This window comes from Candidatus Eisenbacteria bacterium (assembly GCA_005893305.1).
Classification (GTDB): Bacteria; Eisenbacteria; RBG-16-71-46; order SZUA-252; family SZUA-252; genus WS-9.
Genome location: VBOZ01000002.1, coordinates 1,285 through 55,015, shown reverse-complemented (window position 1 = coordinate 55,015; position 53,731 = coordinate 1,285). Strand labels below are relative to the sequence as shown.

46 protein-coding genes and 3 pseudogenes (2 of these 49 running past the window's edge) are annotated in these 53,731 nt (G+C 67.2%); all 49 read right to left on the bottom strand.

Going from position 1 to position 53,731, the window contains the following annotated elements:
- Positions 1 to 117, bottom strand: the 5' portion of a protein-coding gene (locus E6K79_00595) for a PorV/PorQ family protein (GenBank protein ID TMQ67273.1). Its footprint begins 888 nt before the window's first position; the window shows 117 of its 1,005 coding nt (coding positions 1-117); it begins with the start codon at positions 115 to 117; the stop codon falls past the left edge of the window.
- Positions 114 to 2,852, bottom strand: a complete 2,739-nt coding sequence (locus E6K79_00590) for a hypothetical protein (protein ID TMQ67272.1) — start codon at positions 2,850 to 2,852, stop codon at positions 114 to 116. Before E6K79_00590 ends, E6K79_00595 begins: the two co-directional genes overlap by 4 nt.
- Positions 2,853 to 2,854: 2 nt before the next feature.
- A complete protein-coding gene (locus tag E6K79_00585) occupies positions 2,855 to 5,638 on the bottom strand; it encodes a TonB-dependent receptor (protein ID TMQ67271.1) in 2,784 nt (927 codons plus the stop codon).
- 258 nt (positions 5,639 to 5,896) lie between these two features.
- Positions 5,897 to 7,294, bottom strand: a complete 1,398-nt coding sequence (locus tag E6K79_00580) for a TldD/PmbA family protein (GenBank protein TMQ67270.1) — start codon at positions 7,292 to 7,294, stop codon at positions 5,897 to 5,899.
- Positions 7,236 to 8,684: a TldD/PmbA family protein gene (locus tag E6K79_00575; protein ID TMQ67269.1), complete on the bottom strand. Its 1,449-nt coding sequence runs from the start codon at positions 8,682 to 8,684 to the stop codon at positions 7,236 to 7,238. The genes E6K79_00580 and E6K79_00575 overlap by 59 nt, the downstream gene beginning before the upstream one ends.
- A gap of 22 nt (positions 8,685 to 8,706) precedes the next feature.
- The gene (locus tag E6K79_00570) at positions 8,707 to 10,314 is read right to left on the bottom strand and encodes a hypothetical protein (GenBank protein ID TMQ67268.1); all 1,608 of its coding nucleotides are present in this window, start codon (positions 10,312 to 10,314) and stop codon (positions 8,707 to 8,709) included.
- A 13-nt stretch (positions 10,315 to 10,327) separates the two neighbouring features.
- Positions 10,328 to 11,536, bottom strand: coding sequence for a hypothetical protein (locus E6K79_00565; GenBank protein ID TMQ67267.1), 1,209 nt, complete (start codon positions 11,534 to 11,536; stop codon positions 10,328 to 10,330).
- A gap of 68 nt (positions 11,537 to 11,604) precedes the next feature.
- A complete protein-coding gene (locus E6K79_00560) occupies positions 11,605 to 13,701 on the bottom strand; it encodes a DUF1957 domain-containing protein (GenBank protein ID TMQ67266.1) in 2,097 nt (698 codons plus the stop codon).
- A gap of 19 nt (positions 13,702 to 13,720) precedes the next feature.
- Complete coding sequence (locus E6K79_00555) at positions 13,721 to 15,637, bottom strand: hypothetical protein (protein ID TMQ67265.1); 1,917 nt, start codon at positions 15,635 to 15,637, stop codon at positions 13,721 to 13,723.
- On the bottom strand, positions 15,609 to 18,335 hold the full coding sequence (locus E6K79_00550) for a hypothetical protein (protein TMQ67264.1): 2,727 nt from the start codon (positions 18,333 to 18,335) through the stop codon (positions 15,609 to 15,611). Before E6K79_00550 ends, E6K79_00555 begins: the two co-directional genes overlap by 29 nt.
- Before the next feature lie 41 nt (positions 18,336 to 18,376).
- Positions 18,377 to 19,756 (bottom strand): phosphomannomutase/phosphoglucomutase, encoded by a 1,380-nt coding sequence (locus E6K79_00545; GenBank protein ID TMQ67263.1) that lies wholly within the window; start codon positions 19,754 to 19,756, stop codon positions 18,377 to 18,379.
- Positions 19,753 to 20,848 (bottom strand): peptide chain release factor 2 gene (locus tag E6K79_00540; protein TMQ67262.1). Its coding sequence is split into 2 segments (ribosomal slippage): positions 19,753 to 20,784 and positions 20,786 to 20,848, totalling 1,095 coding nucleotides; the frame shifts between segments, so codons are not numbered across the junction. Before E6K79_00540 ends, E6K79_00545 begins: the two co-directional genes overlap by 4 nt.
- 28 nt (positions 20,849 to 20,876) lie before the next feature.
- Positions 20,877 to 21,491 carry a dephospho-CoA kinase gene (gene coaE / locus E6K79_00535; protein TMQ67261.1) on the bottom strand — a complete coding sequence of 205 codons (615 nt, stop codon included), beginning with the start codon at positions 21,489 to 21,491 and terminating at the stop codon, positions 20,877 to 20,879.
- Positions 21,492 to 21,538: 47 nt separating this feature from the next.
- Complete coding sequence (locus E6K79_00530; GenBank protein TMQ67260.1) at positions 21,539 to 23,158, bottom strand: DNA polymerase I; 1,620 nt, start codon at positions 23,156 to 23,158, stop codon at positions 21,539 to 21,541.
- Positions 23,061 to 23,630 (bottom strand): annotated as a pseudogene (locus tag E6K79_00525) (DNA polymerase I). Before E6K79_00525 ends, E6K79_00530 begins: the two are co-directional and overlap by 98 nt.
- Before the next feature lie 165 nt (positions 23,631 to 23,795).
- Positions 23,796 to 24,332 (bottom strand): annotated as a pseudogene (locus E6K79_00520) (DNA polymerase I).
- Entirely contained in the window at positions 24,301 to 25,068 is a 768-nt protein-coding gene (locus E6K79_00515) for a nicotinate-nucleotide adenylyltransferase (GenBank protein TMQ67259.1), read from the bottom strand. The pseudogene E6K79_00520 and the gene E6K79_00515 overlap by 32 nt, the downstream one beginning before the upstream one ends.
- Positions 24,903 to 25,778 carry an outer membrane protein assembly factor BamD gene (gene bamD, locus E6K79_00510; GenBank protein TMQ67258.1) on the bottom strand — a complete coding sequence of 292 codons (876 nt, stop codon included), beginning with the start codon at positions 25,776 to 25,778 and terminating at the stop codon, positions 24,903 to 24,905. Before bamD ends, E6K79_00515 begins: the two co-directional genes overlap by 166 nt.
- Positions 25,673 to 26,401, bottom strand: coding sequence for a tetratricopeptide repeat protein (locus tag E6K79_00505; protein ID TMQ67257.1), 729 nt, complete (start codon positions 26,399 to 26,401; stop codon positions 25,673 to 25,675). Before E6K79_00505 ends, bamD begins: the two co-directional genes overlap by 106 nt.
- 36 nt (positions 26,402 to 26,437) lie before the next feature.
- Positions 26,438 to 27,109 carry a hypothetical protein gene (locus tag E6K79_00500; protein TMQ67256.1) on the bottom strand — a complete coding sequence of 224 codons (672 nt, stop codon included), beginning with the start codon at positions 27,107 to 27,109 and terminating at the stop codon, positions 26,438 to 26,440.
- Positions 27,106 to 28,647, bottom strand: coding sequence for a 30S ribosomal protein S12 methylthiotransferase RimO (rimO, locus tag E6K79_00495; protein ID TMQ67255.1), 1,542 nt, complete (start codon positions 28,645 to 28,647; stop codon positions 27,106 to 27,108). Before rimO ends, E6K79_00500 begins: the two co-directional genes overlap by 4 nt.
- Complete coding sequence (locus E6K79_00490) at positions 28,497 to 30,830, bottom strand: DNA translocase FtsK (GenBank protein ID TMQ67254.1); 2,334 nt, start codon at positions 30,828 to 30,830, stop codon at positions 28,497 to 28,499. Before E6K79_00490 ends, rimO begins: the two co-directional genes overlap by 151 nt.
- An 18-nt stretch (positions 30,831 to 30,848) precedes the next feature.
- The gene (locus E6K79_00485; protein ID TMQ67285.1) at positions 30,849 to 32,111 is read right to left on the bottom strand and encodes an adenosylhomocysteinase; all 1,263 of its coding nucleotides are present in this window, start codon (positions 32,109 to 32,111) and stop codon (positions 30,849 to 30,851) included.
- 13 nt (positions 32,112 to 32,124) lie between these two features.
- Positions 32,125 to 33,321 carry a methionine adenosyltransferase gene (locus tag E6K79_00480; protein TMQ67253.1) on the bottom strand — a complete coding sequence of 399 codons (1,197 nt, stop codon included), beginning with the start codon at positions 33,319 to 33,321 and terminating at the stop codon, positions 32,125 to 32,127.
- Positions 33,318 to 34,301, bottom strand: coding sequence for a nucleotidyl transferase (locus tag E6K79_00475; protein ID TMQ67252.1), 984 nt, complete (start codon positions 34,299 to 34,301; stop codon positions 33,318 to 33,320). Before E6K79_00475 ends, E6K79_00480 begins: the two co-directional genes overlap by 4 nt.
- On the bottom strand, positions 34,298 to 35,410 hold the full coding sequence (locus E6K79_00470; protein ID TMQ67251.1) for an SIS domain-containing protein: 1,113 nt from the start codon (positions 35,408 to 35,410) through the stop codon (positions 34,298 to 34,300). Before E6K79_00470 ends, E6K79_00475 begins: the two co-directional genes overlap by 4 nt.
- Entirely contained in the window at positions 35,407 to 37,152 is a 1,746-nt protein-coding gene (ptsP, locus tag E6K79_00465) for a phosphoenolpyruvate--protein phosphotransferase (protein ID TMQ67250.1), read from the bottom strand. Before ptsP ends, E6K79_00470 begins: the two co-directional genes overlap by 4 nt.
- Complete coding sequence (locus E6K79_00460; GenBank protein ID TMQ67249.1) at positions 37,149 to 37,415, bottom strand: HPr family phosphocarrier protein; 267 nt, start codon at positions 37,413 to 37,415, stop codon at positions 37,149 to 37,151. Before E6K79_00460 ends, ptsP begins: the two co-directional genes overlap by 4 nt.
- Before the next feature lie 15 nt (positions 37,416 to 37,430).
- Positions 37,431 to 38,309: a PTS system mannose/fructose/sorbose family transporter subunit IID gene (locus E6K79_00455; protein TMQ67248.1), complete on the bottom strand. Its 879-nt coding sequence runs from the start codon at positions 38,307 to 38,309 to the stop codon at positions 37,431 to 37,433.
- Positions 38,243 to 38,998: a hypothetical protein gene (locus E6K79_00450; protein TMQ67247.1), complete on the bottom strand. Its 756-nt coding sequence runs from the start codon at positions 38,996 to 38,998 to the stop codon at positions 38,243 to 38,245. Before E6K79_00450 ends, E6K79_00455 begins: the two co-directional genes overlap by 67 nt.
- A 33-nt stretch (positions 38,999 to 39,031) precedes the next feature.
- Positions 39,032 to 39,595 carry a PTS sugar transporter subunit IIB gene (locus tag E6K79_00445; protein TMQ67246.1) on the bottom strand — a complete coding sequence of 188 codons (564 nt, stop codon included), beginning with the start codon at positions 39,593 to 39,595 and terminating at the stop codon, positions 39,032 to 39,034.
- Entirely contained in the window at positions 39,519 to 39,911 is a 393-nt protein-coding gene (locus tag E6K79_00440) for a PTS mannose transporter subunit IIAB (GenBank protein ID TMQ67245.1), read from the bottom strand. Before E6K79_00440 ends, E6K79_00445 begins: the two co-directional genes overlap by 77 nt.
- A gap of 14 nt (positions 39,912 to 39,925) precedes the next feature.
- Positions 39,926 to 40,963 (bottom strand): HPr kinase/phosphorylase, encoded by a 1,038-nt coding sequence (locus E6K79_00435; protein TMQ67244.1) that lies wholly within the window; start codon positions 40,961 to 40,963, stop codon positions 39,926 to 39,928.
- Entirely contained in the window at positions 40,896 to 41,432 is a 537-nt protein-coding gene (raiA, locus tag E6K79_00430) for a ribosome-associated translation inhibitor RaiA (protein TMQ67243.1), read from the bottom strand. Before raiA ends, E6K79_00435 begins: the two co-directional genes overlap by 68 nt.
- A gap of 31 nt (positions 41,433 to 41,463) precedes the next feature.
- Entirely contained in the window at positions 41,464 to 42,897 is a 1,434-nt protein-coding gene (gene rpoN, locus E6K79_00425) for an RNA polymerase factor sigma-54 (protein TMQ67242.1), read from the bottom strand.
- Positions 42,898 to 42,910: 13 nt separating this feature from the next.
- On the bottom strand, positions 42,911 to 43,636 hold the full coding sequence (lptB, locus tag E6K79_00420) for an LPS export ABC transporter ATP-binding protein (GenBank protein ID TMQ67241.1): 726 nt from the start codon (positions 43,634 to 43,636) through the stop codon (positions 42,911 to 42,913).
- On the bottom strand, positions 43,633 to 44,220 hold the full coding sequence (lptC, locus tag E6K79_00415) for an LPS export ABC transporter periplasmic protein LptC (protein ID TMQ67240.1): 588 nt from the start codon (positions 44,218 to 44,220) through the stop codon (positions 43,633 to 43,635). Before lptC ends, lptB begins: the two co-directional genes overlap by 4 nt.
- Before the next feature lie 4 nt (positions 44,221 to 44,224).
- The gene (locus E6K79_00410) at positions 44,225 to 45,523 is read right to left on the bottom strand and encodes a KpsF/GutQ family sugar-phosphate isomerase (GenBank protein TMQ67239.1); all 1,299 of its coding nucleotides are present in this window, start codon (positions 45,521 to 45,523) and stop codon (positions 44,225 to 44,227) included.
- Positions 45,250 to 46,110 carry a 3-deoxy-8-phosphooctulonate synthase gene (locus E6K79_00405; GenBank protein ID TMQ67238.1) on the bottom strand — a complete coding sequence of 287 codons (861 nt, stop codon included), beginning with the start codon at positions 46,108 to 46,110 and terminating at the stop codon, positions 45,250 to 45,252. The genes E6K79_00410 and E6K79_00405 overlap by 274 nt, the downstream gene beginning before the upstream one ends.
- Entirely contained in the window at positions 46,107 to 47,765 is a 1,659-nt protein-coding gene (locus tag E6K79_00400; protein TMQ67237.1) for a CTP synthase, read from the bottom strand. Before E6K79_00400 ends, E6K79_00405 begins: the two co-directional genes overlap by 4 nt.
- Positions 47,762 to 48,535, bottom strand: coding sequence for a 3-deoxy-manno-octulosonate cytidylyltransferase (gene kdsB / locus E6K79_00395; GenBank protein ID TMQ67284.1), 774 nt, complete (start codon positions 48,533 to 48,535; stop codon positions 47,762 to 47,764). The genes E6K79_00400 and kdsB overlap by 4 nt, the downstream gene beginning before the upstream one ends.
- A 176-nt stretch (positions 48,536 to 48,711) precedes the next feature.
- On the bottom strand, positions 48,712 to 49,029 hold the full coding sequence (locus tag E6K79_00390; protein TMQ67236.1) for a hypothetical protein: 318 nt from the start codon (positions 49,027 to 49,029) through the stop codon (positions 48,712 to 48,714).
- A gap of 16 nt (positions 49,030 to 49,045) precedes the next feature.
- Positions 49,046 to 49,669, bottom strand: coding sequence for a hypothetical protein (locus tag E6K79_00385; GenBank protein ID TMQ67235.1), 624 nt, complete (start codon positions 49,667 to 49,669; stop codon positions 49,046 to 49,048).
- Between the two features lie 103 nt (positions 49,670 to 49,772).
- Complete coding sequence (locus E6K79_00380; protein TMQ67234.1) at positions 49,773 to 50,525, bottom strand: hypothetical protein; 753 nt, start codon at positions 50,523 to 50,525, stop codon at positions 49,773 to 49,775.
- Between the two features lie 74 nt (positions 50,526 to 50,599).
- The gene (locus E6K79_00375; GenBank protein TMQ67233.1) at positions 50,600 to 51,379 is read right to left on the bottom strand and encodes a hypothetical protein; all 780 of its coding nucleotides are present in this window, start codon (positions 51,377 to 51,379) and stop codon (positions 50,600 to 50,602) included.
- Between the two features lie 108 nt (positions 51,380 to 51,487).
- Entirely contained in the window at positions 51,488 to 52,426 is a 939-nt protein-coding gene (mdh, locus tag E6K79_00370; protein ID TMQ67232.1) for a malate dehydrogenase, read from the bottom strand.
- On the bottom strand, positions 52,419 to 52,700 hold the full coding sequence (locus E6K79_00365) for a 50S ribosomal protein L27 (GenBank protein ID TMQ67231.1): 282 nt from the start codon (positions 52,698 to 52,700) through the stop codon (positions 52,419 to 52,421). Before E6K79_00365 ends, mdh begins: the two co-directional genes overlap by 8 nt.
- A gap of 21 nt (positions 52,701 to 52,721) precedes the next feature.
- Positions 52,722 to 53,045: a 50S ribosomal protein L21 gene (gene rplU / locus E6K79_00360; GenBank protein TMQ67230.1), complete on the bottom strand. Its 324-nt coding sequence runs from the start codon at positions 53,043 to 53,045 to the stop codon at positions 52,722 to 52,724.
- Between the two features lie 13 nt (positions 53,046 to 53,058).
- A pseudogene (locus E6K79_00355) lies at positions 53,059 to 53,731 on the bottom strand (Rne/Rng family ribonuclease); it runs 870 nt beyond the window's last position.

Here is a 53,731-nt window from a genome sequence, read left to right as displayed (position 1 = left end):
CTGCGCGCCCTCGGCCGTCAATGGGAGCAGCAGGCAGGCGGCGATCACCATCGCGATTCTCACGAAAATCCTCCTCAGTTTGCCCACAGACCGGTGGGTCGCTCGGGCCGGTCTCATCGTATGATCACGAACCTGCCGACCTTCCTCCCCAGCTCGGAGTCGACGGAATAGAGGTAGATCCCGCTCACGATTCTCTGGCCGTTCCGCGAGATGAGATTCCACGCTTTCGAGCCCTGTCCGGCCGTAACCGGATCCTTGCCGAACTGGAGATCGGAGGGGGCCCGGCCGTCGAACGGAATGTCGACCACCAGGTCCCCGGCCAGGGTGTAGACGTGAATGGTTCCCTTGGTCCGAGGCAGATTCATGAACGTCACCTTGGTGCCCGACGGGTCCTCCTCGCGCGGGATCAGATCCCACTGCGCGTGTCCCTTGTAGGGATTCGGGACGACGAAGACGTTTTTCTCCGTCGCCTGCGACGAGCCTCGCGGATAGACCACCTGCGCGTTGGTCGCGCTCGGGTTCCCGCTCAGGATCACGTCGGTTGCCGAGGTCTCCCCGGGGACGATCGAAACCGGAACGATCGAGTAGAAGTAGGGGAACCCGTTCAACACCCTGTCGTCGACGTAGCTATAGCGCCCGATCGCGTAGAGCGTGTCCCGTTCCGTGTAATTCGTCGTATCGGAGTAGACGCGTCGGGCCACCGGGTCCCACCGAACCTTGACGTCGTGCCGCTCCACGAGGGGCGCGCTGGGATCGATCAGCTCTCCGAGCGGTCGGGCCGGTGTCCCCTTGGGGTTGGCCCGCCATTCGCCGAGGAGCGTCCAGAGATTTTGGGCGGGAGCGTTCGTGCCGAGGGGGCGGTTCCAGCCGGCGGCCTTGTAGATCCGGTAGCCGACGAACTCCTTGAGATTTCCCCGCTGGGCATCCCGTATCTGCTCCGCGAAGTTGCTCCACTTCAAAGTAACCTTGGTGTCCCCCGGGAAATACCAGGCCGATATCCGCGCCGAATCCGAATGGCTCTCGTATATGGGGAGGAAATCCCTGGGCTCCGAGTTCCCGTTGTTGCCCTGGAAAAACGGGGATGGAAGCGGCGCCGCGGCGACCCAGTTCACGATCTGTTCTCGGCCGCCCTGACCCGTGTTGACGTCGCAATCGAAGTCCACGTAGGTGCACTGGGTACCGCTGACGAGCAGGTTCAGCGTGTCCGCCGAGGCGCAGTGCGTCAGCCGGGGCGGGCCCGGATTGTCGAGGCAGAGGAACTTCCCTCCCTGCTGGGTATCGCACGGGATGCTGTTATCCCATGCCGAGATTCCGTCGTATTTCGGGTCGTTCGGGATCTCGCTGTGGAAGCGGATGCGGCAGATCGAGGACTCGGGAAGCTCGTACGTAAACGCTCTTCCACCGCTCGTGTTTCTGAGGCAGGTCTCCTTGCCGCAGGTACCCGTCGTCAAGTCGTTGTCGAGGTCCGTGTAGAGGCCGTCGAAGACCTGCTGGGCTGAGATAGCGTTGCCGACCAGAGTCTGGTTCACGTCGTTCGGGCCGCCGTGTCCGAGCCCCGCCACCCACGCCACCGACACGGTGAGCGTCGAATCCGGCAGAATCTGCCGGAAGGGTCCCGTCGCCATGATGAATCGGTAGTCGAGCGGGCGGTCCGACTTCGGGTTGATGGTGTTGTTCGGATTGTTGGGGTTAAAGCGGGGATCCGACATCAGCTGGTACCGCTGGGCGTCGTTCTCCGGGTCGCCTCCGGCTCCGAACGAGGCCGAGCCGGAGAAGAACTTGAACGACGTGATGCCGACATGGGGAGGCGCCGTGGCGCCCGACGGGTCGGTCGTGTGGTTGAGGAACATGCAGCCGAAATATCCGTCCCCCGGCACGTCGCCGCCCTTGTTGTCCTGCGGCCGGGCCGGATTGTCCGGGTTGTCCCAGGCGTACGCCATTTGGATCCTGCGCTTCACCGTTTCGCCGGCGGGGCCGAGATACGTCACCACGGAGTCGAAGAGCGCCGCTTCGTCGTCCTGGAAATAGCCGGTAACCGCGCGATTACCGATGTCGGGATCCGCGAAGATCGCGACGTATACGTTCCGGATGGCGCGGCCGCTCTGGTTTGTGATCCGATAGTCCATGCCCACGAAATCGCTCTGGCCCGGAGTCGACCAAGCGTAGCTGGTCTGGCGAACGCGGATCCCGAGGGCGACGTGCTCCGGGTTGATCTGCCGTATCGCGGGCAGGTCGTCCCGATACTCGCACGAGAACATCTGCTGGCCGATGGCGGCGTAGTCCTCGTCGCAGAGGCCGTCACCGTCGTCGTCGATTCCGTTCAAGAAGTCCTCGTCGACGAGCCCGTCGTTGTCGTCGTCCGGGCTCAAGCTGGCCGAGATCACCCGGTTTCCCCCGGGGATGCCCTCGTACGCCTCACGCACGTCCGCGACCTGGTCGATCGGAAGGGGCACGCATGCGTCCTTGGGGTTGGTCTCCGGGGAGAACTCGACGTTGTAGGCCGCCGTCGTCACATGGGGAATCCCGCTGGCGTCGATGGCGCCGACCCAGAGGCCCGCCGCGTAGAGATGGTCGAAGCCGGAGCCGGGAGGATACTCCGCGGACGGGACCGTCGTTCGCGACGGGTTCGCCGCGTTCCCGGTCTGTCCGATGTTGGTGATTTGGAGATGGAGCCGGCCGACGTTGTGAACGAACTTTCCGTCCAGCCGGAACGTCTTGTTCTGGTACTGCTTCGCACCACCCTCGGGATCATCGGGCGGCTGATAGAACGCCGTCACCCCGGCCCAGAGAATCAACGCCGCGGCGAAGGAGGCGGCGCGTCGCCCGTAAAACAACGCTCGCGATTGGGTCATGGTTAGAATTGGACTCCCACTCCGACCCGGATGACGCGCCCTTGCTGGAAGACGCGCGGATCGTTGACCGGGAACCAGTCTTCACGACCGTCCCCGTTCAGATCCTGGGTCAGGAATGCTCCACCGGCTCGGCCCGTCTCTGAGTAGTAGGTCACATACGAGGTGCCGTTGATCTGGTTGTTCGGCCAGAGGCTCGGCTGCAACTCGGTGATGTTCTCCGCGTCGAGCAGATTGGTGCCTTGGAGGTAAAAGGTCACGCTCTGACCCCAGACACGGAAGAACCGCTCCGCTTGGACCGCTAGAGTGGAGGTTGTGGGGAGCCTGCTCGCATTCACGGTCGCCGGATCGATCCGGCGCTGCTCCCGTTCCTGCCGCGTGTACGGTAGGCCGGTGCCGAACTGGTAGACGAAGCTGGCCGCCCAATCCTTCTCGTTCCCCAGGCGGAGCGTCGCCGCGATGGTGTGGCGCTGGTCCCACTCGAGCGGCTGCTCCGAGGTGGGCTTGTACTGGTCGCGGATGTTGCCCGAGCTCGCGAGGGCGCGATTCGGATCCGACGCCGTCCCGGTCGAGTTGCTGTAGGTGTAGTTGAGCTCGCCCGAGAAACCGTGGCTGTGCCTCTTGATCACGGTGGCTTCGATGCCGCGCGAGGAGGCGTAATCGCCGTTCACGCGTGTCGGCACCGTGATCGCGAACCCCGGCACCTCCTGGTCCACCGTGGTCAGGAGGCCGTAGATGTCCTTGAAGTAGACGCCGAACTGGCCGTAGATCTCCTTGCTGAACAGATGCTGCACGCCCAGCTGGTAGGAGATCGTGGTCTGGGGCTCGAGGTTCGGATTCCCACGCGCTTCCGCGGAGATGTTCCGCCCCTGATAGAGATAGAGGCGATCCGGCACCTGGAAGAGCCGGCCGTAATGGAAGCTCATGACGTCCCGATCCGAGATCGGATAGGCGATCCCGATGCGCGGACTCCACTGCGTCTTCACCTTGTGGGCGACCTCGGCCGACGAGATCTGGTTTCCGACCGAGAAGCTGTCGTAGCGGAACCCGGCGTTCAACACCATCCCCTCGTACTCCCAGCGATCCTGCGCGAAGAAGGAGCCCTCCGGGTTGTAGTTCTGGAACTCGTCCCGGGTCGCTCCGTAGTCGCCGTTCGCGTCAAGCACGTTCGGGAACTGGGCGAGGAGGAACGAGAGGTCGTTGTAGTTGATGTCGCCGCCCACCATGATGTTGTGCGGATGGCCACCCTGCTCGATGGGTTTGCCGAGCTTTCTCGAGTAGTCGCCGTTCAGCGTGTAGGTGACGGTGTGACGGCGCTCGTAGAACGGATAATCGCCGTTCGTCACGTAGTACGCGCCGTCGATCCGGTTCAGCGGGTCGTAGTACTGATTGGGGCTCTGCATGTACTCCCAGAGCTGCCGGCCCAGGACGTCCTCGAGGGACACCCACTGCTGGCGCGAGGTGCGGATGTTGTAGATCTCGCCGTTCTGGGATCCAAGGACGTGCCGCCAGGTGAGGGCTACCTGCTGATAGCTCGCGTCGACGACCGGAAGATGATCCGCCGTGTTCATCGGAATGTAGCTGGAATCGACCGGGTAGTACGACCAATGGCCGTAGCGGGTCGTGACGTTCCCGTCGGTCGGGGCCGTGCTGTCCTGGATCACCTGCACGAATCCCTTCCGGTTCCACCGATTGTGGTACCGGCTGTCGATGGAATTGTTCTGAATGAACTCGACGTTCAACTTCTCGTTCGGCGTGACGTTGTACGTGAGCTTGCTCGAAATGTTGGACGCGTTCGCCTGCCGGAGCCCGACCCGGATGAAATCCAGGAAGCGGTGCTCGTTGTGCACCGTGGTGTTGCGGAGGTAGGTGTCGGTGTACGTCCCCTCGTATGAAATGTAGTACTTCGTCTTGTCGAAGAGGAACGGCCCGCCCAATCCGACGCTCAGCCGCTCGAAATTATTGAATTCCTTGTCGTGCTCCCCGTAGCGATCGGTGAAGTACCGCGCTTCGCCCGCGAACTTGTCGCCGCCTTCGCGCGTCGTCAGGTTGATCACCCCCGAGAGCGCGTTCCCGTACTGGGCGTCCAGTCCTCCCAGCACCTGCTCGCTCGAGGAGACGGCCAGGAGGCCCAGGTCCACGCCCTCGGCGCGGAGCGGGTTTCGGCTGGCGATCCCATTGACGACCGTGAGGACCTCATCGGCGCGCCCGCCGCGGAAGTGGAGCTCGCCTCCCTGGCTGATGACGCCGGCCTTGAGCCCGATCGCGTCCTTGTAGCTGTCGACCGGGAGAGAGTGGAGATCCTGGGCGGTGACGATCTGCTTGGTGGAGCTGTCCTTCTTGCGAATGGCGATCTTGAGGTCGCCCGCGACATCGACGACCCTCATCTTGACTACTTCCTCGGTCAGCTTGAACTCGAGGTTCGTCGTCTTGTTCGCGTCGACGCGGACGCCGGGGCGCTCCTGCTTGGCGAAGCCGAGCATGCTGACGCGCACCGTGTAGACGCCCACGGGGACCTTGATGATGGTGAAGATGCCCTGCGCGTTGGTCGGGCCGCCGCTCTGGGCGCCCAGAATCGTGACGTTCGCGAACTGCTGGGGAATACCCGAGGCGTCGGTGACCTTTCCGGTCACCGTACCCGTTTGGGCAAACGCGGCGTCTGCGAACAGCACGGAAAGAACCGCGAGAAAAACGAAGGCGAGTGACGGCGGAGTTTTGTTGAGGGAGCCGCCGCGTCGCGACGCGTAGCTCGGCATGGCGTGGAGCGCTCCTTTCGTCGGCTGTGCCATCACGTTGGGGTCATTACTTTATGCCGCCTTTGGCCGGTCAAGTCAAGCCAATTTGTTGCAACAGGCTTGCTTGGACCCGCTGTACCGCGACACCGCGGCGAGGAAATGTCGATAGTTGACCCGAGAAAAACATCGTCGGCGGATGGGGGGAGCTAGAGCCGGTTTCGGGGGGGACTCTTGAAACCGATGGGGGCTTAGGCACATAGAGCCCTTACGAATGAAGTATATCCAGGTTTCGCGTTCCCGCAAGCCCTTTTTTCAAAACTCGGTGACGCTCGACATATGAAAATTCCGGACGCGGAGCCCCGGACAGACCACGCCCCCCGCCCGCTCGGGGGCCGACATGGCCTCGACCTCGTTCAGCATCTGGACGACGCTCTGGTTGAATCGGAAGTTACGGACCGCCCGCGTGATCTTCCCTTTCTCGATCGCGAAGAGGCCGTCGCGGGTCATTCCGGTCAAGGTCACGGTTTTGGGGTCGACCACGTTCGTGTACCAGACGCGCGTGACCCAGAGGCCCCGGTCGATTCCCCGGATCAGGTCCTCGGCCGGGCCGCTCCCACCCTCCAGCACGAGATGATGGGCCAGGGGGCCGATCGTATTCGGAACCGGGAGCCCGTGGCCGGTCGACTCGCGCCCATCCTTGGCGGCGGTCTGCCGGTCGTACACCGGCGTCTTCGCCACGCCCCGTTCGATGATCGTCGTCGGCTGCGTCGGCATCCCCTCGGCGTCGAACGGGGAGCCGCGGTGGAGCGGATGGTACGGATCGTCCCTCAGGGTGATGTTTTCCCCGACGACGCGCTGCCCGATCCGTCCGGAGAGAAAGCTCCGACCTTCCTGCACCGCGAGCGCACCCACCGAGATCCACGACATGTCGGTGAGAAGATCCGCGACGGCATCGGGCTCGAGCACGACGGTGTAGCGCCCTGGATCCCAGGAGACCGGATCGCGCGAGCGGATCGTCTTGTCGGCGGCGCGCGCCGCGAGCGCCTCTCCATCGATGTCGCCGGCCCGGTAGCTTTCCCTCGCGGCCCATCCGGAGGCGGCGCCGTCGAGGGCCGAGATTCGAAACGCGGCGTCGGTCCCGAGGTGGTAAGCGAAGAGCCCGCGGCTGTTCGCGATCGCGAGCGTGTCCAGCTCGCCGTACTCGCCGATCGTTCCCCGCCCCGTCTCGTAGATCCCGGCTGCGGTGACGCCGGCCTTGACGCAGCGCTCCACGGCGCGGCCGACCTCGCGCGCGCGCTCCTCCGGCCCGAGACGGCCCGTCGCCTCGTCGTCCGCGTCGACGGTGCGGTAGGTCTGGGGACCCGGGAGAGGAAGGAGGTCGGGGATCTCGGGCTGGAGTCGCGCCGCCGCCGTCGCGGCCCGGGCCAAACGCTCCGCGCCTGCTCGACTCAGATCGTTCCCGCTCGCGCGGCCGGTACGCTTCCCCAGCACGACCCGCATCGAGAGCACGAACCGGCGCTCCGATACGTTCTGGGTCACCTCGTTGTTGGCGAAGCGCGTCAGGTGGCTCGTGCCGCCGCCGAGGGCGACCTCGGCCTCCCCTTCGCCGACGACGCTCAGCGCCTGCTCGAGAACCGACCGCGCCTCGTCCCTAGTCATCGTAGCCCACGCCGACGCGGACTCCGCGGAATCGCGCCGGGGCCGCGCCATGCGTCATCTCCGCGACCTGGCCGGGCTGTCCCTTCCCGCAGTTTGTCACGCCCCAGGGCGCCCATGCCTCGGGCCCGCAGATGAAGTCGCACGAATTCCAGAATTTCGTCGTGATGCCCTGGTACGTGGGATTGCGCAGCATCCGCACGCGGCGGCCCTTCCGGATTTCCCAGGCGATCTCGGTCTTGAACTGGAAGTTGTACCGAAGCTGATCGATGCTCCAGCTCCGATTCGTCTCCATGTAGATGCCGCGGTCGGTGTCGGCCAGGAGATCCTCAAGCGATCCCTTCCCGGGTATCAGGCCCAGATTCACCATGCGGATCATCGGAATGTGGTGCCAACCGTCGGATCGCACGCAGCCGCGGCTCCGCCCTTCTCCGACGCGACCCGCCAATTCGCGCGAGGTCAGGTATCCAGAAAAGAGGCCGTCCTTCACGATGTGCCAGCGCTGGGCCTCAACGCCCTCGTCGTCGAACCCGAAGGTCGACAGACCGTGGGGGAGCGTGGCGTCGGCCACGAGGTTCACGATCCCCGATCCGAACTGGAGCGTCCCGAGACGGTCGAGCGTGAGGAAGCTGGTCCCCGCGTAGTTCGCCTCCATGCCCAGGACGCGGTCGAGCTCCGAGGGATGGCCCACCGACTCGTGGATCTGGAGCGCGAGCTGGGAGCCCTCGAGAATGATGTCGGCTTCCCCGCCGGGGCAGGGATCCGCCGTCAAGAGCGCGACCGCTTCTTCCCCGACGCGGGTCGCGTTCTCCACCCAGGGAACCGATTCGATGAACTCGAAGCCGAGCGTCTGGTGCTGCCCGTCATTCTGGGGAAAGCTCCGCTTCTGGACCTCGCCACCCGAGATCGCCGTGGCGCTGTAGCCGCCGCCGGATCGGGTGGTGGTCTGATCGATCTCGGAGCCCTCCGAGCTCAGGAAGAGCTGGCGCTTCCGGACGAAGGTGAGAAACCCCTCGGCGATCGAGACGCCCTTCACGCGGCGCAGCGCCTCATCCACGCGGAACAGGAGGTCGAGCTTCCTCTCGAGCGGCACGGAGAAGGGATCGATGGCGCAGTCGGAGCTCCACGTGGCGCGACGCGGCGGCTCGGGGGCGAGGATGACCGGCTCGCGTCGGACGGTTGCGCTCGCCCGCGCCAGCGCGACGGCGTGGGCCGCGCACGCCTCCACGCCTTGCCGGGTGAGCACGTCGCTGCCCGCGTAGCCCCAGGCGCCCCGGTGGAGAACGCGAACTCCGATCCCGCGCGTCTCCGAGCGATCGACGCCGCCAACCTGTCCGTCCTTGACTTGGAGGTCTTCACGCTCCGATTCGAGGAACCGGACGTCCGCGAACTCGGCGCCGCGCGCGACGGCCGTGTCGAGAGCGAGGTGGGCGAGATCCTTCATCGCGGAAGGCGGCGCCCCGCGGTTAGAAGAGGCGCTGGATGGTAAGCGTCATGCGGTCGCCGAAGCCGATCTCTTCGGACGGATCGCCCGGCGAGGAATGGAAGTGGTAGTGCGAGTACGCGAGATCGATCCGCGCGCCGCCCCCGAAATACCCGGCGCCCGCGGTCACGCCGATCCCCTTCACGGGCGCGTTGGCGTCGGTCGAGTTGGGGTCGTGGCGGATCAGCTCGACTCCCCCACGCAGCGGGAAGCGCGGCCGCACCGGATACTCGGCGCCGAAGTGATAGGTATAAGTGAGGGGGGAGATATCCGGGAGCTGGTTCGTGAAGTCCTGGCGGAACTCCCGAGCGATTCGCGCTTCCACCGCGACCAAGCCTTGGTCGGGACCGCCCACCGAGAAGCCGCTCGCGAAACGGTAGCCGGCGCGCCTCACGTCGAGCGTCTCGACGGTCGGAAGGACGACCTCGTTGGGGTGGATCCACTCGTATTCGCGGTAATAGGCATAGCTGAGACCCAGATGAATGTGCGCCGGGAGCCCAATCAGCCATCGCGTGCTTCCCTCGTTGTGCCGCAACCCGCTCAGGAAGGCGGACCAGTCCTTCTTGAACACGTTCGCCTGGTCGTTCTCCGAGGGGTTCGGATTCATGAAGAACTGGGGGGCCCAATTGACGCGCGCGACCTCTTCCCCGTCGAAGGAGCGGTGGCGGCCGTCGACGATCCCCTGGAGCCATCTGCCCCGGCTCACGTGGATCGCGCCGCCGTAGCTGACCTGCGGACGATCCCAAGCGTATTCGTCGTCGTTGAGCGCCGACTGACTCCGGCCCACGACCCGGTGACGCAAGTACCCGGCAAAGCCTGAGAGCGTGGCCGATCCGCCCCAGATCGGCAACGGATAGATGGCGCCGCCAGTAAACTCGGTGGCATCGCTGGCCACGTCGAGATCGTACGGCTCGCGGATGCGCCGGTTCTCCTTTTCGTGCCGGAAGCCGAAGCGAGCCCCGAGCGTCACGTTCGAAAAGAAGTTCCGGGCATAGGTCACGGTGGCCAGCGGGGTCTGCACGCCCGCGGCAAACGTCCGATCGCCCGTGACGGGGGCCATCTGAGGGGCCACGGGCAGATCGAAATCGCGGATGAAGCGGCAGTCGTCCGGGGAGGGACAGAGGTCATGGCGGCTCGCGTTGAGCGATCCGTAATCGAAATCTGCGGCCATCCCCCACTTGGAATTCGGCCGGAACTCGCCGTGGAATCCCGCGGAGCGCCCCACGGCGCTGTGGCCCATGCCGTAGTAGCGATCGTCGAAATTCTGATAGCTGGTCGGGATCACGACGGCGGAGGTGTCGCGGGACATCAGGAGCGCGGCCGGGTTTCGGCCGTAATGATAGGGATCGATCAGGTTCCGGTCGTCTTCGACCGCGACCTCCATCGATCCCATCCCGTCGAGGCGCGTGGATCGATTGCCCGCGTAAGCTTCCACCGGCGTGTAGCGAAGCCAGGCATCGGCGACCTGCGCGCGGGCGGGCGAAGGGTGGAGCAACGCGAGGGAGAGCAGCAGCAGGAACGCCGGCCGGCAATACGGCAGGGCGTCCGTCGCGATCGCGCGGCCCTTGGCGGGACTGGCCGTAGATGTCATTCGGAGGTCGGGCTCACGGCCTCAGGTAGATGGGGAATAACTGCGACCGGCTGGTCGCTTTGGTGGTGCCGTCGTAGATCGAGATCCGCATCATGTACCTGCGGCCAGGCACGAGCTGCACGTCGTCGAGACGCGGTATTGGAGCCTGACGCACACCGTTTACGTCGGGCGGCTGATATAGCGTCGTGAGATCACGCCTCACTTCGAGAGCCCATTTCCCCGCGAGCCACTGGCCCTTGCCGATCACGTCGCGTTGGCTTTCCGTGGGCATGCTGGTGCTGAAGGCCGGAACATAATCCCCGGGATTCCAGCTCTTGTCCCTTACGCTCGCGTCGTCCTCGCGAATCGGATTGTCCGGCGGATGACCGTTTTCGCACGCCTGGAAGGGCTTCTCGACCGAATGCCACAGGACGTAGGCCGTCGGCTTGGCGCGATTCAGCCTGCTGTCGCGTGACCCCTTCGAGGTGATGAAGAGAGGAACGTTCGATCCGGGGTTGTGGTTGTCGAAGATGTAGGTCCAGCTCCCCTGGTCGCGGACGGGCCCGCCTCCCACGTCGTAGAGGTCCTCCAGGTAGCCGGCGGCGGGGTGGGTCGTGGAACCCAGCGTGTCGCCGTCCGTGATCGCCCCGGTGAATTCCGATCCGTTGACGGGGGTGCAGGGATCGGTCGTCTCCGCTCCCCACCGCCAAACGTCCGCGGGATAGGAGCCGAGGGAGTCGGAAAAGAGCTCGATCGACAGTTGATCTTCCTTCAGCGGGGACCGCGACCAGGAGCTTTCCCGGATGAGCGCGTCGCTCGAGCAATCGATGAGGGTGTCGCCCGTGTCGGAGAGCACGTCCGCGCTCGTGACGAGCGGCTGTTCCAGACGGTTCTCGATCCGGTCCGGCCACTCGAGGAGCAGGTAGAACCCGTCGGTCTCGCCGAACTTGTCGAGCGTCCAGAGGCTTCGAACGAGCACGTAGTAGTTTCCGCCGGCCCCGCCCTCGAGGAGGACGACGGACGGATTCCCGGTCAGGTCCCACTCGATGTTGGTCACGCGGCCGTCGATGAGGAGCTCTCGCGACTCCTTCTGCGCCGAGTTCAAATATTGCTCGAACCCCTGCACCGAGACGACGCCGGTCTTGAGATTGGGCTGCGTGAATTGGGTCTTGCCGCACGAGGTCGTTCCCGCGGCGGCGACGGCAAAAAGAATCCCTGCTCGGATGAGGCGCGCGCGAAACATCTGGACTCCTCGGATCATTCGGACCTGGGGGGGAACTGCCGTAGAGTATGAAGAGGCGCGCACCACTGTCAAGCGAAAAGCCCGGGGTCTAGATCCGGAAAAAGGCCGTACCGCTCTTCCATTCCAGCGACTTCCGCCTCGTCGATCGTTCCCCCGCGGAGCGCCGTCGCCAGCCTCTCGAACCGGTCGAGGTGCTCCTCCGTGCGCCGGCGGGCGTACGGGACGAGCGTCCCCGTCTTCATGATGAAGGCCCAATCGCTGGCCTGAGCGAGGAGGAGCTCGCGTCCCGCCTGCTTGAGCGCGCGCGCTCTGGCCGGTTCCCCACGGTCGCCCTCCTTGGCCAGGACCCGCATCGTCTCGGCCGCGCGAAGAAGCGGCTTATAGATCCAGTCGTTGACTGGGTCGAGCCAGACCGCGCAGTAGCCTCCCTCTCCCCAGCTTGACAGGTGAGGGCTCCCCGCGTGGACCCGGGGCAGCCGCCGAATCGCATCGAGGGGATCCGTGGCGTCCAGCACGTCGGAGGCCCCGATCCCGTCGAGCACCAGGTCCAGCCACTCCGGCCCTTCGTACCACCAGTGCCCGAACAGCTCCGCGTCGTAGGGGGCCAGCATGAAGGCGGCCTGCCCGATGCCCCGGGCCGCGCCCCGCGCCTGCTCTTCGCGGCCGCGGACGAAGTGCGCCGCGTGCGCTCGAACGCGCTCGAGCGCCGTCTCGGGATCGTACGGCTCGCGGTGAGGAAATCGCCGGTCGGTGATCCGGTGGTACTTGAGCCCGAGGTGGGTCCGGGTCCCCCCCGACGGAAGAAACTCTCGGACCTCCTCCAGCGGCAGATCGAATCCCTGGTCGCGGTAGTACTCGCGGTAGTCAGGGTCGCCCGGATAACCCTCCGTCGAAGACCAGACCTGCCGCGATGACTCGGCATCGCGCCCGATGGCGAAGACGCCGGCCCCGACATGGAGCGGCGCGTAGGTCCCCGCCCCCGGCCGCGGGCGCGCGTGCTCGATCGCGTGGGAGTCGACGGCGAAATAGCGGACGCCGAGTTCCGCCAGGACCGCTTCCACGCCCGGTGCGTAACCGCACTCGGGAAGCCACATCCCCTCGGGGCGGTGCCCGATCTGGCGCTCGAACTCACGGACCGCGGCGCCGAGCTGCGCGCGCCAGGACGGCTCGCGCAGATCCATGAGCGGAAGGAAGCCGTGCGTCGCCCCGCACGTGATGAGGCGCGCGACGCCGCTCGCCTCCACCTCCCGGAATGCGGCCGCGACATCGCGGCGATAGCGCTCCTCGTACTGAACGCGGGCGGCGCGGAAGCGTTCGGCGTAGTGCTCGGCCAGCGGACCGAATCGGGAATCGCCCCGATAGCGGGCTACGTCCCGATCGGCGAGCGTGGTGAGCTGCTCCAGCCGCTTCGCGAATCGCCGGCGAAGGAGCGGATCTTCGAGCATCGCGAGAAGGGTCGGGGAGAGCGAGATGGTGATCCGCCCCGGCGCGCGCCTCTCGGCGCGGCCTTCGAGCATGCGGAGGAGCGGGAGATAGCTTTCGATGAGCGCTTCGTCCAGCCAGCGCTCTTCGAGCGAGTCCTCGTATTCGGGATGCCGGATGAACGGCAAGTGCGCGTGGAGCAGGATTGAAAGATATCCGGAACGGTCGGGATTCGAGATTGGCGCCGTCTCCGCCGCCGAGACGTTCGCGTCCAAGCGCCCTTCCTCGAGGCTCGGGCCCTCGGGCGGCACCGCCGCCCACCGCGAGAAGAGGAGCGTATGAAAGCCGCTCGGGAGAGCAACCCCCAGCACGGCGCGGACGTTTCCCCCCGAGGTCGGAAGATCGACGTACCAGCCGTCGTCCCCGAGCGCGTTCGGGAGGTCGACCGTGGCCACTGCTTCCCCGGCCACTGGTTCCCCGGCCGCCGATGCCCTGGCCTTGGTTGCCGCTTCCTTGCCCTCGATCCGCTCGACGCGGATCTGATACCGGATGGGCGCCCTCTCCTCGCGCGCCCGCTCCGAGGCGAGCGCCGCGAGCGCCGGAGAGATCTCCCAGGTCACAAAGACGCACCGCGGGTCGCGGACGAGAAGGTGGAGGCGGTCCTCGCCGTACCGCCGGGGCCGATGCTCGGCACCGGTCGCGCCGGGGGCAGGCGCCACGGCCAGCCGATCGAGGGAGCTCACGGGGCGAGGTTCCTTTCGATTATCGGAGGAGGACGACGCGGCGATTCAGGCGATGCGGCCCGGTTTCAACGACCAGGAAATAGAGGCCGCCCGCGCCCGGCTCGCCGCCCGAGAGACGACCGTCCCACTCCCAGTCGACGACGCCCGACGCGGGCAGCGCGAGCGACCAGGAGCGGATCACGCGACCCGCCACGTCGTAAAGCCGGGCCCGCGCCGATGAACCGCGGCGCCCGGCGAGGGAGAAGCGCACGCCGCCCGAGCTCGGGACGGGGCCGGCGTGAAGCCGAGGATGGATGGCCGCGTCGTCCGTGCCGGAGCCGCCGATCGGCGCGGCGCCCCCCGCGACGGTGACCAGCGCGCTCGCGGGGATCAGCATGTTCCGCCCGCTCGAGTTCCGCGCCTGGAACTCGAGCAGATGATTTCCGAGTCCCGGGGACGGAAGGAGGAACGTGAAGCGCTCCGATCCCTGGTCGAAGATCCCGTCGTCCGGGTTCACCGAGGTCCACGGGCCGCCGTCCACCCGGTAGAGAATGGAATCGACGGTCGCGATCGTGATCGAATCGCCTGCTTCGAACTCGTAGGGATTCGTATTCGGGAGGGCCTCATCGGCCGCCGCGCCCCGAATCGTGAACGGGGCGCCCAGGCCGCCCGCGAACTGAACGGAATCCGGCCGGACCGTCGGGCGCGTTTCCAGGAGGTCGAGCACCCCCGTCTGATCGAGATCGACCCAGCCGATCTGCCGGGCGGTCGCGGCGCAGAGGCTGTCCGGGTAGTTGTCCTTCATGAAGCAATGCCGCCTGAGAGACTGGTTGGCGCCGTAGCAGTACGCCGGAATCGGCACGTCCGAGTTCGTATTCGGCTGCGCGAAATAGCCTGTGCGGAGCGTGCAGGACCACCACGCGTTGCCGGCCGGATACTCATCGAGCGCCCAGAACATGTGCGTCATCTCGTGCTCGATATAGTAGTCGACGCTCGCGCTCGCCGCGTTCGACGGCTTGACCGTGATCACGAAGTAGGGCCCGCCCAGGACCGCGTGCTCCCGGAGGCCGTCGGGAAACGATCCGTCGGGATCGGTGTCGTTCTGAACCGCCACGAGGACCGCCGCCCAGTGCGCGCCGAGACGCGCGCGCGCCGCGTTGGCCAGCTCATAGGCCATGGTCACCGCGTCTCCTTGGTACCCAACCAGGGGCTCGAGCGCTTCCTCCAACCAGAGGTGCTCATCGGCGATCGTCCGATCGATCGGTTCGTAGCGGGTCGGCGAGATCGGCTCGACCTCGACCAGGAATGTCAACGGCACGCCGTGGGCGCTCGCGATCGCGGTCCACTTGAGAAAACCCCTCACGGCGGATCGGACCACCGAGTCGCGGAGCGCGGGCGTCCAGTCGTAGCGGTTCACGTCGATGCTTCCGTCGCTGTCCGGGAACAGGATCGGCACCGCCACCCGGCCGACCATGAACTCGCTCGTGTCGGTCCATCGCGCGCCGTACGGCAGCCCGCCCGGCAGCCTGATGCCGGCCGCGCGGCCGGCGCCGCGCGCGCCGAGAGCCCTCGAAGGACGGATCGCGGGCGGCAACGCGTCCGCGCGTCCCTCGAACGGATCGAACGGAGTCTCCGCGGGTGCCCGCGCCGCCGCCGGAGGGGTGGCGTCCGCGAAACCCGGCGGGAGCCCGGCCGCGTGCGTGCCCGGGCGAACGAAGAAAATGTCGGGAAGAACCGCGACGTCGACGTGATAGCCGGCGTGCTCGAGGGCGTCCACGGTCGCGCCCGGCGATCCGGCCCGGCTCGACGTGACCACGCGGACCTCGGGAGCGCGCGCGACGGAGCGCAGCGACTCCCCGCTCCACGCCGGCGCGGCCCCCGCGCGCGCCGTTCCGCACGCGAGAATCAGCGCGGCGCACCGGAAGGATCTACCGAAGCTGGACGACGCGAAGCGCACGGCGCTCCCCTCCTGCATCCGCGACGATCCAGTAGACGCCGCTCCCCACCTTGTGCGAGTGCCTGTCCGTACCATCCCATCGTACCAGGACCCGTTCCGCGGCGGTCGGGCCATCGTAGATCGTGGCCACGACCTCTCCACGGACGTTGACCACCCGGACCGTGACGCGCGCCGATCGCGCTGCCGGCACTTCCACCGAAATCCCGATCGTACCGGAAAACGGATTGGGCCGGGCCGGACCGACCCGGAGCGCGCGGGGCGGTGCCGGGCGCGGCGCCGGCGGCGGCAAGGGAGGCTCGATGACATCGGTCGTGCCGAATGAGAACACACGTCCCAAGATGTCGGTGCCGCTCGAGGCCGATCGACCGTCGGACCAAAGGATGATCACGCGGCCGGAAGGATCGAGGCCCGGGCTCGGGTCGAGCTGGTCGGCGCCCAGCACGTCCTGGTCGATGCGCATGACCCCCGACTTGGGAACCGCGCCCAGCGTGAATGTCTGGAGCCAGATGCCCCAATTCCCGTCCCGGTCGGCTTCCCATGTCGCGATCGACGTCTCGCCCGCGACCGAAAGGCGGGGCGCCGCCTGCGTCTCCACTCCGTCCCCGGGGCCCAGCGTGAATTCGGGGCTCAATGGGATGCCGGACGGATCGAAGGCCTGGTGGTAGCACTGTCCACGCCCGCCGACGCCGGCGCCCAGCCACGCAACCTCGACGCGGCCGTCCGGCCCCACGCCGATCGATGGGTGGGCGCGCGTGCCGGGCATCGAGGGCGCCACCTGGATCGGACCGCGATCGGCGAGAAGATTCGCATCCAGGTGGACGATCCAGAGGCGCTGGTCGACGGTCATGCCCTCCGCGTAGCAGAGCCAGTAGCCGCCGGCCGGATCGGCGTCCAGGTCGAGGGCGAGTACAGGGTCCGCCGGCTCGACAGCGAGCACCGCGTGGTTCCCCCCGACGCGGGCGCCGCTTATCGAGAGCCGCTGCCCATAGATTCGAGGGATTCCGTCGCGGGAATCGAGCCACGCCGCCGTGAAACCGGACGCGGTCGCGGTGACCGCCGGAATCGCCTGCGCGCTGGGAAGACTATCCGAGATCCAGAAGCTCGAGGTCGGAGACGCCCCGATTGTCGTGTAGGAGAATCCCCGAATCTCCCCCGCGTCGGAGTCGCGCGTCAGGTGGACCGCCACGAGGGCGGATCCTCCGGGCTCGACCGCCGAAGCGGCCGACACCGGTCGCGAGATCCCGTCGTCCTTCCAGATCCGGTGATTCGGCCCGTCGCGGCCTCCGGCCGAGGTGATCCACTGGCCAAAGAGGTCGTTGGTTCCGCTCCGCCGGTCGGTCCACGTCGCCACGTAACGTCCCGGACCGCGCCCTACTTCCGGCCGCCGCTGGTCGCCGGGCGCGGCGTCGTCGTTCAGCTGGGTCTCCGTCCCGCGCCGGGTGCCGTCCGAGAGAATCGAGATCGCGTAAATGTCGGGGGCTCCGTTTCTCCCGTCCTCCCACGCCGCGAGAATGGCGTCTCGGCCGTCCCAGACCCCTCCCGGGGTCCCCTGCCTCGCGGGAATGGAGACGTTGACGCGGAAGTTGGCTCCGGGGGGCGACGAATCGAAAGGGATCCTCGCCGCCTCGACGTTCGAATCGAGGCCGAGGTTTCCCCGGAGGTCTTCCCAGATGAGGCAGACCGCTCCCGGAATGGCGACCGCGCGAACCGCGCGCTGCTCGCGGCCGGGCCCATCGTCGTTCACGCGCACGTTGGCTCCGACCGAATTCCCGCCGGCATCGTACCGCTGGGCGTACACGTCGCCCGCGTCGCCCGGGAAGTTGCGCCGATCGATCCACGCGACGACGAACCCGCCCGTGGAGTCGGCCGCGACCGCGACCGACGTATCGCGCTGCGGGCCGACGGTGTCGTTGACCTTGAAATTGCCGCCGATCGGCTGACCGTCCCCGTCGAGCCATTGCGCGTAGACGTCGAAGGTCGCGCCGAACACCGTTCCACCTTCCCTGCCGTCGAGCCAGGCGACGAGGGTCCTGCCGTCCGCCCGCGCGTCGGCGGCGGGCTCTCCCTGGTAGCTTCCCCCGGAAATCGGGTCCGCCGAGATCTTGAAGTTGGGTCCGATCGGCGCCCCGGAGCTGGTCAGCATGGCTGCGAACACCTCGCCTTGACCCTGCCGCTGATCTCCCCACGCGGCGAGATACCGGCTCGCGCCGACGCCCGTCACGATGGGGTTGGCCTGCTCCGAGAAAGTAGCGTCGTCATTCAGGCGCAGGTTGGGCGTGATCCTGAGCCCGATCGAATCGAGGGTCGCCCCGTAGATGTCCCGGTTTCCCGCGCGGCTGTCCTCCCACACGCAGAAGAAGGTGCCCGCCGGGCTCGAGTCGATGGAGGGGAATCCCTGGGGCGCGCCGGGCGGATCGTCGTTGAGGCGCCGGTTCACCGTCGAGCCGACCGCCTGCGGGTTCCGGATCGTGACCAGGTAGGTGTCGAAGTCCACGACCGACCCCGTCATGTTCCGGCCGTCCATCCAGACCACGACCAGGGTACCGGTCGAGCCACGCGCGGCCTGCGGCGCCCACTGGTTGCGGTCGACGCGATCGTCGTTGATCAGGAACTCGTCCTGGGCGAAGCAGGGGACCGCGGAGGCGGCGAAAGCGATCAGTGGGACGATGAAGAGGAACAGGCCGCGTGCCGCTCGCAAGGAAATCCACCCTTTCCGGCGTGGCGCGAGACGACGGACGCTCAGACGTGGAGCGCGGGGATCGTCACCTCGGGGTAACGAGACAAAACTTCATACACGTCGCGGGAGATCGCTTGCAGGCGCTCCCGGCTCCTCGCCTCGAATCGGACGACCAGCACGGGCTGCGTGTTGGAAGCCCGGATCAGGCCCCAGCCGTCGCCGAATTGGACTCTGGCTCCGTCCACATCCAGCACCTCGTGCTGGGCGCGGTAGTGCTCGCGCACCGCGTCTACGATAGCAAATTTGGCGGCGTCGGTACAGCCCAGGCGGATCTCGGGCGTGGCGAAATAGCGCGACTGCGGCAGGGCGTCCACCAGCGAGGAGAGCTTCTTCCCGCCCGACCTCGCGAGGATCCGGAGCAGGCGGCCGGCGGCGTAGAGCGCGTCGTCGTAGCCGTAGAACTCGTCCGCGAAGAACATGTGCCCCGACATCTCGCCCCCGAGCGGGGCGTTCAGCTCACGCATCTTCGCCTTGATGAGGGAGTGGCCCGCCTTCCACATGATCGGCTTCCCCCCCTTGGCCTCGACCCATTCCACGAGGCCTTGGGAGCATTTGACCTCGAAGACGATCGGGCTCCCGGGCATCTTCGCGAGAACGTCCGCCGCATAGAGCGCGAGCGTCTGGTCCCCGAACAGGAGCCGTCCCTGCTCGTCCACCGCTCCGACGCGGTCCGCGTCCCCGTCGAACCCAATACCAATGTCGGCCCGGGTCGACCGGACCCGCTCCGCGAGGGCGCGAACCAGCTCGGGCACCGTGGGGTCGGGAAGGTGATTCGGGAAGCGGCCGTCGGGCTCCGCGAAGATGGCGTCCACCCGGCACCCGATCGCGCGCAGGAAGCGCGGCCCCAGGATGCTGGCTGCCCCGTTCCCGGGATCGCAGGTCACGTTCAAAGGCCCGACCTGGCCGACGCGCGCGACCAGGTCCGAAAGGTACGCCTCATCGACGGAGACCTCCTCGACCGTGCCGCGCTCCGCGAGGACCCCCGCCGACCCCGTCCGTTCGCGGATCTCCTGGATATCCTCGCCGTGGAGTGACTGGACGCCGTCCGAGAGCTTGAGCCCGTTGTACTCGATCGGATTGTGGCTGCCCGTCACCATCACCCCACCGTCCGCCTTCAGATGGAGGACCGCGAAATAGAGCGCCGGGGTGGGGACCATGCCCACATCGAGGACGGTAGCTCCCTGATCCCGGAGCCCCTCGATCAGCGCCGTGCGGATCCGGTGCGAGGAAAGCCGGACGTCCCGTCCGACGGCGATTCGACTCTTTCCCTGCTCCCGCATGCGCTGCGCGAACGCGCGGCCAACGGAATGGACCACGTCGTCGGTCAGCTCGCGATCGGCAATGCCGCGGATATCGTATTCGCGGAAGATCTCGGGGTTCACTTGGGCTCCTTCAGCCTCAGATAGGCGTCGATGAATGGATCGAGGTCGCCGTCCATGACCGACTGCACGTCGGTCACGACGACGTCCGTCCTGTGGTCCTTGACCTGGGTGTAGGGCTGGAAGACGTACGACCGGATCTGGTTCCCCCACGCGATGTCCTTCTTCCCGCCGCCGAGCGAGTTCAATTTCTCGCGGTCCTCCTCGAGACGCATGGCGTAGAGGCGCGCCGTGAGCACCTTGAGGGCCGAGTCCCGGTTTCGGTGCTGCGAGCGCTCGTTCTGACACTGAACCACGAGGCCGGTCGGGAGGTGCGTGATGCGTATCGCGGACTCGGTCTTGTTCACGTGCTGGCCTCCCGCCCCGCCGGCGCGGAAGGTGTCGATCCGAATCTCGCTCTCCTTGATGTCGATCTTCGTGTCCTCTCCCACCTGGGGAAACACGAACACCGAAGCGAAGGAGGTATGCCGGCGGTGTTGGGCGTCGTACGGCGAGATTCGCACCAGGCGGTGGACACCGCGCTCCGCCTTCAGGTAGCCGTAGGCGAAGTCGCCGTCCACCTGAATCGTGGCGTCCTTGATCCCCGCCTCGTCCCCCGGCTGCAGGTCGAGCACCTGCGTGCTCCAGCCCCTCCGCTCCACGTAACGGGTGTACATCCGGAAGAGCATCTCGGCCCAGTCCTGGGATTCAGTCCCGCCGGCGCCCGGATGGATCGTCACGATGGCGCCGTGCGCGTCGCTCTCCTCGGAGAGAAGGCTCCGCATCTCGAGGGCGTGGATTCGAGGAAGGAGACTCTTCGACTGCTCCTCCAGCTCCGCCGCGATCGACTCGTCGGGCTCCTGCGCCACGAGCGCCGCCATCCCCTCCGCGTCGTCGATCTGCCGCAGGAGTTCCTGGTAGGGTTCGTAGATGCGGCGGAGCGCCTTGAGATCGGCTACGACCTTCTGCGCCTTCTCCGGATCCTCCCAGAAGCCCGGCTCCGCCATCTTGCCCTCGAGCTCCCGGGCGCGCGCTTCGCGCTGCTCGATGTCAAAGATAGCTCCGGAGCTCCGCCAGAATCTGGCGGCCGTCCTCAAGGCGCCTTCGCGTCTCCATCAAATCCACTTCGTACGCCCCTTTCCGTTCAAGCCGGAGAGCCGCTCTCGCCCGAGCGTCCCAGGCTCTCGATCTCTTCCCAGATCGCGTCCGCGCGCCGATTCAGCTCGGCGCGATCCCCTTCGTTCTCGATCCGCCACTGCCGCCGCGCCCCGCGGATCGGGGGCAGCTTCTGTCCTTGGATGCGCTCGCGCGCCTCCTGATCCGTGAATCCTCGCGCGGCGCGAATCCGCCGCACCCGGGTATCCTCGGAGGCGACCACCTCGATGACGCCGTCCAGCTCCGGCTCCAAACGCCAAGCCGGAAGCACGGCCGCGTCGAGGACCAGCACCCCCTGCCCCGGCGCCTCCAACACCTCTCGAACGCGCCGAAGCAGAACCGGCTGGACGATCCCGTTCAGCCGCTCCATCGCTCCCGGATCGCGAAAGACCACTCGACCGAGTCGCGCCCGATCGACCTGCCCTCCGCGATCGATGACATCCGGCCCCATCGAGGCCGCGATCGCTTCCCTCACGTCCGGGAGGCGGAGAACCTCCCAGCCCAGCGTGTCGCCGTCGACCAGCGTCGCCCCCTTCTCCTGGAAGCGCCGCGCCACCGTCGACTTCCCCGAGCCCATGCGCCCGGTCACGCCGATCCGGACCATCGTTTCAACCTATCGGTCGGCACGGCGCAGGGTCAAGCCGAATCCCGTCACGCATGGGCGTCGGCCCACGTGCGCCCCTGCCCCTGGTGCACCACGAGGGGCACGCGGAGCGGGATCGCGTGCTCCATCACCTCCCGGATGATCGACGACGCCGCCCCGATCTCGTCCTCGTCGGTCTCGAAGAGGAGCTCGTCGTGCAGCTGGAGGATGAGTCGCGTGCGGTACCCCTGCTCCGCGAGAAGCGAGTCGATCTTGACCATCGCCACCTTGACCAGATCCGCGGCCGAGCCCTGGATCGGCGCGTTGATCGCGGCGCGCTCCGCGTCGGCCCGACGGGCCCCTTCCGCCCGGAGCCCAGGAAGCGGGCGGCGGCGCTTCAGGATGGTCTCGACGTATCCGGTCCGGCGCGCCGTTTCGAGCACCTGATCGAGGTACGCGGCCACGCCCGAGAGCGTCCGCTTGTACTCCTCGATGAAGGCGGCGGCGAGTGCCCGGGACAAGGAGAGCTCGCGCGCGAGGCGGGCGGGCCCCATCCCATACAGAATCCCGAAGTTCACGACCTTCGCCTGGGCGCGCTGCCCGGGCGTGACCGCCTCCGGCGCGAGCCCAAAGAGGCGCGACGCGGTCGTCGCGTGGACGTCGCCCCCGGTGCGAAACGCCTCGGTCAAGACCGGATCGTGGGAGAGGTGGGCCAGGAGACGAAGCTCCACCTGCGAGTAGTCGAAGGATGCCAGGAGCCCGCGCTCCCCCTCCGCGACGAACGCGCGCCGGATGGCCCGCCCCTCCTCGGTGCGGATCGGGATGTTCTGGAGACTTGGGTCGCTCGCGCTCAGCCGCCCCGTCGAGGCGACCGTTTGATGGAAGGTGGTGTGCACCCTCCCCGTCTCGGGATTCACCAGGCGCGGAAGGGAGTCCACGTAGGTGGTCTTCAGCTTCTGAAATTGGCGGTGGGCCAGGAGAAGCTTGGGGAGCGGGTGGAGAGGGGCCAGCTGCTCCAGCACCTCCACGTCGGTCGAGTACCCGTCCTTCGTCCGCTTGCCCTTGGGGAGCTTGAGGCGCTCGAAGAGGACCTCCGCGACCTGCCGCGTCGAGTTCACGTTGAACGGAACCCCCGCTGCTTCCTGAATCTGCTCTTCCAGGCCCGCGAGCTCGCGGCCCAGATCGGCCGACATCGACTCGAGGAGCGGCGTGTCGATCTTCACGCCGGCGCGCTCCATCCGCGTGAGCACGCCGACCAGCGGCATCTCCACCTCGCTGAAGAGCGGGAGGACGCCGGTCGCTTCCATCTCCTTGCGGAGGACCGGCTCCAGGCGGAGGCAGGCGTCGGCATCCTCGGCGGCGTACTCGGCGACCCGATCGACCGGAAGTTGGGCCATCGTCACCTGGTCCCGGCCCGAGCCGATGAGCGACTCCGTCGTGATCTTCTGAAGACCCAGGCGGGAGGCGGCAAGCGCGTCCAGACGTCGGCGCGGCGGTGTCGAACACGACGGCGACCCGGTCCGGATGCTTTGAGTCCAGAAGAGGCACGAGCGTCTGGAGCACCCCGTACGGCACGCTCGTCGGCTCGCCCTTCGCGTTCTGCGCGACGCGCTGGGCCCGAGGTGAATCGAAGAAGGGACGGAGCGCCGCGCGCACGTGATCCGGATCGAGGTTGGGACCGGCCTCATGCCCCACCTGGAGGTAGTAGGCCCGCCCGGGCGCGGTCGCCACGGAGATTCCGACCAGGTCCGCGCGGAGCGGATTCAATCCCGTGGTCTCGGTGTCGAACGCGACCGGGCCCTCCGCCTCCAGAAGCTCGCGCGAAAGAGCCGTGAGCTCCTCCTCGGTGCGGACCACCTTGTATTCGCCGAACGGCGCCCGCGCGGGGACGGAGGCCGGAGCCGGCCGAGGGAAAAGCTCGCCCGGAGGGGGCGCGGGGGCGAAGAGCTCCCCCGGGACGGGCTCCGCGATCTCGGAGGCGAAGCGGCGCTTGAGCGCGCGGAAGTCGAGGTCGTCGAGGAGGCGATGGAGTTCCCGGACCCGGACCGGCTCGCGCTCCAGCTCCCACCAGTGCCGGTCCAGCGGAAGGTCGGAACGGATGGTGACAAGCTGCCGGCTCAGGAGGGCGCTCTCCCGGTGCTTCTGAAGCTTCTCGCGCAGCGATACGCGCTCCACCTGATCCAGGGACTGATAGAGCGCGTCGACCGAGTGAAACCGCTGAATCAGCTGCGCGGCCGTCTTCTCGCCGATGCCGGGAACGCCGGGCACGTTGTCCGAAGCGTCGCCCATGAGCGACAGAAGGTCGACCATCTCCTCCGGGGCCACGCCGTAGCGCTCGCGCACCGCCGCCGGGCCGATCGGCACCAGCTCGCCCCGACTCTGCGGCGCGAGCACCTGCACCCTCTCGGAGACCAGCTGGAAGAAGTCCTTGTCGCCCGTCACGATCATCGCGACGGCGCCGTCCCTCTCCGCCTCGCGGGCCAGGCTCCCGATCAGGTCATCGGCCTCGACGCCGGGTTGCTCCACGATCGGAATCCCGAGAAGCCGGATCGCCTCGCGCGCGCGCGGTATCTGCGCCTTGAGCTCATCGGGGATCCGCGGGCGGTGCGCCTTGTATTCCGGGTACACCTTGTGGCGGAACGTCGGCGCGGCGGTGTCGAACACGACGGCGACCCGGTCCGGATGCTTTGAGTCCAGAAGAGGCACGAGCGTCTGGAGCACCCCGTACGGCACGCTCGTCGGCTCGCCCTTCGCGTTCCGGAGCGGGTTCCGGATGAACGCAAAGTGAGAGCGGTAGAGGAGAGCCGATCCGTCAACGAGGAGGAGGCTCTTAGCCGCGCCGGCGGATTCCGTAGAGACCATGGCGCGTCACGTAGCTTAGGACCGCATCGGGAATCCAATAGCGGACCGGGAGCCCGCGGCGAATCCGGCGTCGAATCTCGGTGGAGGAGATGCCGATTCGGGGCGGCCTAAGAAAGACGACCCTGCGGCGAAGCGACGGATCGAGGGACGGGAGATCGTGGTCGCCCCTTGGAAGCACGACCAGGCGCGCGAGGCGGGTGATCCGCTCGGGATCCTTCCAGGTGTGAAACTCCTCCAGGCTGTCCTGGCCCATGATGAAGTAGAGCTCCCCGGGCAGCTTCGCCGCGAGGGTCTCGAGAGTCCGCGCCGTGAACGAGACGCCCGAGCCGTCGGCCTCGATCCGCGACACCGCGAAGCCTTGGTGTCCGCGGATGGCGAGCCGAAGCATCGCGATCCGGTCCTCGACGCTCGTCAGGGCTCGCGAGCGCTTGTGGGCGGGGCGGGAGGCGGGCATGAAGAGGAGCCGTTGGAGCTTGAGGCGGGACATGACCTCGTCCGCCATGATGAGGTGCCCCACATGAATCGGATCGAACGTCCCGCCGAAGATGCCCGTGCGCGCCGGACGGCGCGTCACTCCTTCGCTCCCTCGAGCTCCCGCAGGCGCTTCTGGGCGCGGGCCTTCACATCGGCGGAGGCGACGCTCTCCTCGACCGCGCGGAGCACCGTAACCGCTTCGGCGCGCTTCTTCTTCCGCACGAGTACGTCGGCCAGGAAGAGCTGCGACTCGCTGGCCCACGACGACGCGGGGTAATTCTGGATCACGCTCCGGAAGTAGTATTCGGCGGCATCGTAGTGTCGCAGGCGGAAGTAGAGGCGGCCGTTCCGCCAACGCTTCTCCGCGAGACGGTCGGTCAACGCTTCGAGGCGAAGCTTGGCCTCGGCGGCGCGCTTGTGCTCCGGGTAGAGCTCGAGAAATTCCTTGTAGCGCGATATCGAGCGGATGGTCTCGGCCTGGTCGAGGGGCGCCGGGCGGGACTGCAGATCGTCGCAGCGCGCGAGCTGGAAGAGCGCGTCGGGATGGAGGGGCGATCCGGGGAAATCGCGGATCAGCCGGTCGTACTGTCCGGACGCCAGCGCGTAGTCCTTCGTCCGGAAATAGGCTTCACCCAGGTAGAAGAGAGCGTCGTCCGTCTTCTCGGTGCCGGGAAACTGCTCGACGTACGCCTTGAAGTCGGCGATCGCGTCCAGCCACTGGCCTCGGTCGAACTCCTCCTTGCCGCGGTCGAAGCTGGCGACGCCGCCGACCGCCGCCTCGCGGAGCGACCCCCCGCAACCGGACGCGAGCACAAGGAGCGCCGCGACCCCGGCTCTCGCCAGGGCTCGGCGCGCCGCGTATCGGATCATTGGCCCCGCGGATCGTCCGCGGCTTCCTCCTCGCGCTCCAGCATGTCGATGTACGAGCGGGCCCGGACGTCGTCCTTGTTCTCGAGGAGGCAGCGCTCCCATTCTTCGCGGGCGCGGGCGAGGCGCCCCGACTTCAAGTAGACCACCCCGAGGGTGATCCGTGCGTCGACGTAGCGCTGATTCTGCGCCAGGGCCTCGGCCAGCACGGTCTCGGCGTCCTGATAGAGCCCCATCTCGGCGTAGACCGCGCCGAGCTTGTTCTTGATGTCGAGGAATTGAGGCGCGTGACGGAGCGCCTTCCGGTATTCCTGCGAAGCGTCGACGGCGAGGCCGAGGTTCCGGTACGTGTCGCCCAGGAGCGTGTGAGCTTCCGCCAGGTGGGACCGAACCTCCGGCGAGAGGTTTTCGTGATCGGGATCGTCCAGGCGCTCCGAGTGAAACTCCCGGAGCGCGTCCTCGTAGCGCCCCAGGTCGTTCAGGATGATCGCGAGGTTCAGGCGTGCCTCCACGTAGTGCGGATTCAAGTGGAGCGCGCGCTGGAACTCCGCGACCGCGGTCTCCCGGTCGCCGTTCATGCTGAGGGCGAGCCCCAGCTGGTTGTGGAGATCCGGGAACTCCGGATTGAGCTTGATCGCCTCGCGGATCTCGCCCACCGCCTGGGGATAGAGGCCCTTGCCGAAATAGTCCCGAGCCAAGACCTGGTGCTGCTTGGCAGCCACGCTCATGGTGACCCTCCCTGGACCCACGTCACGCCTCCGCCCTCAGTTTCGATTGGAGTAGAAGAGCACGACCAGCCCTGCCACCACGCCCACGACGATCATCGGCTCGAGCCAACGCGTCCCGCCGCCCCGCGGCACCTGCGGATTGAGCGGGCCCGATCCGCTGGCGGCGTAGACGACCTCGCTCTTGGGGACCAGGTCGGTCGCGGCCCGCGTCGCCGACCGGGTCCAGAGGACCTCCCCGTTGGCGGGATCCAGAAGCGTCGCGTTCGCGCGCATCGCGGCGAGGCGCTCGTAGCCCCTCGTGCCGAACGGAAATGACCCGACGCGCCGAACGTAGCTCACGCCCGAGCCGTCGACCTGGAGGTCGAGGTGAAGCGGGCCGTCGGCGCTCGTGGCCGCCGCCACGGACGAATCGCCCGCGGCCGCGGATGCGGCCGGAAACCGTACCGTCACGTTCTGCGCGCGCAGACGATCCACGAGCTGCTTCGTGAGGAGCCCGAGCGTATCGCCGGGCGCCGGAGAGCGAAGCACGACCGGCCGCCCCGGCGGAATCGAGACCCCTTGCAGGAGGTCCTGCGCGACGATGGCCGCCACGGAGTCGAGCGCCATCCCGTGGGTCATGGGAGGCGAGTGCCCCGCGCGCGCGACCGCCGCCGAGGTGGCCAGGTGGAGCCCGATCACGACCGCGCACACCCAGAACGTGCGTCTCACCCCGTCACCTCCGCCTCGAGATCGTAGTGCCGCGCCCGCACGATGCGGACGCGCGTCCGTTCCCCCGCCCTGGGCTCGGGCGCTCCGCGGACCGCGCGCACGCGCGTCACGCCGTCCACTTCGTAGCCCTGCTGCTCCACTCGGCCGATGAAGCTCCCCGCGCGCGACGGCACGGCTCCATCGATCCGAACATCCACGGTTCGCCCCACCCAGCGTCCCCAGACCCGGGCCGCCAGATCGCGCTGGGCCGCCATGAGCCGACGCCGGCGCTCGAGCTTGGTCCGCTCCGGCACCTGCTCGCCCATGCGCCCGGCCGGCGTACCGTCTTCTCGCGAGTACGCGAAGCACCCGACGTGGTCGTACGACTCCCGGCCGACCGCCTCGAGGAGCGCCTCGAAGTCCTCCTCCGTCTCTCCCGGAAAGCCGACGATGAAATGCGTCCGGATGGCGATCTCGGGAAGCCGCCGCCGAAGGGTTTCGATGAGCCGCTCCTGCTCTACCGCGACGACCTCCCGCCGCATCCGGCGGAGCATCCGGTCGGTCACATGCTGGAGCGGGATGTCGACGTAGCGGCAAACCTTCGGCTCCTCTTCAAACACCCGAATCAGCTCTTCGCTCCACGTCTTCGGGTGCGTGTAGTGGACGCGCAGCCACTCGATCCCGTCGATCGCCGCGAGGCCACGGAGAAGCTCCGGCAGCCGAGCCGTCCCGTAGATGTCCTCTCCGTAGGACGTGGAGTCCTGGGCGATCAGGAGGAGCTCCTTCACCCCGCCTTCCGCGAGGCGGTGGGCCTCCTCGAGGACCGATTCGAACGGCCGGCTCCGCAGGTCGCCCCGCAGCTTGGGGATGATGCAGAACGTGCAGCGGAAATCGCAGCCGTCCGCGATCCGGAGGTAGGCGAGGTGGCGCGGCGTGGAGACGGCGCGGTGCGACGCGAGGTCGACCGCCGTACCCGGCGGGCCCACCTCGAGAATCGCGGCCCCACCATGGCGGACGCGATGGGCGACGCGCGCGATGGCATCGACCTGCCCCGTTCCCACGACCGCGTCGACTTCCGGAATTTCCCGGAGCAGCTCCGACTGGTAGCGCTGCGCGAGACAGCCCGCCACGATGAGCCCCCGCAGAACTCCTTCGCGCTTCAGGGCGGCGAGCTCGAGGATCCGGTCGATCGACTCCTTCTGCGACGGCCCGATGAACGCGCAGGTGTTCACGACCGCGACGTCCGCGTCCGCGGGGTTCGCGGTCAGGACGAACCCGCCCCGCGCCATGAGCCCCGCCATGATCTCGGAGTCGACGAGGTTCTTCGCGCAGCCTAAGGTCACGAGCGCGACCCGCGCAGGGGCTTCCTTCCCGGCCGGCCGCGGCGGCGCGAACGCGATCGGTTGGATCACGTGCCGCTCTCCACCTCGGAGCCCCGCGCGCGGCGGGCCTCGAGCTCCTGCTCGGTCACGAACACCTCGCGGCCCTTGGCGCCGTCGGGCGGGCCGACCACGCCCCGCTCCTCGAGGAGGTCCAGGAGCCGCGCCGCGCGGGAGTATCCGACCTTGAGCCGCCGCTGGAGCATGGACGTCGAGGCCTGCTGGTGGAGCACGACCAGCCGCATCGCCTCCTCGTAGAGGTCGTCGTCGGCGTCCGAGTCCAGCGTGACCGTTTGCTCGAGCGCGCTGTCGTCGACGGCCACCGGCCCGCCCTGTCCCTTCAGGAACGTCACCACACGCTCGATCTCCTCGGTCGAGACGTAGGAGCCGTGCACCCGGTCCGGCTCCGGCTTCCCGGCGGGAAGGTAGAGGCTGTCGCCGTTCCCGAGCAAGCTCTCGGCGCCGTTCATGTCCAGGATCACGCGCGAGTCGGTGCGGCTCGCGACCTGGAAGGCGATCCGCGAGGGGAAGTTCGCCTTGATCACGCCCGTCAGCACGTCCACCGAGGGACGCTGCGTCGCGAGGATCAGGTGGATTCCCACGGCGCGCGCCATCTGCGCGAGGCGGCCGATCGGCTCCTCGATCTCGGCCGGCAGAAGCGCCATCAGATCGGCGAGCTCGTCCACGACCACGACCAGGTACGGGAGCTTCGCGTCCTCGACCGTCGCGGGGTCGAGCCCGAGCCGGTTATACGCCTCGATGTTCCGCGCGCCGCGGCGGGCCAGGACCTGGTAGCGGCGCTCCATCTCCTTCACGCAGTAGCGGAGCGCCTGCGCGGCCTTCTTCGGATCCGTGACCACCGGCATCCGCAGATGAGGAATTCCGTTGTAGGGCGTCAGCTCCAGCATCTTCGGATCGATCAGGATGAAGCGAAGCTCGCTCGGCGTTCGCTTCAAGAGGAGGCTCATGATGAGCGCGTTGATGCACACGCTCTTCCCCGAGCCGGTGGCGCCGGCGATGAGGAGGTGCGGCATTCGCTCGAGCGAAGCGGTGAACGGAACGCCGGCGACGTCCTTCCCCAGCGCGAACGGGAGCGCGTCCCGGGTTTGCTGGAACGGGGCGGAGGCGACGATCTCGCGAAACGAGACCAAGGCCTTGACCCGATTCGGAATCTCCACCCCGACCGCGGCCTTCCCCGGAATCGGCGCCACGATCCGGATCCGCTGCGCCCGGAGCGCGAGCGCCAGGTCGTCCTGGCGGTTCATGATCTGGTTCACCTTGACGCCCGGGGCCGGCTCGTACTCGAAGAGCGTGATGACGGGCCCGGGGTGGACCTCCGAGACCTTCCCCGCCACGCCGAAGTCGGAAAGGGTCCGCTCGAGAACGCGCGAGAGCTCGAATAGCTCGGATTCCTCGATCGCCATGCGCTTGGAGTCGTGGCGATCGAGGAGATCGAGCGGAGGAAGGGCCGCCTCGGGGGCGGACGCGGGGTTGAGCTTGAGACCGCTCTCGGGAGCCGCGTCGGCACCGCGCCGGCGCTCCTCCCGCGGGGCTCCGCGCTCACCTTCCGAGCGCGAAGCGGGCGGAGGGAACGGGATCGAAAGCGATTCCGGGCGCGGCTCGCCTTCGCGGCGCGCGACGATCCGGGGTCGCGATTCCTTCTTGCCGGGAGCCTCCTCCGCCAGCGTGAAGGCTCGCCGGAGGTCCTCTTCTTCCTCGGCGGGACCCTTCCGGCCGCGGCGCGCTACGGCGCCTGGCGCGTCGGGATCATCTCCGACCGGCTCCTCTGCAAGAGCGCGCTTCGCCTTCCCCCGCGCGGGACTGAATTGCCCCAACAGCGAGCCGAGGAGTTTCCGGAGAGGCGACGAGGAGCCGATCTCGAACGCGATCACACCGACGACGAGGAGCGCCGTGCCGAGGAGCAGCTCGGCCCCGACCTTCCCCAGAAGGTGGGACGCGATCCGGCCGACCCCTTCGCCGAGCCGGCCGACGTTGGCCTGATTCTCTCCCGAGAGGAGATAGGCGAGCCCCATCGCGTTGAGCGCGGCGGCGGCGGCGAGCGCGGTTCGAAGCCAGAGCTCGCCGGCCGGGCCGACTCGAAGCCGGTTCCAACCCCACGCCAAGAATCCCGCCGGGATCAGCCACGCGCCCCACGCGCCGAAGGCGGCGGCCAAGCCGGCCGCCGCGAACGCGCCGAGAACGCCGGCCTGGTTTCGGACCGCCCCGGTCCCGACCAGGTCCGCGGCCGTGTCCCGCGGGTCATGGCTACAGAGAGCGAGGATGAGGAACAGCGCGAGCGAAAGGAGGCAGAGCCCCAGGATCTGGTATTTGCGCCGAACTGAAACCCGGCCCAGGAGCCACATGGGCGGCAGGCCCCTGGCCTACGTCCCGTGCTGCCAGGAGGCGAGGTACGCGCTCTGCTCCGGGGTGAGGACATCGATGCGCACCCCCAGGGCCTCCAGCTTGAGGCGGGCGATCTCCTCGTCGAGCGCCTTCGGGATGGGATAGACGGTCGGTTTGAGCTCGCGCGAGTGCGCCAGCAGATACTCGACTCCCAGCGCCTGGTTCGCGAAGCTCATGTCCATCACGGACGCGGGGTGTCCCTCCGCGGCGGCCAGGTTGATCAGTCTCCCCTCGCCGAGGACGAAAATCCGCTTCGAGCCCTCGAGCGTCACCTCTTCCACGAAGGGGCGGACCGTGCGGATGGAGCGGGCCTCCTTGCGAAGCGATTCGAGGTCGAGCTCGACGTTGAAGTGTCCCGAGTTCGCGATGATCGCCCCGTCCTTCATGGCGCGGAAGTGCTCCATCCGAAGAACGTTGATGTTCCCGGTCACGGTCACGAAGATGTCGCCGAATTTCGCGGCCTCCGCGGCGGGCACGACCTCGAAGCCGTCCATGACCGCCTCGAGCGCGGGCAGCGGATCGATCTCGGTGATCGCGACGTGGGCGCCCATGCCGCGCGCCCGGCTCGCGACCCCGCGGCCGCACCAGCCATAACCCAGGACGATGAACCGCGAGCCCGCGAGGAGGCGGTTCGTGGCCCTCAGGATTCCGTCGATCGTGCTCTGCCCCGTGCCGTAGCGATTGTCGAAGAGGTACTTCGTCTTCGCGTCGTTCACCGCGAGGATCGGATACCGGAGCGCCCCCTCGCGGGCCATGGCCCGAAGGCGGATCACGCCGGTCGTCGTCTCCTCGGTGCCGGCGATCACCTGCTTCGCCTGCTCCGCGCGCTTCGTGTGGAGGACGGTCACGAGATCGGCGCCGTCATCCATCGTGAACTCGGGCTTGGCGTCCAGCGCCGCGTTGATGTGCTTGTAGTAGGTGTCGGCGTCCTCGCCCTTGATCGCGAACGTCGGAACCCGATACCGGTGCGCGAGCGCCGCGGCCACGTCGTCCTGCGTGGAGAGCGGGTTCGAGGCGCAGAGCGTCACGTCGGCGCCGCCCGCCTGGAGGGTGAGCATGAGGTTGGCGGTCTCGGTCGTCACGTGGAGGCACGCCGCCACGCGCCGGCCCTTCAGCGGAAGCTCCTTCTGGAACCGCGCCTTCACCTGGCGGAGAACCGGCATCTCGCGCTCCGCCCATTCGATTCGATTGACGCCCTCGTCGGCGAGCTTGGCGTTCAGGACATGCCCTTGCGGGCCCATGGCAACGGCGGCATCAGGCGTCACGCTTCAAGTCCTCCACGCGGTCGAGCAGCTCCCACCGGAACCCCTCGTTCTCACGGCCGAAGTGTCCGTAAGCTGCGGTCTTGCGATAGATCGGTTTGCGAAGGTCGAGGGATTGGATGATCCCCGCCGGGCTCAGGTCGAAATGCTTCCGGACAAGCTCGGAGAGCCGCGTATCCGGCACTTTCCCCGTGCCGTGCGAGTCGACCATGACCGACACCGGCTGCTCCACCCCGATCGCGTACGCGACCTGGACGGTGCACCTGTCCGCGAGGCCCGCTCCGACTAAGTTCTTCGCCACGTGGCGCGCCGCGTAGGAGGCCGAGCGGTCCACCTTCGACGGATCCTTTCCGCTGAACGCGCCGCCGCCGTGGCAGGCGGAGCCGCCGTACGTGTCGACGATGATCTTGCGGCCGGTGACACCCGTGTCCGCGCGGGGCCCCCCAAGGACGAACCGCCCCGTCGGATTGATGTGGAAGATCGGCTCGCCGTCGACAAGCTCGCGTGGGAGGACCGGCTTGATGATCTCGCGGATGATCCGCTCCCGGAACCGGTCGATCTCGGCGTCCGTCATCTCGACATGCTGGGTCGAGACGACCACCGTGTTGATCCGCTTCGGCACGCCGCCTTCGTAATCGACCGTCACCTGCGACTTCCCGTCGGGCCGAAGCTCCGGGAATTTGCCCGATCGCCTGGCGTCCGCCAGAGCCCGGGTCAGCTTGTGGGCGAGCTGGATCGGAAGCGGCATCAGCTCCGGCGTCTCGCGCACGGCATAGCCGAACATGAGCCCCTGATCCCCCGCGCCCTTCCGGTCGACGCCCATCGCGATGTCCTTCGACTGCTCGTCGATGCATGTGAGGACGGCGCAGGTCTCGTAGTCAAATCCGTATACAGGGTTGTCGTAGCCGATGCTCCGGATCGTCTCGCGCACGACCTTCGGAATGTCGACGTAGGTCTTCGTGGTGACCTCCCCGGACACGAGCGCGAGGCCCGTGGTCACGAGGGTTTCGCACGCGACCCGCCCGAGTGGATCCTCCTTGAGAATGGCGTCGAGGATGGCGTCGGAGATCTGGTCCGCGACCTTGTCGGGATGGCCCTCCGTCACCGACTCGGACGTGAACGGCAGGGCGTGGCGCGTCCCGGGCGCGCGCTTGGCCTCGGGCTTCGTCTGCGTCGCTTCAAGCGTCATGTACTCTCGACCTCCGATGATTCCCCTACGGTGAGGCGCCGGTAGTCGCCGCGGACCACGGCCTTCTCGCCGACGACCGACAGGTCGAGGAGGACGTCTTCCACGGTTGCGCCTTGGTTGATAATCGAGTTCCGGACCACAGCACGCCGCACCCGGGCGCCCGGGCCGATCGAGGTGTGAGGTCCGATCACCGAATGAAGCACGTCGGCGCTCGGATCGAGCGCTACGGGCGGCAAGCACACCACGCCGGGCCGGGAGACGGGCCCCGCGTGAAGGTCGAGCAGCGCGCGGTTGGTCTCGAGAAGCGTATCGGTCTTGCCGCAATCATACCAAGCTTGGACGGGAAACGGGCGCAGTTCCTCGCCCTTCTCGATCATGCGCTGGAGGGCGTCCGTCAGCTGAAGCTCTCCCCGGGTCCGCTTTCCCTCCGCCTCCAGAGAAGCCAGGGATTGAAAGAGTAACGGGGAGTTCGTCAGGTAATAGAGGCCAACCAGCGCCAGGTTCGACACCGGATGCTCCGGCTTCTCCACGAGCTCCGTGATCCGACCGTCCCGCACGATCGCGACCCCGAATCGACGGGGGTCGTCCACCTCGCGGACGCCCAGGCTCGAGCCGCTTGCGGTCAGCCTCGCGAACGGGGCCAACGCGATCGTATCGCCGAGTACGATGAGGACCGGGGCGCCGCCGACGAGATCCTTCGCCTGGGCCACCGCGTGGCCTAGCCCCAAGGGCTCGGACTGGACCACGTGCTCGATCTTCAGGTCGCCCCTGCGGCTCGCGTATTCGTGTATCCGCTTTCCCTGTGGCCCCGGCCCGACGACCAGAACGACACGCTCGGGCTTCGCTTCCGCGACCTGGTCGAGGATGTGGGCCAGGATCGGCTTTCCCGCGACCTCGAGAAGCGGTTTCGGGGTCCTGTCCGTGAGCGGCTTGAGCCTCGTCCCGGCGCCGGCCACCGGGATCACCGCGACCGGCCTCAACGACCCAGGGCCTTTTTCAGCGACTGAACGCCCGGAAGCGCGCTCGGATCGGTCCCGTGGGCGAGAGCCAGGTAGTAGCTCACGTAATCGCCGACGGCGGCGCACGTCATGAGCCGCGTCATCGGATCCTTGCCTTTGGCCTCGACCGAATCGACCTGAACTCCCTTCCGTCGCAGATACGCCGCGAGCCAGCGAAACCTTGCCTGCACGCGCGGATGGTCCGAGGGGTCCCGCAAGAGGACCGCGGCCAAGCGCCCCACCAGGCCCTGCGGATGGACGTACGAATCGACCTCGTTGTGGTTCATCTCCGGCAGCGGGGCCACCCACGCCAGGTGCTTCGAGTTCTCGTTCAGCTGGCCCTTCCAGCGCCACGCGACCGGGCCCAGGCTCCGCTCGTTCGCGAGCAGGATCACCTGCCGACCGGCCAAGCGTATCGCCAATCTTTTTGCAGGGTTGCGGGATCGTAGCACACCCATCCCACAGACGGAAGCGACCTCTTCGACCCCCTCCGCGGCCGCCTCCAAGCGCTCGGATCCCCCGGCCAGGAGCCCCAGGTGCGCGGCGATCTGGACCAGGGTCGAAAACGAGTAGCCGAGAGCTGCACGGGGCGGGTGTCCCGGTGGCAGCGCCGCGATCGGGATGTCGTCGTCCCCCGCGAGGCGCGCGAGGGTGCCGCCGGTCGTAAGGACGCACGAGCGCGCGCCGAGGTAGCGGAGGCTCCGGTAGGCGGCAATGGTCTCCTCCGTCTGTCCCGAGTAGGAGGAGAAGATCATGAAGTCCTCTGGGGTGAGCCAGGCAGGCGGCTCGTAGTGGCGGACGACGTGAAGTGGCGAGTCGCCCTCCCGATCGACAATCGAGCGTGCCAGATCGCCGGCGATCGCGGAGCCTCCCATGCCGAAGAGGACGGTCCGCCGGGGACGATGGGGCGCGAGCCGGGCGAGGACCGGACCGGCGATCGAGACGCCCGCGCGGAGTTGATCGGCGAACCCCTCGATCCGCTCCCCCATGCCGCCGGGGTCCAGGCGCGCGGCGCGCTCGGGCGAGTCGAGAGGGGAGGCGGGGCCGGCGGGTCGGCGGGTTCGTGCCGGCTTCTTCGGCCGAGGGCTCACGCGGCGAAGTGCTGCGGGAATCGACGGCTCATGTGCTCGGTCACCACCGCGCGGACTTCCGTCGGCGTGGGGAGTGTTAAGCAGCGCTGCGCGAGCTCCGAGGCTTCGGCGTAGGTCGATGCGCGGAGGATCGTCTTGATCTCGGGAACCAGGAACGGGCTCACGCTGAAATCGGTCAGGCCCAGACCCAGCAGGAGCACCGCGTAAAGCGGCTCTCCCGCCATCTCGCCGCAGATGCCGACCGGGATCGGGCGGCGCTCCCCCGCTTGCACGACCGCGCGGACCGCGCGCAGGACGGCGGGGTGGAGCGGCTCGTAGACCTCCGCGATGGCCTCGTTCCCCCGATCGACCGCGAGCGCGTACTGGATCAGATCGTTCGTGCCGATGCTCACGAAGTCGGACTCGCTCGCGAGGAGGTCGATCGCGAAGACCGCGGCGGGCGTCTCCACCATGACGCCCAGCGGCACCCGCTCCGCCATCGCGACCTTCTCGCGCTTCAGATCCTGGCGTACCTGCTCGACGACCGCGCGGGCCTTACGAAAATCCTCGAGCCCGACCACCATCGGGAACATGACCTTCACGTTGCCGTGCGCCGTCGCCCGCAAGATCGCGCGGAGCTGGGTCCGGAAGATGTCCTCCCGCTTCAGAGAGAACCGAAGCCCCCGCATCCCCAGGAACGGATTCCGCTCGACCGGCGTGCCCAGGTAAGAGGCGAACTTGTCGCCCCCGACGTCCAGCGTGCGGATGACGACCGGACGCGGCGCCATCGCCTCCGCGATCGTCCGGTAGGCGTTGTATTGCGCCTCCTCCGTCGGCAACGTGGCTCGGGAGAGGTAGAAGAATTCGGTGCGGTAGAGCCCGACCCCTTCGGCCCCGTTTTCCAGGAGGGACGGCAGCTCTTCGGGAACCTCGAGGTTCGCGCCCAGGTGGACGCGGCGGCCGTCGAGGGTGACACAGGCCTGATCTTTGAGAGCGGCGAGATTTTTTGCCAGATCCTGGTAGTGGCGCTGCTTCCGGACGTGCTCCTGGAGCACCTCGGGCTCCGGGTCGAAGATCGCGACCCCCCGCGTTCCATCGACCAGCGCGACCGCCCCCTCCCGCGCGGTCCGCATCGCCTGTTTCAAGCCGACCACCGCGGGAATCCCGCGGGCGCGCGCCATGATGGCCGTGTGCGAGGTGCGCCCGCCCAGATCGGTGGCGAAGCCGAGAATCTTGTCGCGGGGTGCGAGCGCCATTTCGCTGGGTGGAATGTCCGAGGCGACGATCAGCGACGGCACGCGGAGATCGCTCAGCGTGTAGGAGCGCACGCCGCCCAGATGGGCGAGGACGCGGCGCCGCACGTCGCGGATGTCGAGCGCCCGGTCGCGGTAATACTGGCCGTCCGCCTCGTCGAGCCTCGCCGCGACCGCGCCCAAGATCCTCCGATAACACCACGCCGCCGACCGGCGCTCCTTCCGGACCGCCTCGATCGCCTGCTCGAGCGCGTCCGGATCCTCGAGGATCGCGACCTGCGCGTCGAGGATTCGGGCGTGCTCCTCGCCGGTCTCGAGCGCGATCTTCGCCCGAAGATCGCGGACCTCCTCCTGGCTCGCGCGAAGCGCGGCCTTCAGCCGCTCCTGCTCCGCGGCGACCTGATCCGGGGCGATCTGGCCGTCCTGAACCTCGATCTCCTCGTGGTCGACGATGTGGACCGGCCCGACGCCGATTCCGGGGGATGCCGGGATTCCCGTCAGGACGGTCATTCTTCTCCGAACTTGTCGTTGACGACCTTTACGAGCGCCGCGATCGCCTGCTGCTCGTCCGAGCCGTCGGCCTTGAGCTCTAGCTCCGCGCCGCGCTCGGCCGCGAGCATCATCACGCCGAGGATGCTCTTCCCGTTCACTTCGAGACCGTCGCGCGAGAGGGTGATGTGGCTGGCATACTTGGCGGCCTCTTTCACGAAGACCGAGCAGGCGCGGGCGTGGAGGCCCAGCCGGTTCTGGATGACGATGGTTGCTTCGATCATGGCGATCGGCCGCTCCTACATGCTAAAGGCGAACACGGCCGCCGCGGCAAGGACTCCCAACCCCACCTCCACCCCGCGTCCCGGCCACCTTCTCAACCCCGCGTACCCGATGACCGCGCCGAGGAGGAGCGGCGTCAGCGAAGCGACACGCGAGCGTCCATCGGCGCCCCACCGCCCCGAGCCGAAGTCGAGGGAGAGCGCCACCAAGGCTAGAAGCGCGCCATAGCCGAGCGCGCCGGCACGCGCGACCGCGTGGTTCCACTCGGCGAGCCGGAGCGACTGGAGGAGCGCGCCGGGCCGGTCCGCCGAAGCGTAACCGCGCGCCACGCCGAACACTCGGAACGGCAACGCGACGGCATTGTACGTCAAAAGAGTCAGGAGGGGGCAGAGGAGCACGCGGAGGTCGGGGCCGATGAAGTCCGCGCCCGGCAGAAAGGCGATGCCGAGCACGCCCACGAGGCCCGCGAACGGTCGGAGCGTGACCCAGAAGAGCGGATCCCCGAGCGCGGCGAGGGGACTTGCGAGCGAGCGCTTGAAGGAGTCGATCTCCCCGTCGTCGATCGACTCTCCGTTCGCGCGCCGCTCCTCCAGACGCGCCGTCGCCCCGAGCACGAAGCCCGAGAGGATCGGATGCGTTGCAAAGTAGGCCAGGTGTCGGGTCAAGGCCCGGGCCAGCTCTTCCTTCGCCGGATAGAGGCGGCGGAGTGCCGGTAGGATCGCGAACGCGAATCCCATTCCCTGCATCCGCTCCGGCGTGAGGAGCGCTTGGATCTGAAACGATCGCGACGTCATGATCGCCACATCGTCCCCTCGGACGCGCAGCCCGCTCACGGCGCGCCCCGGCGGAAGACGACGCTCAGCACCAGCGCCGTCGTGGCGCCGAGCGCGACCCATCGGAAGGCCTGCTTTCTCCCGGCGACGTGCGCGTGGTACGCGGACGCGAGACCCGCACCGATCAGGGAAGCGAACACGAACCCGATCCGCCGCGCCGTCAAGGCGCCGCCGAGCCGCGGGAGGATCGCGAGCAACGAGGCGAGAGCGATGAGCGTCGCGGCCCAGGCCCAGAGCGCCCCCACCGCGAAGGCCCGGAGGACTCCCCCCCAGTAGAGGAGCTCGAACGCCCCCGCTTCTCCCGCGGCCGCGAGGTGCCCGGCGCGCGCCAGGTCGGTCCGGCTCCGGGCGCGGTGAAAGCGGAGGGCCCAACCGCCGGCGACCGCGGAGACGAGCCCGACCGCGACCCCGATGAGCACCCAGAGCACGCCGCCCAGCGCGACGGTGGCGGCCTCGTGAAGGCGCGCCATTCCCAGGATCGCGACCGTGGTTCCCACGACCCCGGCGGTCGCCGTGTCGTGTTGGCGCTGGGCGGCCGGGAGCGAGGCGTCGGTGAGGAGGAGCTGGAGAAGCGCGCCGACCCCGATCGGAACGCGGAGCGCCCAGAGCTCCCACTCGGGCCCCGGGCTCAATAGAATTCCGGCGAGACAAGCTCCCACGAGCGGCTGGCTGAGCATCAGATTCCAGCCCGCCGTCCGCTCCAAGGTCAGCGCACCGCCCAGGATCGCGACGCGGACCATCTCAGGAAGCACGGTCCGTCCTCTCGGCCCGAGCGGCCGCGGGCATCAGGTCGCCCCGCCTACCCAGGCGTCGATGGCGTGCGATGAGTTGGAGGGCAGATCCTGGGCGTAGACGCGAACGCCTCGCCGCTGAAGCTCGCGGAGCTGGGCGCGGTCGGCATCATCGAGGAACACGTACGGGAGCACCTCGCGCCGGCCGGGCGCGTGATGAAGCCCGCCCAGGTTCAATTCTCGAAGCGGAAACCCGCCCGTGACCAGCCGGAGCGCGTCCTCGGGACCGGTGAAGAGGAGAATCGTCCGCTCGGCGTCCACCTCGTTTCGGAACGCCGGATCGAGCGCCTCCGCGACCGAGACGACGCGACTGCGGGCACCCTCGGGGACCCCGCAGAGATAGAGCTCGGCCCGGGCGGGGTCGGCCCGGAGGGAATCGGAGACGATGACGAGAAACGTGGGATGAAGAGCATTCCCCCAGCCGTGGGCCACCTGGCCGTGGATCAGCCGGTCGTCGATGCGCGCCAGGAGGAGCGGCACCTTAGAGGATGATGATCCCCGCCCTCCCCTTGGCCTCCAAGCGCGGCAGGAGGTCGTCCAGGGAGAGCGTGTCTCGATAGTGGAAGAACTCGAGGAGCATCGGCAGGTTGACGCCGGTGATTTTTCGCACGATTCGACCCTCTACGCCCAGGCGGCGCGACGCGATGCCGCAGCTCCCCGCCGCGAGATCGGTGAAGAGCACGATCGGCGCATCGGCCGGAAACTCCCGGACCTTCTCCTCGATCGCATTCGTGAGCCCATCGGCCGAAAAGCCGCTGTTGCTCACCGTGGCGACGTCCGACTGCGGTCCCAGGATCGAGGCCACGGTCCGCACCAGCTCTTCACCCAAAACGCCGTGCGTCACCAGAAGCGCGACCGGACGGGTTTGATTCATGGCATCCCCCGGCGCTATTCCGTGTCGTCCCGGACGAGTGGGTTCGATAAGAGCTTCATGCGCATACTCTCCATAAGGCGATCGTTCAGGGCCCTCGCCGGGTGGTAGCCGTACACCTTCACGAGGTGGTTCAGAGCGACCACCTCCGCGATCACCGTGATGTTCTTCCCCGGGAAGATCGGGATCGTGATCAGCGGGATCTGCACATCGAGGTACGGGGCCATCTGATCGTCGAGGCCGACACGCTCGTAGTCCCGAGCGTCGCTCCATTCGGTTAGATGCACTTCCACCTCGACCCGCTTCTGCCCGCGGATCGAGCGGATGCCGAAAATCGCCTGGACATCGATGATTCCGAGACCCCGGACCTCCATCGTGTGCTTCAGCACCTCGTTGCCAGCGCCGATCAGGATGTCCCCGTGGCGCCGCGTGATCCGGACCACGTCGTCCGCCACGAGGCGGTGCCCGCGCTCCACCAAGTCGAGGGCTGTTTCGCTCTTGCCGATCCCACTCCGTCCTGTGAAGAGGAGCCCCACGCCGTAGACGTCGACCAGTGAGGCGTGGACGGTCACCGAGGGGGCGAAGACGAAGTCCAGGAACGCGGTCAGCTGGTGGATGAACGGGGTCGTGTCCTGCGGCGTGCGGAGCACCGGAATCTGACGGTCGTTCGAGCGCTCGATCAGGCCGTCGGGCAGCTCCAGGCCCTTCGCCACGATGATGCAGGGGACCTGGAACTGGAAAAACCGGTCGTAGGCCGGCTTCCGCTCCTTCGGCCCCAGGGTGCTGATGTAGGCCATTTCGGTCCGGCCGAAGATCTGGATGCGGTCCGCGAGGAAGTTCTCCGTGAACCCCATCAGGGCCATGCCGGGCCTATTGATGTCGCTCAGGGTGATCGGGACTTTCGAGTCCAGGCTGGACGAGATGAGCTCCAGCGAGAGTTGCTCCTTCTGCTGCTCGTAGAGCTGCGCGACCGTCAGGGTCGTCGGGCTAGTCGAGCTCAAGCAGACCGACCTTGCCGTTCCCGAGCCTGTAGGCGACCCGGAGACCCTCCCCACCCTGCTCCTCGAAGACCAGAACCAGCTTCTTCGTCGAGATCAGCGTGCGCGCCGCTTCGTCGACGCTCAGGACGGGTCGATCCGGCCTCAAGCGCACGACGTTGATCGGCTCGGCGGTCGTCCGCGGCAGGGGGCGGATCTCCTCGGCGGGGGGCTGCAGGCGAATCGTCGGGGCATGCTTCTTCCGGTCCTTGATCCGACCCTTGCGGCGTAGGAGCGACCGCTCCTGTTTGACCAGAACCATGTCGAGCGCCGCGCGCGGATCAGTGGCCTCCGCCTTCGCCAGAAGATCCATGTCGTTTCCGTGGAGGTGGAGCTCCGCCTGGTGGCGGTACCCTTCCCGGGTGACCGTGAGCTGGGCCCGGATCATCCGCGGGTTGAAACGGCTCAGCTTCTCGATCTGCTCGACGGCGTAATCGCGGAAGGTCTGCGGCGGCTTCCAGTGGCGACCCTTGATCGTGATTTCCATGCCCCTCCCCTCGGTGAGTCGCGGAACCCGGTCAAGCGTAACGCCGCCGTGCGCGCGCCGGCAGGAGCCGCAGCGCCTCACGGTACTTGGCGACGGTGCGCCGGGCGATCCGGAGCCCCTGCTCGTGCAGGATCTCGGCGACGCGCTGATCGCTCAGCGGCTCGCGCTTGTCCTCGTTGTTGATCAACGTGAGAATCTTGTCCTTCGCGACCTTGGCCGAGACGTCGTCCCCCTCTTCCGTCGCGAGGCCGCTCGAGAAGAAATACTTCAGCTCGAAGACGCCGCGCGGCGTCTGGACGTACTTGTTCGTGGTCACGCGGCTGACGGTCGACTCGTGCATCCCGATCTGGTTCGCGATCTGCTGGAGCGTGAGGGGCCGGAGCCCTTCGACGCCCCTCTCGAAGAACTCCTTCTGCTCCTCCACGATCCGGCGCATGACCTTGATCATCGTCTTTCGCCGCTGCTCGATCGTCTGGATGAGCCACTTGGCCGAGTTCAGCTTGTCGGAGATGAATTTCCGCGTCTCGTCCTGGCCCGCGGTCTTGTTGCGAAGCATCTGCTGATAGGCGGCGCTGATCCGGAGCCGCGGCACGTTCCGATCGTTGAGCGAGACGACGAAGTCTTCCCCGACGCGCTCGACGATCAGGTCCGGGGTCACGTACTTGGTCTCCTCGGCGGCGATCTCCTGCCCCGGCCGGGGATCCAACGTGGAGATGAGGTCGCCCGCGGCCTGGACGTCCTCGACGGTGCATTTCAGATTCCGGCCGATCTCCCCGAAGCGCCGGGCGAGCAGGTTGTCGAACTGCTCCTGGACGATCCGACCCGCGAGCGTTGTCTCCTGCTTCCGCTGCACCAGCTGGATCCAGAGGCACTCTTGGAGATTTCGCGCGCCGACGCCGGCGGGCTCGAATTTCTGGATCGCGGCGAGGATGTCCTCGACCTTGTCCGGCGCGATGCCGAATGTCTCGGCCACCTCCTCGACGGTCGTCTGTAGATATCCGTTTTCGTCGATCGACCCGATCAGGTATTCGCCGAGCGCAAGATTGTCCTCCTCCAGCGAGAGGAGGCGAAGCTGCTCGATCAGGTGGTCGCCCAGGCTTTCCCGCGTGACCGGAACGCGCTCGTAGAACTCGGCGTCCGGATCGTCCGTGCGAGGGGCGGATGGCCCCTCGAACTGGTCCGGCCAGAGCTCGTTCCAGTCGACCTCCTGGTTCTTATCCGGCTCCACGGTCTCGACCGGCTCGGCGCTGTCCTCCTGCCCCGCCTCCTTCTTGACCTCCTCCATCTCCTCGACTTCGTCGACTTCATCGACCTCCTCGAGGAGCGGATTCCGCTCCAGCTCCTGCTTCAACGCCTGCTGGAGCTCGAGGGTCGGCATTTGTAGTAATTTCAAGGCCTGCTGCAGACGCTGCGTCATGATCAGCGTCGGCTTCTGCTGCATTCTCAGGCCATGTCTCATTTCCATGGAGAATTGCCCCTCAGTCCAATCGGAACCGCTCGCCGAGATAGATCTGGCGAGCGACAGGGTCCCGCGCGAGCTCCTCGCTGGTGCCGTGAAGCAATATTTTGCCTTCGAACATGATGTACGCGCGGTCCGTCGTGCTGAGCGTCTCCCGCACGTTGTGATCGGTGATCAGGATGCCCAACCCCTTCTTCTGCAATCGCGAGACGATGTCCTGGATCTCTCCGACCGCGATCGGATCGATCCCGACGAACGGCTCATCCAGGAGGAGATACCCCGGCTGCGTGACCAGCGCGCGCGTGATCTCCACGCGGCGCCGCTCCCCCCCGGACAGGTTGTATCCCTTCCGGTCCGCGAGGTGCGAGATGTTCAGCTCCTCGAGAAGCTGCGTTAGCCGCTGCGCCCGCTCCTTCTTACTCAGCTTCAACGTCTCCAAGATCGCGAGGATGTTCTCCCGCACCGTGAGGCGACGGAAGATCGACGGCTCCTGCTGGAGATAGCCGATCCCGATCCGCGCCCGCTCGTGCATGGGCGCCCGCGTCACGTCCCGGCCGTCGAACTCGATCCGGCCCCCGTCCGCGCGAAGGAGGCCCACGATCAGATAGAACGTCGTGGTCTTTCCCGCCCCGTTCGGCCCCAGAAGCCCGACGACCTGGCCCCGCTGGACCTCGATCGTCACCTTGTCGACGACCTTCCAGTTTCCATAGTAACGCTCGAGATCGCGCGCCACGAGCCCCGTCATCGGCTCGATCCGCTGTCGCCCGCCGCGGTCCCTTCCATCTCGCGGACTTCCGCGTGAACCTCGCGCGAGAGATGGAAATGGTCGAGATTGGCGTCGCTCTCGAAACCCCAGCCGGTCACCACGTCGCTCTTTCGCGTGACCTTGACGAACGCGTCCGAGACGATCTTTCCGGTGTTGTTCATCCACCGGAGCGAATCCGTTTCCAGCTTCACGCCGCTCGTCGTGACGATCTTGACGTGGCCCCGGGCCTCGAGGTCGTTCGTTCGCTGGTGGACGAGGCCCTGATCGGCCACGAGCGTCGAGTACGTCTCGCCTTTATCGTTGAAGAACTCGATGCGAACCGTCTGAGCGTCCACGAGGTTTCGGTCGTTGTACATGGCCGCGTATGAAGCCCGAAGGGTCCAGCTCTTCTTCCCCACCGAGCTCTCCGTGAGCGCGAAATCCCGGGCCTCCTGGTCGGGGATCCGAATCTCCGCCTCGCTGGGAGCGGAATTCGGCTTTCCCCGGCAGCCGTCGAGGCCGATCGCGAGGAGCGCCGACATTATCACGCACCTGCCGGCGCGGTCAAACCCGTGCCAGCGCATGGCCTTACCGCGTCCTGAGATCGAGACAATCGTGGAGGTGGATGACCCCGAGGGGCCGGCCCCCCGGGTCGAGCACGACGAGAGACGTGATCGCTCCCCCCTCGTTCTCCTCCATCTTCCGGACCGCCTGCGCGATGAGGGCGTCCGCCTCGATCGATCGGGGCGCGCGCGACATCACCTTCTCCACGGCCTGCGCGAGATCGGCGTCGCCGCGAAGCAGGATCCGCTTCAGGTCTCCGTCCGTCAGAATGCCGCGCAGGACGCCCGAACGGTCCACCACCGTCGTCATGCCGAGGCGCTTGTTCAATATCTCGAGGAGCGCGTCCCGGAGCGTGGCTTCGGTGCCGACGCGGGGAAGCGCGTCGCCGCCGTGCATCCGGTCCTCGACGCGGAGGAGCGCGGCCTGGCCCACGACGCCGCCGGGGTGGAGGAAGACGAAATCTTCGCGCGTGAATCCCTTGAGCCGCATCAGCACGATCGCGACCGCATCGCCCAGCGCCAAGGCCGCGGTCGTGGTCGAGGTCGGCACGAGGTTCTCGGGACAGGCCTCGGGCGGGCGGCCCAGGTCGAGCACGTGGTCCGACGCGGTTCCGAGGGACGACTCGGGGTGGCAGGTCATCGTGATGATGGCGACCCCGCGACGCCGGAAGGCGGGCAGAAGCTCCAGCAGCTCGGCCGTCTCCCCGCTCTTCGAGAGGAGGATGGCCGCGTCGTCCCGCGACACAATACCCAGGTCGCCGTGGACGGCGTCGACCGGATGGACGAACGTGGCCGGTGTCCCCGTGCCCGTGAGGGTGGCCGCGATCTTCTTCGCGACCAGGCCGGACTTCCCGACACCGAGGGTGAGGACCTGGCCGCGGACCTTCGAAAGCGTCTGAATCGCGGCCTCGAATTCTTTGCCGATTAGAGGCTTGAGGCCTTGAATCGCCTCGCACTCAAGAGCCAGAACCTCCCTGGCCCACGCGGCGACCTGGGTTTCGGAAGCCGGCTCCACGCCGGCCTTGGATTTCTCGCGGTAGAGGCTCTTCGTCACGGCCTGCGTGTCTCCACAAGACTCGTATCGGCAACTGCTTGGTGGATCTTCATCAAGGAGCGCAGCAGGGCGGGCAGCTCGGCCAGCGGCCACTGCGATTCCCGGTCGGACCGCGCGCGCGCCGGATCGGGGTGGGTCTCGATGAAGAGGCCGTCCGCGCCCGCGGCCACCGCCGCCCGGGCCAGGAGCGGAACGTGCTCCCGCTGGCCGCCGGTCTCCGCGCCGCCCGGCTGCTGAACCGAGTGGGTCGCGTCGAAGAAGATGGGGCACTCGAGGCGCCCCATCACGCCGAACGATCGGTAGTCGACCACGAGATCGCCGTAGCCGAACGTGGTCCCCCGCTCCGTCACGATCACGCCCTGAGCCCCCGCCGCGCGTGCCTTCTCCACCGCGCGCGCCATCGAGGCCGGGTCGAGGAATTGCCCCTTCTTGATATGAATCGGCTTCCCACTTTTCGCCGCGGCTTCGATGAGCGGCGTCTGCCGGCAGAGGAACGCCGGAATCTGTAGCAGATCGAGCGCCTCGGCCGCCGAGGCCACCTCGACCGTCTCGTGGATGTCGCTCGTGACCGGAACGCCGACCCGCTCCCGGATCCGGGCGAGCGTCTGAAGGCCGTCCCGAGGGCCGGGCCCGCGATAGCTTTCACGCGATGAGCGGTTGGCTTTCGAGTAGGAGGTCTTGAAGACGAACGGGAGATCGAGCTCCGCGGCGATCCGCTTGAGCTCGCGGGCCACCTCTTCGGCCATTCCCGCGTCCTCGAGCACGCACGGGCCCGCGATGAGCGCGAGGCGCCCGGGCGTAACCGAGATCGGGCCGATTTGGACCGGGGCGAACTGCGGGCGCGCGGGCACCGTCATCCTCTCGGCGAACCGGTCGCGCCGGCCTTCGCCTCGGAAGCCCCGGCGCGGCGCAGCCGCTCCGCGTTGGACGCCCCGAGGAATCCCTTGAAGAGCGGGTGCGGCTGATCGGGACGCGACCGGAGCTCGGGATGGAACTGCACCCCGACGAACCACGGATGATCCGGGAGCTCCACGATCTCCACGAGATTGAGCTCGGGGTAGACCCCGGTCACGCGGAGCCCTTTCTCCTCCAGCCGCTTCAGGTAGTCGTTGTTGAATTCGTAGCGGTGGCGATGGCGCTCGGCCACCTCAGGAGCCGCGTAGGCCTCCGCCGCGTGGCTGCCCGGGGTCAGGACGCAGCGGTACGCGCCGAGCCGCATCGTGCCGCCCTTCTTCGTCACGCCGTGCTGCCCCTCGAGGAGGCCGATCACCGGATGCGGCGTCTTGGGGTCGAACTCGGAGGAGTCCGCTCCGGACAGCCCGGCTACGTCACGGGCGAACTCGATGACCCCGCACTGCATCCCGAGGCAGATGCCGAAGAACGGGACGCCCCGCTCCCGCGCATAGCGCGCGGCCTGGACCATCCCCTCCGTGCCGCGGTCGCCGAATCCGCCTGGGATCAGGATGCCGTGCGACGAGCCGAGCAGCGCTTCGGGACCGTCCATCTCGATGCGCTCCGAATCGACCCACTCCACCTTGACGTTGACCCCGTTGGCGACGCCGCCGTGCGTGATCGCCTCCTGGATGCTCTTGTATGCGTCGCGTAGATGCGTGTACTTGCCCACCACGGAAACCGTGACCACGTCCCGCGCCGCTTTCATCCGTTCCTGGAACTGCTGCCAGACTCGGAGATCCGCGGGGCCCGCGTCCAGACGCAGCATCGTCACGATCAGGTCGTCCAGTCCGCCCCGATGGAACATGAGCGGGACCTCGTAGATCGAGGCCACGTCGATCGCCTCGATGACCGCCTGCGTCGGCACGTTGCAGAAGAGGCCGATCTTCTCCTTCACCTCCTGCGGGAGCGGCACCTCGGAACGGCAGAGGAGGATGTCCGGCTGGACGCCGATCGCGCGGAGCTCCTTCACCGAATGCTGGGTCGGCTTCGTCTTGATCTCGCGCGCCGCGCCCAGGTGCGGCACCAGCGTGACGTGGATGAAGAGGGTGTTGACCGAGGAGAGCTCGAGCCGAAGCTGCCGGATCGCTTCCAAGAACGGCAGGCTCTCGATGTCCCCCACCGTGCCGCCGATCTCGACGATCGCGACGTCCACCGGCTTCTTGCCCCGCGTCACCGCGAGCATCCGCGACTTGATCTCGTCCGTGACGTGGGGAATGACCTGGACCGTCCGGCCCAGGTAGTCGCCGCGGCGCTCTTTCTGCAAGATCGAGTCGTAGACCTGCCCCGCCGTCACGTTGTTCTCGCGGCCCATCGAGACGCCGAGAAAACGCTCGTAGTGCCCCACGTCCAGATCGGTCTCGGCGCCGTCGTCGGTGACGTAGACCTCCCCGTGCTGATAGGGGCTCATCGTGCCGGGATCGACGTTCAGGTAGGGATCGAACTTCTGCAGTGTGACCGAGAGTCCCCTGCTCTTGAGCAAGGACCCGATGGCCGACGCAGCGATTCCCTTCCCGAGCGAAGAGACGACCCCGCCCGTGACGAATACGAATTTGGTCATGCTCCGCTCCTCCGTTTCGACCATTGGTCCCGTGCCCGAGCGAGATCGTCGGGCGTATCGATCCCCGTGGATTGATAATCACCCACGGCGACATGTATTTGGATGCCGTTCCAGAGCGCCCGAAGCTGCTCCAGCCGCTCGGCCGCTTCGGGCGGCGCGGGCGGCAGGGCCGCGAGCTCGAAGAGCGTGCGCAGCCGGTACGCATAAACCCCGATGTGGAGGAGCGGAATCGCGGCCGGGCCGTAGCCCGACGGGATGGGCGCGCGCGAGAAATAGAGCGCCCGGCTCTCCCGATCGATCACGACCTTCACGCGGTTCGGATCCTCCACCTCGTCGCGGTCGAGGAACGGCGCGGCGAGGCTCGCCATCGCCACGTCGGGCCGTTCCATGAGACGCACGAGATGATCGAGCCCTTCCGGGCTCACGAACGGCTCGTCCCCCTGGATGTTCACGAAGACAGCGTCTGGGTCGGGGAGTACGCGACCCTCGAACATGCCCCGGGGCATGTTGCTGGATTTGCCCGACAGCAGCCGAGCAGCTTCTGCCACCCGATCGAGCCCGGAGGTGTGGTCGGGGCTGGTCAAGATGGCTTGGCCCCCCGCTTTCTCTACGGCGTGAACGACCTCATCGCTGTCCGTCGCTACCCAAACGTCCCGGAACGCGGTCGAGACACGGACCCGCTCCAGCACGCGCACGATCAGCGGCGCGCCGCCAAGGTCTTGTAAGGGCTTGTTGGGGAGACGGGTGGACTGGAGCCGAGCCGGGATGATTCCGACGGCCCCAAGTTGCGGTCGCGAGCTAACCTCGCGCTCCGCCGTGGAGGACTGCGGACGGGGCACGAGCCATGCTACCAATGCGGGCCCTGGGGAGTCAACCTCCGGGCGCTTGTCCTCGCCGGCGCTCCCGTTCGCGGGCGACTCAGCTTTGCGGTGGCCCGCGTCGGGCGCTATTTCTTCTCCTCGCCCACCCTCTCGGCCGCCTCCAGCGCGGGGTCGCGCCCCGCGACGTAGTCCGCGAACGTGAGCGGCGCGGATACGGTCACGGGTATGAACTCGCGGGTATCGCGCGGATCCGACTGCTGCCAGTAGAGGCTGGAGACCCGCACCGTCAAGTGGCTGTTCGGCAGCACGATCTTCTTCGAGTCCCCATAGACGTTCCCGCGCGAGGCGCTCGGCTCGCCGGCGAACACGACATCCGCGAGATTCTCGAGCTCGTTGATGAGCATCTGTGCCGCGGACCAGGTCCAGCGACCTGTGATCACCACGAGGCGGCCCGGCGAGTCATAGCGGGACTTGATCAGGCTTCGCGCGATGTCGCGGTTCAGAGAGCCCGAGCGCGTGCAGGACCTCCGGCATGGTCAGGAGAACCGGCGTCCACGCGCGCACGCCCATCTCGTTGTCATGGCTAACGAGCGGGCGTACTCGCGCCAGCGCCCCCTCCACCGGAATTCCTCCGATCCGCACGACGCGTGCGCCAAGGAGCGATGCTTGGTCTTTCGTAGTTGCGCGCACGAAGATGCCGTCATCAAACCAGTACAGCGCGACCGGCAGCTGTTGGAAGACGGCCGAGGTGTCACGCCATGGGCTCACGTTGGTATGGCCGTCGCCGACGAGCGCGGCCAACCGTTGCAGCTCCACGATGACCTGATGCCGCGCGAGGTGAGGCAGGTCTTGATCGATGCTCTGGAGCGCGCTGTCGAACTGCGCGTGCGTCATCGCGTGAAACAGGTTCGCGTGCCGGGCCGGCATCTCTGCGCGGAGGAATGCGAGGTCTTCGCGCCAGCGCCGGACTTCAGTCGTATCGAGGATGGAGGCCGATTGAGCCCAGACGTCGTGGGCAGCCAGCGACAGGAGAATGCCCGCAACCAAGGCTGCCTTGAACGGGAGTGCGAGGAAGCGCAACAAGACCCTCCGGCGCGGGTAAACCGCTCGGTGCGTTTGACGGGTCCACCTACGGAAAGGTTGGAATCGGATCTGAGAGGCGCTTCTCCCAGCTCGGCGGGGATCGTTACGAAAGCCGGACGCCGGGGCCCAGGACTGCAATGAAGGCGACCGCCACCACCAACCCAGCCACGACCCAGCCGAGGTTGAATGAAAGCGGAGCAACCGCGCTCGCGGATTCCTCGGTCCTACGCTCGACGAGTCTCGGGACGAACGCGACGCCGGCCATGGCGCCAAAGCCGCTGCTTACGCCCGACATCAGAACGAGGCTCGGGCTGATCCGATTGAGGGTCGCCGCAGCGACCAAGAGCAGTCCGCCCGCCAGGTACGCCGGAAAGACGAGGCGAGGCACCTCTAGCCGGTCCACCTCCCCGCTCCGCACCAAGGTAATCATCTGCGAGGCGATGAGCCTGACCGCGCCGACATAGAGCACTGCGCCGGCCGCCGCCATCATGGCGCGCCACGCCCCGTGTGGCTCAAGTCCGGCAATCACGACGGCCCAGTCGCCGAAATCGAGTACCCCGGAGAAGAGCAGGTAGCCGGTGCCGTTCAGCAAATTGAGCGCTGCGAACAGCCACAGAAAGTAGCGCGTCGCTCCGAAGATCGTCCCCCGTCGGAACAGCGACATCGCGAGCACGCCGGCGGCAACGTTCGCGATCGACCCGGCCGCCGCCACGAAGCGATTGCTGGTGCCCGTTTGCAGGGCGACGGTCGAGAGGGAGAGCGCCCGGACGCCGGTCAGCAGGCACGCAAGGCCGTGGCCGAGAACCTCGTGCACCATATCGCACGCCGCATAGGCGACGAGTCCGATTCCGATCACGGTCCAGAGATTGGTGCGGCCGGAATTGACGGGTGACCCAATTGCCTGTGAACCACCCGTCGAATCAGGCTGCGTCAAATGAGCGGAAACGCACTGCGGAGGACCTGCGCTGTAAAGCGGAGTCGTATCACTTGTGCCTTTCTCTTCCCCGGTAGCCGGTGCCTGCCCAGCGAACGTTGCGCGTCGGCATGTGAGTAGAAGAGCCCGCTGAGCACCCAAGCTTTCCCGTCGGCCGTCAACTCACGAGGCAGAATGAAGAGCTTCGCCCGATCGAACTCCCTGGAACAGTCGCTATAGACGATGTCCATGACCATGGTCGTATCCATTCTTGCTTCCGAACGTTCGATTTCCCTATCAGGCGAATATCCGAGCCCCACCATAAAGGATTCGGCGGCCGGCTTCCGAGCGAACGACCCGAGCAATACGGTAAATAGCTCCGCGGACGAATCGCGGTCCAGGTCACGGAATAACGATAGGAGGGAATCACTCGGCGCCGCCTCATGCGAGTCGATGTCCGAAACCGCTTGAATTGGTCGACCTGATTGGGACATCAGCGAGATTGGCGAGAGAGAGAGGACTTTCGAAAGGAGCGAGTCCGATTCAACGCGCCTTTGGCAATTGACTGCAGTCGCCAGCCCTCGCGCCAGTCGAGACCACATCTTCGTGAGCTCGACTTCCAGATTTCTAAGGCCAGTGCTGTCATTGGTTTCGGCTATCGGGTGGGTCTCATACGCCATGAAGCTGAGGTATCGTGATTTGGTGTCGATTTCAGTCTCGCACGAGGAATTAGCCGACGCTGGAAACACGGCGAGACTCATGATTGAGAGGAGTGTTGTGAGTACGATGCGGGCCATCGGAGGAGTGTACTCCACCGTATCTAACCGAGGCGCTACTAGCCCAGAGGTTGGCTCCCCGGGGCTTCTTTTCGCGCAGCGTCTAGGCTTGTTACCGGACCGCGCAGACTACCGCGCGGCGGGCTCCAGCGCGAGGTCCGCGATTCCCTTCTTCACTTCCTCGGCCGACTTCGCCAATGCCGCCTTCTCCTCCGCGGTCAGCGTGAGCTCCACGATCTTCTCGACTCCCTTGGCACCCAGCAACGCCGGCACACCGAGGTAGAGATCCTTGAGCCCGTACTCGCCGTTCAGATACGCGGCGACCGGGAGAAGCCGCTTCTTGTCGCGCAGGATCGACTCGGCCATTTGGACCGCGGAAGCAGCGGGGGCATAAAACGCGCTCCCCGTCTGGAGCAGCTTCACGATCTCGGCGCCGCCATCCCGCGTCCGCTGCACGATCTCGGCGAGCCGGGCCGGCTTGATGAAGTTCTCGACCGGGATGCCCGAGATGGTGGAGTAGCGAAGGAGCGGCACCATCGTGTCGCCGTGCCCGCCCAGAACCATCGCGTGGACGTCCTCCACCGAGACCCCGACCTCCTGCGCGAGGAACGTCCGGAACCGGGACGAGTCCAGCACCCCGGCCATCCCCAGCACCCGCTCGCGCGGAAAGCCGGTGATCCGGTACGTGAGGTAGGTCATCAGGTCGAGCGGGTTCGTGACCATGATCACGAACGCCTTGGGCGCGTGGTCGCGGATCGCCTCGGCCACGCCGCGAATGATGTCGGCGTTCGCCTTGAGGAGATCCGTCCGCGACATGCCGGGCTTCCGTGGCAGGCCGGCCGTCACGATGATGAGGTCGCTCCCCGCGACGGCACGCAGGTCGCCGCTCCCCTCGATCATCGAGTCGTATCCGCGAACGGGCCCGGCCTCCAAAAGATCCAGCGCCTTCCCCTTCGCAACGCCCTCGAGGATGTCGATCAGCGTGACGTCGCCCAGCTCGGCTTCGGCCGCGTAGAGCGCGGCGGATGCGCCGACGTTGCCGGCGCCGACGACCGCGATCTTAGGCATGCGCCGCCTCGGCCTCCCTCGGCTGGGGCTGGATCGAGACCGACATCTTGCTCTTCCCGCGGCGGCGGAACATGACGATGCCGTCCTTCAACGCGAAGAGCGTGTCATCCTTGCCGCGTCCCACGTGGAGTCCGGGCGCCACCGACGTTCCGCGCTGGCGCACGATGATGTTGCCCGCCTTCACCCACTCGCCCCCGAAGCGCTTCACGCCGAGGCGCTGGGAAGCCGAGTCTCTGCCGTTCTTGGAGCTTGATACGCCTTTTTTGTGCGCCATTTCTCTCCCGCTCCTCTCCGCTTAACCGCGGATGTCCAGGATCTTCACCCGCGTCAGGGTGTCCCGGTAACCGATCTTCCGGCGGTACTTCTTCCGCCGCTTGTAGACGCCGACTTGGATCTTGGGGCCTCTCTCCGTGCCGAGAACCTGGACCTTCACCGAAGCGCCCTCGACCAACGGCTGTCCGATTTTCACGCCCTTCCCATCCGCGATCAGAAGCACGCGGTCGAAGGTGACTTCCTGGCCCGGCTCCGCACCCATGTGGGGGAGGATGTGCTCTTCCTCCTTCGCCACCCGGTACTGGAGACCCTGGGCCTCGATGACGGCATAGCGCGATTCTGTCATGGTACCCCTTTCTTCAGCGCTCGAACTGCTTCGTGATCTCTTCGAACGTCTTCCCGCGGAAGAGGCGGATCTCATCTCGCCGCAGGGACGGATCGTCCCGAATTTCCACGCGGAACCGGAACTGCCTCTCGAGCCGGCCCAACCGGTCGGCGTTCTGCTCCACCAAGTGCACCGCCACGTCCGGATGGACGCGGAGGATCAGCTGCTTCTCCTTCGCGCGCTGTCCCACGCGCCGAAGCATGCGCTCGATCTTGAGCGTCGCCGAGGGGAGCGAGAGCACACGCCCCGAGCCCTCGCACGCCGCGCAGTTCTCGGTAAAGTAATTCTCGAGGCTCGGACGCTGCCTCTGGCGGGTCATCTCGACCAACCCCAGCTCGCTGATCGCGAATGCTTTCGTCCGGGACCGGTCGTGCTTCAGATGGCCGCGCAGCGCGTCCGCGACCGCCTTCCGGTTCGATTCCTCCTCCATGTCGATGAAATCGAGGACGATGATGCCGCCCAGGTCGCGGAGCCGAAGTTGTCGCGCGGCCTCCTCGGCCGCCTCGAGGTTCGTCTTTAAGATCGTCTCCTCTTGGCTCTTCTTCCCCGTGAAGCGGCCCGTGTTCACGTCGATCGCCACGAGCGCCTCGGTCTGGTCGATGGTGATGTAGCCGCCCTTCTTGAGCCAGACCTTCCGCTCCATCGCC

Bases quoted from the DNA above. Each gene is read 5' to 3' on its own strand.
- rpoN (TMQ67242.1), bottom strand. From the start codon at position 42,897: ATGGAAATGAGACATGGCCTGAGAATGCAGCAGAAGCCGACGCTGATC.
- E6K79_00440 (TMQ67245.1), bottom strand. From the start codon at position 39,911: ATGAATCAAACCCGTCCGGTCGCGCTTCTGGTGACGCACGGCGTTTTG.
- E6K79_00460 (TMQ67249.1), bottom strand. From the start codon at position 37,415: ATGATCGAAGCAACCATCGTCATCCAGAACCGGCTGGGCCTCCACGCC.
- E6K79_00570 (TMQ67268.1), bottom strand. From the start codon at position 10,314: ATGACATCTACGGCCAGTCCCGCCAAGGGCCGCGCGATCGCGACGGAC.
- lptB (TMQ67241.1), bottom strand. From the start codon at position 43,636: ATGACGGGGCTCGTGGCGCGCGATCTCGAGCGTTACTATGGAAACTGG.
- rplU (TMQ67230.1), bottom strand. From the start codon at position 53,045: ATGACAGAATCGCGCTATGCCGTCATCGAGGCCCAGGGTCTCCAGTAC.
- mdh (TMQ67232.1), bottom strand. From the start codon at position 52,426: ATGCCTAAGATCGCGGTCGTCGGCGCCGGCAACGTCGGCGCATCCGCC.
- bamD (TMQ67258.1), bottom strand. From the start codon at position 25,778: ATGGGAGCGCTGCCTCCTCGAGAACAAGGACGACGTCCGGGCCCGCTC.
- coaE (TMQ67261.1), bottom strand. From the start codon at position 21,491: ATGGTCCGGATCGGCGTGACCGGGCGCATGGGCTCGGGGAAGTCGACG.
- raiA (TMQ67243.1), bottom strand. From the start codon at position 41,432: ATGGAAATCACGATCAAGGGTCGCCACTGGAAGCCGCCGCAGACCTTC.
- E6K79_00585 (TMQ67271.1), bottom strand. From the start codon at position 5,638: ATGGCACAGCCGACGAAAGGAGCGCTCCACGCCATGCCGAGCTACGCG.
- E6K79_00405 (TMQ67238.1), bottom strand. From the start codon at position 46,110: ATGACGGTGCCCGCGCGCCCGCAGTTCGCCCCGGTCCAAATCGGCCCG.
- E6K79_00375 (TMQ67233.1), bottom strand. From the start codon at position 51,379: ATGGCCCGCATCGTACTCACAACACTCCTCTCAATCATGAGTCTCGCC.
- E6K79_00575 (TMQ67269.1), bottom strand. From the start codon at position 8,684: ATGAAGGATCTCGCCCACCTCGCTCTCGACACGGCCGTCGCGCGCGGC.
- E6K79_00565 (TMQ67267.1), bottom strand. From the start codon at position 11,536: ATGTTTCGCGCGCGCCTCATCCGAGCAGGGATTCTTTTTGCCGTCGCC.
- E6K79_00480 (TMQ67253.1), bottom strand. From the start codon at position 33,321: ATGACGCTTGAAGCGACGCAGACGAAGCCCGAGGCCAAGCGCGCGCCC.
- E6K79_00365 (TMQ67231.1), bottom strand. From the start codon at position 52,700: ATGGCGCACAAAAAAGGCGTATCAAGCTCCAAGAACGGCAGAGACTCG.
- E6K79_00530 (TMQ67260.1), bottom strand. From the start codon at position 23,158: ATGAGGCCGGTCCCAACCTCGATCCGGATCACGTGCGCGCGGCGCTCC.
- E6K79_00590 (TMQ67272.1), bottom strand. From the start codon at position 2,852: ATGACCCAATCGCGAGCGTTGTTTTACGGGCGACGCGCCGCCTCCTTC.
- E6K79_00490 (TMQ67254.1), bottom strand. From the start codon at position 30,830: ATGTGGCTCCTGGGCCGGGTTTCAGTTCGGCGCAAATACCAGATCCTG.
- E6K79_00455 (TMQ67248.1), bottom strand. From the start codon at position 38,309: ATGGGTCGCGCTCGGCGCCACGACGGCGCTGGTGCTGAGCGTCGTCTT.
- E6K79_00400 (TMQ67237.1), bottom strand. From the start codon at position 47,765: ATGACCAAATTCGTATTCGTCACGGGCGGGGTCGTCTCTTCGCTCGGG.
- lptC (TMQ67240.1), bottom strand. From the start codon at position 44,220: ATGCGCTGGCACGGGTTTGACCGCGCCGGCAGGTGCGTGATAATGTCG.
- E6K79_00580 (TMQ67270.1), bottom strand. From the start codon at position 7,294: ATGGCGCGGCCCCGGCGCGATTCCGCGGAGTCCGCGTCGGCGTGGGCT.
- ptsP (TMQ67250.1), bottom strand. From the start codon at position 37,152: ATGACCGTCCTGACGGGAATCCCGGCATCCCCCGGAATCGGCGTCGGG.
- E6K79_00485 (TMQ67285.1), bottom strand. From the start codon at position 32,111: ATGGGCCCGCAAGGGCATGTCCTGAACGCCAAGCTCGCCGACGAGGGC.
- E6K79_00505 (TMQ67257.1), bottom strand. From the start codon at position 26,401: ATGAGCGTGGCTGCCAAGCAGCACCAGGTCTTGGCTCGGGACTATTTC.